The sequence below is a fragment of the Serratia sp. 506_PEND genome (genome assembly GCF_001076875.1).
Taxonomy (GTDB): Bacteria; Pseudomonadota; Gammaproteobacteria; order Enterobacterales; family Enterobacteriaceae; genus Serratia; species Serratia marcescens.
The window spans coordinates 16,063-72,695 of sequence record NZ_JVEL01000390.1 but is presented as its reverse complement, the minus strand read 5'-3'; the positions used below and the strand labels follow the sequence as shown (position 1 = coordinate 72,695).

51 protein-coding genes, 1 other RNA gene, 1 pseudogene and 1 other annotated feature (1 of these 54 running past the window's edge) are annotated in these 56,633 nt (G+C 59.8%); of the genes and pseudogenes, 18 read left to right on the top strand and 35 right to left on the bottom strand.

The features are described from left to right. Positions 1 to 1,308, top strand: the 3' portion of a protein-coding gene (gene ybaL, locus ADK28_RS13930) for a YbaL family putative K(+) efflux transporter (RefSeq protein WP_004940247.1). The gene continues 384 nt to the left of window position 1, outside the view; only the last 1,308 of its 1,692 coding nucleotides appear in the window; its start codon lies off the left edge, out of view; its stop codon occupies positions 1,306 to 1,308. A 54-nt stretch (positions 1,309 to 1,362) separates the two neighbouring features. Here ybaL and ADK28_RS13925 read toward each other — a convergent pair whose 3' ends face one another. The 12 genes from ADK28_RS13925 to ADK28_RS13870 all read right to left on the bottom strand — a co-directional run bounded on the left by ADK28_RS13925 (position 1,363) and on the right by ADK28_RS13870 (position 14,665). Beyond that, on the bottom strand, positions 1,363 to 2,667 hold the full coding sequence (locus ADK28_RS13925; protein WP_004940249.1) for an inosine/guanosine kinase: 1,305 nt from the start codon (positions 2,665 to 2,667) through the stop codon (positions 1,363 to 1,365). Positions 2,668 to 2,757: 90 nt separating this feature from the next. Then, the gene (gene hemH, locus ADK28_RS13920) at positions 2,758 to 3,720 is read right to left on the bottom strand and encodes a ferrochelatase (RefSeq protein WP_004940253.1); all 963 of its coding nucleotides are present in this window, start codon (positions 3,718 to 3,720) and stop codon (positions 2,758 to 2,760) included. Between the two features lie 119 nt (positions 3,721 to 3,839). Then, positions 3,840 to 5,003 (bottom strand): glycerate kinase, encoded by a 1,164-nt coding sequence (locus ADK28_RS13915; RefSeq protein ID WP_016928830.1) that lies wholly within the window; start codon positions 5,001 to 5,003, stop codon positions 3,840 to 3,842. Between the two features lie 9 nt (positions 5,004 to 5,012). Next, complete coding sequence (locus tag ADK28_RS13910) at positions 5,013 to 6,278, bottom strand: GntP family permease (RefSeq protein WP_033641131.1); 1,266 nt, start codon at positions 6,276 to 6,278, stop codon at positions 5,013 to 5,015. A gap of 119 nt (positions 6,279 to 6,397) precedes the next feature. Continuing rightward, complete coding sequence (locus ADK28_RS13905) at positions 6,398 to 7,531, bottom strand: sugar diacid recognition domain-containing protein (protein ID WP_016928832.1); 1,134 nt, start codon at positions 7,529 to 7,531, stop codon at positions 6,398 to 6,400. Positions 7,532 to 7,696: 165 nt separating this feature from the next. Next, entirely contained in the window at positions 7,697 to 8,341 is a 645-nt protein-coding gene (adk, locus tag ADK28_RS13900; protein ID WP_004940261.1) for an adenylate kinase, read from the bottom strand. A gap of 202 nt (positions 8,342 to 8,543) precedes the next feature. Then, a complete protein-coding gene (gene htpG / locus ADK28_RS13895; protein ID WP_016928833.1) occupies positions 8,544 to 10,409 on the bottom strand; it encodes a molecular chaperone HtpG in 1,866 nt (621 codons plus the stop codon). A 143-nt stretch (positions 10,410 to 10,552) separates the two neighbouring features. Beyond that, positions 10,553 to 11,158, bottom strand: coding sequence for a recombination mediator RecR (gene recR / locus ADK28_RS13890; RefSeq protein WP_004940263.1), 606 nt, complete (start codon positions 11,156 to 11,158; stop codon positions 10,553 to 10,555). Next, on the bottom strand, positions 11,158 to 11,487 hold the full coding sequence (locus ADK28_RS13885) for a YbaB/EbfC family nucleoid-associated protein (RefSeq protein ID WP_004940264.1): 330 nt from the start codon (positions 11,485 to 11,487) through the stop codon (positions 11,158 to 11,160). Before ADK28_RS13885 ends, recR begins: the two co-directional genes overlap by 1 nt. A gap of 41 nt (positions 11,488 to 11,528) precedes the next feature. Then, entirely contained in the window at positions 11,529 to 13,487 is a 1,959-nt protein-coding gene (gene dnaX / locus ADK28_RS13880) for a DNA polymerase III subunit gamma/tau (RefSeq protein ID WP_048795903.1), read from the bottom strand. Continuing rightward, positions 12,132 to 12,196 (bottom strand) — a sequence feature (DnaX frameshifting element). Its footprint overlaps the gene before it by 65 nt. Positions 13,488 to 13,579: 92 nt before the next feature. Then, positions 13,580 to 14,131, bottom strand: coding sequence for an adenine phosphoribosyltransferase (gene apt, locus ADK28_RS13875; protein WP_015376864.1), 552 nt, complete (start codon positions 14,129 to 14,131; stop codon positions 13,580 to 13,582). Between the two features lie 153 nt (positions 14,132 to 14,284). Continuing rightward, positions 14,285 to 14,665 (bottom strand): DUF454 family protein, encoded by a 381-nt coding sequence (locus ADK28_RS13870; RefSeq protein WP_019454167.1) that lies wholly within the window; start codon positions 14,663 to 14,665, stop codon positions 14,285 to 14,287. A 134-nt stretch (positions 14,666 to 14,799) separates the two neighbouring features. Here ADK28_RS13870 and priC point away from each other — a divergent pair, with 134 nt between their 5' ends. Together priC and rsmS are read left to right on the top strand one after the other, a co-directional pair. After that, positions 14,800 to 15,336 (top strand): primosomal replication protein PriC, encoded by a 537-nt coding sequence (gene priC / locus ADK28_RS13865; protein ID WP_033641136.1) that lies wholly within the window; start codon positions 14,800 to 14,802, stop codon positions 15,334 to 15,336. Between the two features lie 106 nt (positions 15,337 to 15,442). Further along, the gene (gene rsmS, locus ADK28_RS13860; protein ID WP_016928837.1) at positions 15,443 to 15,622 is read left to right on the top strand and encodes a pleiotropic regulatory protein RsmS; all 180 of its coding nucleotides are present in this window, start codon (positions 15,443 to 15,445) and stop codon (positions 15,620 to 15,622) included. A 31-nt stretch (positions 15,623 to 15,653) separates the two neighbouring features. Here the strand turns inward: rsmS and mscK are convergent, their stop codons facing one another. The 3 genes from mscK to acrR form a co-directional block, all read right to left on the bottom strand. Then, the gene (gene mscK / locus ADK28_RS13855) at positions 15,654 to 19,046 is read right to left on the bottom strand and encodes a mechanosensitive channel MscK (RefSeq protein WP_048795902.1); all 3,393 of its coding nucleotides are present in this window, start codon (positions 19,044 to 19,046) and stop codon (positions 15,654 to 15,656) included. A 100-nt stretch (positions 19,047 to 19,146) separates the two neighbouring features. Continuing rightward, positions 19,147 to 19,500: a DsrE/DsrF/TusD sulfur relay family protein gene (locus ADK28_RS13850; protein WP_016928839.1), complete on the bottom strand. Its 354-nt coding sequence runs from the start codon at positions 19,498 to 19,500 to the stop codon at positions 19,147 to 19,149. An 11-nt stretch (positions 19,501 to 19,511) separates the two neighbouring features. After that, positions 19,512 to 20,195: a multidrug efflux transporter transcriptional repressor AcrR gene (gene acrR / locus ADK28_RS13845; protein WP_042705619.1), complete on the bottom strand. Its 684-nt coding sequence runs from the start codon at positions 20,193 to 20,195 to the stop codon at positions 19,512 to 19,514. Positions 20,196 to 20,337: 142 nt separating this feature from the next. Here acrR and sdeX point away from each other — a divergent pair, with 142 nt between their 5' ends. The 4 genes from sdeX to ykgO all read left to right on the top strand — a co-directional run bounded on the left by sdeX (position 20,338) and on the right by ykgO (position 25,283). Then, positions 20,338 to 21,525: a multidrug efflux RND transporter periplasmic adaptor subunit SdeX gene (gene sdeX / locus ADK28_RS13840; protein WP_004940290.1), complete on the top strand. Its 1,188-nt coding sequence runs from the start codon at positions 20,338 to 20,340 to the stop codon at positions 21,523 to 21,525. Between the two features lie 17 nt (positions 21,526 to 21,542). Beyond that, positions 21,543 to 24,689, top strand: coding sequence for a multidrug efflux RND transporter permease subunit SdeY (sdeY, locus tag ADK28_RS13835; RefSeq protein ID WP_016928842.1), 3,147 nt, complete (start codon positions 21,543 to 21,545; stop codon positions 24,687 to 24,689). A gap of 186 nt (positions 24,690 to 24,875) precedes the next feature. Then, the gene (locus ADK28_RS13830; RefSeq protein WP_004940303.1) at positions 24,876 to 25,130 is read left to right on the top strand and encodes a type B 50S ribosomal protein L31; all 255 of its coding nucleotides are present in this window, start codon (positions 24,876 to 24,878) and stop codon (positions 25,128 to 25,130) included. Positions 25,131 to 25,142: 12 nt separating this feature from the next. After that, positions 25,143 to 25,283, top strand: coding sequence for a type B 50S ribosomal protein L36 (ykgO, locus tag ADK28_RS13825; RefSeq protein WP_004940304.1), 141 nt, complete (start codon positions 25,143 to 25,145; stop codon positions 25,281 to 25,283). Between the two features lie 106 nt (positions 25,284 to 25,389). Here the strand turns inward: ykgO and ADK28_RS13820 are convergent, their stop codons facing one another. The 3 genes from ADK28_RS13820 to ADK28_RS13810 are packed head-to-tail and all read right to left on the bottom strand — an operon-like array spanning position 25,390 to position 27,861. Further along, complete coding sequence (locus ADK28_RS13820; RefSeq protein WP_048795901.1) at positions 25,390 to 26,268, bottom strand: metal ABC transporter substrate-binding protein; 879 nt, start codon at positions 26,266 to 26,268, stop codon at positions 25,390 to 25,392. 25 nt (positions 26,269 to 26,293) lie between these two features. Continuing rightward, positions 26,294 to 27,151 carry a metal ABC transporter permease gene (locus ADK28_RS13815; RefSeq protein ID WP_004940309.1) on the bottom strand — a complete coding sequence of 286 codons (858 nt, stop codon included), beginning with the start codon at positions 27,149 to 27,151 and terminating at the stop codon, positions 26,294 to 26,296. Next, positions 27,148 to 27,861 (bottom strand): metal ABC transporter ATP-binding protein, encoded by a 714-nt coding sequence (locus tag ADK28_RS13810; RefSeq protein WP_048795912.1) that lies wholly within the window; start codon positions 27,859 to 27,861, stop codon positions 27,148 to 27,150. Before ADK28_RS13810 ends, ADK28_RS13815 begins: the two co-directional genes overlap by 4 nt. A 404-nt stretch (positions 27,862 to 28,265) precedes the next feature. Between ADK28_RS13810 and ADK28_RS13805 the strand changes: the two genes are divergently transcribed. The 3 genes from ADK28_RS13805 (at position 28,266) to ADK28_RS13795 (ending at position 29,399) form a co-directional block, all read left to right on the top strand. Continuing rightward, entirely contained in the window at positions 28,266 to 28,619 is a 354-nt protein-coding gene (locus ADK28_RS13805) for a hypothetical protein (RefSeq protein WP_048795900.1), read from the top strand. A 158-nt stretch (positions 28,620 to 28,777) separates the two neighbouring features. Continuing rightward, positions 28,778 to 29,146: an Hha toxicity modulator TomB gene (tomB, locus tag ADK28_RS13800; RefSeq protein WP_004940312.1), complete on the top strand. Its 369-nt coding sequence runs from the start codon at positions 28,778 to 28,780 to the stop codon at positions 29,144 to 29,146. Positions 29,147 to 29,195: 49 nt separating this feature from the next. Beyond that, positions 29,196 to 29,399, top strand: a complete 204-nt coding sequence (locus tag ADK28_RS13795; RefSeq protein ID WP_004940313.1) for an HHA domain-containing protein — start codon at positions 29,196 to 29,198, stop codon at positions 29,397 to 29,399. Between the two features lie 330 nt (positions 29,400 to 29,729). On the opposite strand, the gene ffs is transcribed toward ADK28_RS13795, so the two are convergent. Further along, an RNA gene (gene ffs, locus ADK28_RS29445) (signal recognition particle sRNA small type) lies at positions 29,730 to 29,826 on the bottom strand. Between the two features lie 156 nt (positions 29,827 to 29,982). Here ffs and ADK28_RS13790 point away from each other — a divergent pair. Further along, the gene (locus ADK28_RS13790; RefSeq protein WP_004940317.1) at positions 29,983 to 30,297 is read left to right on the top strand and encodes an MGMT family protein; all 315 of its coding nucleotides are present in this window, start codon (positions 29,983 to 29,985) and stop codon (positions 30,295 to 30,297) included. Between the two features lie 64 nt (positions 30,298 to 30,361). Here the strand turns inward: ADK28_RS13790 and ADK28_RS13785 are convergent, their stop codons facing one another. Next, entirely contained in the window at positions 30,362 to 30,853 is a 492-nt protein-coding gene (locus ADK28_RS13785; protein ID WP_016928846.1) for a YbaY family lipoprotein, read from the bottom strand. 230 nt (positions 30,854 to 31,083) lie between these two features. Between ADK28_RS13785 and tesB the strand changes: the two genes are divergently transcribed. Next, a complete protein-coding gene (gene tesB / locus ADK28_RS13780; protein WP_016928847.1) occupies positions 31,084 to 31,947 on the top strand; it encodes an acyl-CoA thioesterase II in 864 nt (287 codons plus the stop codon). A gap of 90 nt (positions 31,948 to 32,037) precedes the next feature. Here the strand turns inward: tesB and amtB are convergent, their stop codons facing one another. From amtB to ADK28_RS13755, 5 genes are all read right to left on the bottom strand, one after another. After that, positions 32,038 to 33,324 carry an ammonium transporter AmtB gene (amtB, locus tag ADK28_RS13775; RefSeq protein WP_004940322.1) on the bottom strand — a complete coding sequence of 429 codons (1,287 nt, stop codon included), beginning with the start codon at positions 33,322 to 33,324 and terminating at the stop codon, positions 32,038 to 32,040. 35 nt (positions 33,325 to 33,359) lie between these two features. Then, the gene (gene glnK, locus ADK28_RS13770; protein ID WP_004940327.1) at positions 33,360 to 33,698 is read right to left on the bottom strand and encodes a P-II family nitrogen regulator; all 339 of its coding nucleotides are present in this window, start codon (positions 33,696 to 33,698) and stop codon (positions 33,360 to 33,362) included. 278 nt (positions 33,699 to 33,976) lie between these two features. After that, positions 33,977 to 35,755, bottom strand: coding sequence for a multidrug efflux ABC transporter permease/ATP-binding subunit SmdB (smdB, locus tag ADK28_RS13765; protein WP_016928850.1), 1,779 nt, complete (start codon positions 35,753 to 35,755; stop codon positions 33,977 to 33,979). Beyond that, a complete protein-coding gene (gene smdA, locus ADK28_RS13760; RefSeq protein WP_016928851.1) occupies positions 35,748 to 37,523 on the bottom strand; it encodes a multidrug efflux ABC transporter permease/ATP-binding subunit SmdA in 1,776 nt (591 codons plus the stop codon). Before smdA ends, smdB begins: the two co-directional genes overlap by 8 nt. A gap of 92 nt (positions 37,524 to 37,615) precedes the next feature. Then, positions 37,616 to 38,077, bottom strand: a complete 462-nt coding sequence (locus tag ADK28_RS13755) for an Lrp/AsnC family transcriptional regulator (RefSeq protein ID WP_004940330.1) — start codon at positions 38,075 to 38,077, stop codon at positions 37,616 to 37,618. 122 nt (positions 38,078 to 38,199) lie between these two features. Here ADK28_RS13755 and ADK28_RS13750 point away from each other — a divergent pair, with 122 nt between their 5' ends. Beyond that, a complete protein-coding gene (locus ADK28_RS13750; protein ID WP_004940335.1) occupies positions 38,200 to 39,240 on the top strand; it encodes a PLP-dependent cysteine synthase family protein in 1,041 nt (346 codons plus the stop codon). 60 nt (positions 39,241 to 39,300) lie between these two features. On the opposite strand, the gene cof is transcribed toward ADK28_RS13750, so the two are convergent. Next, complete coding sequence (gene cof, locus ADK28_RS13745; protein ID WP_033641140.1) at positions 39,301 to 40,125, bottom strand: HMP-PP phosphatase; 825 nt, start codon at positions 40,123 to 40,125, stop codon at positions 39,301 to 39,303. 104 nt (positions 40,126 to 40,229) lie between these two features. Between cof and ADK28_RS13740 the strand changes: the two genes are divergently transcribed. Together ADK28_RS13740 and queC are read left to right on the top strand one after the other, a co-directional pair. Then, complete coding sequence (locus ADK28_RS13740; RefSeq protein WP_048795899.1) at positions 40,230 to 41,945, top strand: SgrR family transcriptional regulator; 1,716 nt, start codon at positions 40,230 to 40,232, stop codon at positions 41,943 to 41,945. Between the two features lie 115 nt (positions 41,946 to 42,060). Further along, positions 42,061 to 42,759, top strand: a complete 699-nt coding sequence (queC, locus tag ADK28_RS13735; protein ID WP_004940343.1) for a 7-cyano-7-deazaguanine synthase QueC — start codon at positions 42,061 to 42,063, stop codon at positions 42,757 to 42,759. Between the two features lie 36 nt (positions 42,760 to 42,795). Here queC and ADK28_RS13730 read toward each other — a convergent pair whose 3' ends face one another. The 9 genes from ADK28_RS13730 to bolA all read right to left on the bottom strand — a co-directional run bounded on the left by ADK28_RS13730 (position 42,796) and on the right by bolA (position 53,440). Then, positions 42,796 to 43,209, bottom strand: a complete 414-nt coding sequence (locus ADK28_RS13730; RefSeq protein ID WP_004940344.1) for an acyl-CoA thioesterase — start codon at positions 43,207 to 43,209, stop codon at positions 42,796 to 42,798. A gap of 154 nt (positions 43,210 to 43,363) precedes the next feature. Next, positions 43,364 to 43,738: a ComEA family DNA-binding protein gene (locus ADK28_RS13725; protein ID WP_033641142.1), complete on the bottom strand. Its 375-nt coding sequence runs from the start codon at positions 43,736 to 43,738 to the stop codon at positions 43,364 to 43,366. A gap of 138 nt (positions 43,739 to 43,876) precedes the next feature. Further along, positions 43,877 to 45,760, bottom strand: coding sequence for a peptidylprolyl isomerase (gene ppiD, locus ADK28_RS13720; protein ID WP_048795898.1), 1,884 nt, complete (start codon positions 45,758 to 45,760; stop codon positions 43,877 to 43,879). A gap of 178 nt (positions 45,761 to 45,938) precedes the next feature. Next, positions 45,939 to 46,211 (bottom strand): nucleoid-associated protein HU-beta, encoded by a 273-nt coding sequence (gene hupB / locus ADK28_RS13715; RefSeq protein WP_004940351.1) that lies wholly within the window; start codon positions 46,209 to 46,211, stop codon positions 45,939 to 45,941. Between the two features lie 216 nt (positions 46,212 to 46,427). Then, a complete protein-coding gene (gene lon / locus ADK28_RS13710) occupies positions 46,428 to 48,782 on the bottom strand; it encodes an endopeptidase La (RefSeq protein ID WP_004940352.1) in 2,355 nt (784 codons plus the stop codon). A gap of 194 nt (positions 48,783 to 48,976) precedes the next feature. Beyond that, positions 48,977 to 50,248 carry an ATP-dependent protease ATP-binding subunit ClpX gene (gene clpX, locus ADK28_RS13705; RefSeq protein ID WP_004940354.1) on the bottom strand — a complete coding sequence of 424 codons (1,272 nt, stop codon included), beginning with the start codon at positions 50,246 to 50,248 and terminating at the stop codon, positions 48,977 to 48,979. A gap of 143 nt (positions 50,249 to 50,391) precedes the next feature. Then, the gene (gene clpP, locus ADK28_RS13700) at positions 50,392 to 51,015 is read right to left on the bottom strand and encodes an ATP-dependent Clp endopeptidase proteolytic subunit ClpP (protein ID WP_016928858.1); all 624 of its coding nucleotides are present in this window, start codon (positions 51,013 to 51,015) and stop codon (positions 50,392 to 50,394) included. A gap of 438 nt (positions 51,016 to 51,453) precedes the next feature. Further along, a complete protein-coding gene (gene tig, locus ADK28_RS13695) occupies positions 51,454 to 52,758 on the bottom strand; it encodes a trigger factor (RefSeq protein ID WP_004940358.1) in 1,305 nt (434 codons plus the stop codon). A 367-nt stretch (positions 52,759 to 53,125) separates the two neighbouring features. Then, complete coding sequence (gene bolA, locus ADK28_RS13690) at positions 53,126 to 53,440, bottom strand: transcriptional regulator BolA (RefSeq protein WP_004940361.1); 315 nt, start codon at positions 53,438 to 53,440, stop codon at positions 53,126 to 53,128. Positions 53,441 to 53,754: 314 nt separating this feature from the next. Here bolA and ADK28_RS13685 point away from each other — a divergent pair, with 314 nt between their 5' ends. The 3 genes and pseudogenes from ADK28_RS13685 to ADK28_RS33005 form a co-directional block, all read left to right on the top strand. Further along, positions 53,755 to 54,333, top strand: coding sequence for a lipoprotein (locus tag ADK28_RS13685; protein ID WP_004940363.1), 579 nt, complete (start codon positions 53,755 to 53,757; stop codon positions 54,331 to 54,333). 51 nt (positions 54,334 to 54,384) lie between these two features. Continuing rightward, a complete protein-coding gene (ampG, locus tag ADK28_RS13680; protein ID WP_048795897.1) occupies positions 54,385 to 55,863 on the top strand; it encodes a muropeptide MFS transporter AmpG in 1,479 nt (492 codons plus the stop codon). Between the two features lie 440 nt (positions 55,864 to 56,303). Continuing rightward, positions 56,304 to 56,633: pseudogene (locus ADK28_RS33005) on the top strand (cytochrome o ubiquinol oxidase subunit II); the annotation flags it as partial.

The window sequence follows — 56,633 nt, the reverse complement described above, 5'->3', positions numbered from 1 at the left end:
ACCGTGGTGCTGCTGCGCGCCCTGGAGGAACGGCAACTGATCGACAGCCAGCGCGGGCAAATCGCCATCGGCTGGCTGATCGTCGAAGATTTGGCGATGGTGCTGACGCTGGTATTGCTGCCGGCCTTCGGCAATATGCTGGGCAACGACAACGCCAGCAGCAGCCAGCTGCTGATGGAGCTGGCACTGACCATCGGTAAAGTCATCGCCTTCATCGCGCTGATGATCGTGGTCGGCCGCCGCCTGGTGCCATGGATCCTGTCGAAAACCGCCAGCACCGGCTCGCGCGAGCTGTTCACCCTGGCGGTATTGGCGCTGGCGCTCGGCATCGCCTACGGCGCGGTGAAGCTGTTCGACGTCTCCTTCGCGCTGGGCGCCTTCTTTGCCGGCATGGTGCTGAACGAGTCCGAACTGAGCCACCGCGCGGCGCACGACACCCTGCCGCTGCGCGATGCGTTCGCGGTGCTGTTCTTCGTCTCGGTCGGCATGCTGTTCGATCCGATGATCGTGATTAACGAACCGCTGGCGGTGCTGGCGACGCTGGCGATCATCGTGTTCGGCAAATCCGCCGCCGCGTTCCTGCTGGTGAAAATGTTCGGTCACTCCAAGCGCACCGCGCTGACCATTTCCGCCAGCCTGGCGCAGATCGGCGAGTTCGCCTTTATTCTGGCGGGCCTCGGCATCGCGCTCGGCATGATGTCGGAGCACGGCCGCAATCTGGTGCTGGCCGGCGCCATCCTGTCCATCATGCTCAACCCGCTGTTGTTCACCCTGCTGGAACGCTATCTGGCCAAAACCGAAACCATCGAAGAGCAGATCCTCGAAGAGGCGGTGGAAGAAGAGAAACAGATCCCGGTGGATATGTGCAATCACGCGCTGGTGGTCGGCTACGGCCGCGTCGGCAGCCTGCTGGGCGGCAAACTGGCCGAGGCGGGCATTCCGCTGGTGGTGATCGAGAATTCCCGCCCGCGGGTGGAAGCGCTGCGCGAACAGGGTATCAAGACGGTGCTGGGCAACGCCGCCAATCCGGAAGTGATGGATCTGGCGCGGCTCGACTGCGCACGCTGGCTGCTGCTGACCATCCCCAACGGCTATGAGGCCGGCGAGATCGTCGCCTCGGCGCGCGCCAAGCGGCCGAACATCGAGATCATCGCCCGCGCCCACTACGACGATGAGGTGGCCTACATCACCGATCGCGGCGCCAATCAGGTGGTGATGGGCGAACGGGAGATCGCCAACAGCATGCTGAACATCCTGCAGCTGGACACCCTGAGCGAAGAAGAAAAAATGGGCGGCTGCCCGATCTGAGGCACCGCGCATAAAAAAAGGTCCGGCATGCCGGACCTTTTCTTTTTCAGCGGGTTAACGCTCCCAATAGGACTCTTCCAGGCTGTCTTCGCGCTCCGGCAGGCCGCGAGTGAGACGCGGCGAATGCTGGTTCAACACCTGGTAGCTGACGCGGTTGGCGTATTTGCACACCTGCGCCAGGGAGGAGTAGGTCAGGTAACTGCGCACGTGCTTGCTCGAGTTCGGCACGTTGTGGCGGTGATAACCGTTGGCGGCGATATCGTGCAGCAACGCCGACAGCGCGCCGTCGCCGGCGCCGTTGGTGTTCATGATCTTCTCCGGCCCGCCCATATACGGCGCGATGTGCGAATAAACGCGCAGCGGATTTTCACAGTGCTCGCGGCGCATGGCGCGGCTGAACTCGTAGCGGTTGAACTCGGCGATATGCCCCGGCAACAGCGGGTGCTGGGTCTGGCGCTTATTGGCTTCTTCGGTGTAGCCCGCCATATACAGGCCATTCGGTCCGGCGGTGCACAGCACCAGATCCACCCACTCCAGCGCCATGTCCGACGCGGTCAACGGATCGCTCAGCCCGGTCAGCTCCAGCGCTTCGTCTTCGTTCATCGCCAGAATCGTCACATTTTCCTTCAGGAAGTCGCGCCACCACTGCGGGTTGTCGGCGATCACGTACTTGGTGCCCAGCGTCAGCACCACCGGCACATCGTGTTTTTTGGCGTACTCGATCGCCTGCAGGGTCGCGTCCTTTATCGGCTCCCCTTCCTTGCAGCGCACCAGATAAGAGCTCAGCACCAGCGCCGACGCGCCGGCGATCACCTCTTCAGGAATGCTTTCCGGGCGCAGCTGGTTCATCTGGCCAGGGTTGATGGCGAAGGTGCGCTCGCCGCTTTCGCCGATCAGCGTGAAACAGCGGCCGATGGCGCCATCAACACCCTGCAAATAGTTAAGATCGGTGCGGCTGGAGGTATTGCACAGATAACGGTAGGCGTAGCTGCCGATTTTCACGTTGCTGCACATCACGCCGAGCAGTACCGAACGATCGTCCGCCAGCACCGAATAGTTGTGCATGGTATTGCCGATGGTGCCGCCGGCGAACTGATGGGTGACCAGGTTGTTTTCATTCAGTTCCTGATACAGCGCCTCGGCGACGTCGTCTTCGATCACCAGAGAGTGGCCCAGGCTCAGGCCGTAACGCTGGACAAAAGCATCGTCCACTTTTGCCTCGATATCCACCAGCGTCTGGTCGATGCCGACAATATACGAGGTGCTGATTTCACTTTCGGGCTGGGCCTGCTGCAGAAGCGGATCGCGGGCGCTCACCGGGAAATAGTGTTTGGACTTGCGTTTACCAGGAAATTTCATGTGATTGGTGGTGGTGGCGGTTTAACAAGCGGAGAATGTTAACACATCCCCGCCCGATCACGATGCATCTAATAGACAGATTATGGATGATTACAGACGCTGCGCCACCAGTTGCTGCATCATGTCAATATGCGCCGGCTCGTCGTTCAACGCAGAGATGTATTCAAATTTCTCGCCGCCGGCCTTAAGGAAGATCTCGCGGTTCTGCTCTTTGATCTCTTCCAGCGTTTCCAGGCAGTCTGCCGAGAAGCCGGGGCAAATCAGTTGAATGTGCTTCACGCCCTGCGCCGGCAACCCTTTTAGGGTCTCATCGGTATACGGCGTCAGCCAAGGCTCGCGGCCGAAGCGCGATTGGTACGTCATCATCACTCGCTCCGGCGCCAGCGGCAGCGTGGCGCTCAGCGCACGCAGCGTATCCTCGCAGCGTTGCGGGTAGTCGTCGCCCAGCCGCGCATAACGTTTGGGGATGCCGTGGAAAGACAGCACCAGCCGGTCCGGCTGGCCGTGCTCGGCGAACGAGCGCTCCACGCTTTGTTGCAGCGCGGCGATATAGGCCGGGTGTTCGGCGTAATCGCGAATGAAGGCCACAGAAGGCAAGCGGCGATAACCTTTCAGCACCCGCGCCACGCCATCCCATACCGCCGCGCTGGTGGAACAGGAATATTGCGGATAGAGCGGCAGCACCACCAGGTTGGTCACGCCCTGCGCCAGCAGCTTGTCGATGGCTTCCGCCAGGCTCGGCGAACCGTAGCTCATGCCCAGCTCCACCGGCGTATTCGGCATGCGCGCCGCCAGCGCCCGCTGTTGGCGGCGGCTGTACACCAGCAGCGGCGAACCCTCTTCCATCCACACCGACTGATAGAGTTTCGCCACGCGCGGCGAGCGGATCGGCAAGATCGCGCCGTTGAGGATCGGCCACCAGATCAGCGGCGCCGTGTCGACCACGCGATCGTCACTGAGGAATTCCTTCAGATAGCGTTTGACCGCCGACGAGGTCGGCGCATCTGGCGTGCCCAGGTTCACCAGCAATACGCCGTGTTTCTCTTGCTTCATCTCAGTTCCCCTCATTTCCTTTCCGGCCGGCATTCCGTTCTGGGTCGGGATGTCAGCAGCCATTAATGCCGGCTATTGTAACGGAAAAGTCCTGCATCGAAACCGATAACAGCAACAGGCTATGCCTGTGGGCTTCTTCCTTGCGCCAGCTGCCATACCGCCGCCACGTTGCGCGCCGTCACCTGCAGATTGCGATCGGCGCCCGCCAGCGCTTCTTCCAGCGTCACAATGCGATCGAGCACCGAAAACGCCGCATCGATGCCGTGTTGATGCACCACCGAATAATCCGGCGTCAGGCTGCCGGCGATGGCGATCACCGGCACGCCGTAACGCTTGGCCACCCGCGCCACGCCGATCGGCGTTTTGCCGTGAATCGACTGGCTGTCCAGCCGCCCTTCGCCGGTGATCACCAGATCGGCATCGCGCACCGCCTCATCCAGGCGCAGGGTTTCAGTGACGATCTCGATGCCCGGCCGCAAGCGCGCGTCGAGCATGCCGAGCAGCGCCGCCCCCATGCCGCCCGCCGCCCCCGCCCCTGGCTGGGCCAGCACGGCGCGGCCGGTTTCCCGTTCCAGCAGCTCGCCGTAGTGATGCAGCGCCGCATCGAGCTGCGCCACCATCTCCGGCGTCGCCCCCTTCTGCGGCCCGAATACCGCCGACGCGCCCTTTTCGCCGCACAGCGGGTTATCGACGTCGCAGGCGGCGGTCACGCTCACCCGTTGCCAACGCGCATCCAGCCCGGCGAGGTCGAGGTGCGCCAGCTGCGCCAGCGCCGCGCCGCCCACCGGCAGCGGGCGACCATCCTTATCCAGCAATTTAACGCCCAGCGCCTGCATCATCCCGGCGCCGCCGTCGTTGGTGGCGCTGCCGCCGATGCCGAGAATGATCGCCTTCACGCCGCGTTCCAGCGCCGCCAGCATCAGTTCGCCGGTGCCGTAACTGGTGGTGATGCGCGGATCGCGCCGGTTGGGCGGCGCCAAATGCAGTCCGGAGGCGGCGGCCATTTCAATCACCGCGGTTTCGCCGTCGCCCAGCAGACCATAGAATCCCTGTACCGGCTCCCCCAGCGGCCCGGTGACCGTTACCTGGACGATCTCGCCGCCGGTGGCCGCCACCATCGACTCCACCGTGCCTTCGCCGCCGTCCGCCATCGGCAGCTTCACGTAGTGCGCCTGCGGATAAATCTGACGGAATCCCCGTTCGATGGCGTCGGCGACGCCGAGCGCGCTCAGGCTCTCTTTGAAAGAATCCGGAGCAATAACCACTTTTTTCAGCGCTTTCATCACTGTTCCTTATCCCGCCAGGTTAAATACGCCAAACATCAGCGCCGAGATTGCCGCGATGGTGAACCCCACCAACGTTTCATACGGCAGCAGCTTGAGCCGCTCGTGCACCGCCATATTGACGCTGCCGCCGGTGGCGTGGAAGAAACTGCCATGCGGCAGGTGATCCAGCACCGTGGCGCCCGCGTGGATCATCGCCGCGCCGGCCAACCCGCTCACCCCCAGTTCCAGCAGCGTGGAGCTGAACACCCCGGAGGCGACGGCGGTGCCGGCGGTGGTCGAGGCGGTCGCCATCGACATCAGCGCGCCGGACAGCGGCGCCAGCAGCCAGGCCGGCAGCCCGGTGTGCGTTAAGCCGTTAATCAAGACATCCTTCAGCGCCGAATTGGCGATGATGCCCGCCAATGTGCCGGTGCCGAGCAGCATGATCGCCACCGGCGCCATGCGCGACAGGCCGGAAACCATAAACTGATTGCACTGACGAATACGCCCCATCAGCAGCGCGCCCGCCAACCCGCCGACCGGCAGCGCGATCAGCGGATCGACGGCGATCCCGGCGATCGGCCGCAGCGACAACAGCAGGATCGCCACCAGCGGCGCGCTGATCGCCGCAGCAAAACCCGGCCGCGCTCCTTCGGCATGCTGAGTCAGCTCTTCGGCCATCACCCTGCTGCCTTTATCGCTCAGGCGACGCGCCAGCAGATAGGCCACCACCAGGCCGCACAGCCCCGGCACGATGCCGGCCATCATCACCGAAGTGAGCGGCACATGGAAGTTGTCCGCCGCCGCAATGGTGTTCGGGTTAGGCGACATCACGTTGCCGGCCTTGCCGCCGCCGATCATTGCCAGCAGGATCGCCGCGCGTGAAATGCCGGCCTTCTGGGCGATCGACAGCGCGATCGGCGCGACGGTGATCACCGCCACATCGATAAACACCCCCACCGCCGTCAGGATAAGTGTAGCCACCGCCAGCGCCAGCAACGCGCGGGTTTCGCCCACCTTGCGCACGATGGTTTCGGCGATGGTGTGCGCCGCGCCGGATTCGATCAGCACCCCGGCCAATACCCCCGCCGCCAAAATGCGCATCACGGCGTTGGTGATGCCCTGCGCCCCGCCGATCATCAGCGTCACGGTCTGCACCAGGTCGGCACCGCCGCACAGCCCGCCCGCCAGCGCGCCGGCGATCATGCCGTAAGCCGGCGGCACCTTGCGTAGAATCAGGACGATGGCGACGGCTAACGCCACCAGCGCCCCCAGAGTGGATACGGTTGTCATTGTTGTTTTCTCCGTGGTTGATGTGCAGGCCAACATATCGCGCGCGTCCGGCGTTGACCTGAGGGGAAACAACAAAAAAGCGCCGGGGGAACGGCGCGGAATTTGTGGGTTGGCACAACTCAGTCGTGCATCAGCATGCCGATAAACAACCGCAGAGAGTCAGTTAATTGATTGATTTTCATGCCGGTTATCGCTTCAATGCGCTGCAGGCGATAACGCAGGGTATTGACGTGAATATGCAGCTGCGCGGCGGTCTGCGTCTGATCACAATTCTGCGAAAAATAGTGGCGCAGCGTACTGCGCAGCACGCCTTTTTCATCCTGTTCGCCCAGCGTCCGCCAGGGGCGCCCCAGCTCTTGCGCGCGCCAGTCCTCTCCCAGATCGCACAGCAGCGACGGCAACGGATAGTCGTGGTAGAACAGCGTGGCGTGACGCAGTTTCAGGCGCTGCGCCATTGCCTGGGTGGCGCGCGCCGTCAGGCTGGAACGGTAGGCGCTTTGCGGATCGTCATAAAAACCGCCGACGATCAGCCGCACCCGAAAGCGGTGTTTGAGCTGATTTTGCAAACGCTGCGCCTGCTGGCGCTCCAGCTTCAAACTCCATTCGCCCTGAGCCATGCAGGCCGGGCGCAACAGGGTCATTTCATTGAAGCCGGTAATGGCGATCAACGCGTCGCGCTGGGTGGCCTCCAGCTCCGCCAACAGCTCGCGCAACAGGTGCGGCTGCGCCTCTTGCAGTTCGACGATCCACACGATGCGCGTCTGGCGCAGATCCAATCCCAGATACGCCGCCATCGCTTCCAGCGACGCCGTGTTCGGCTGCGGCTGCAGCAGCTGGTTCGCCAGCTCTTCCCGGTAGCGCTTTTCCCACTGGTGCTGATCCAGCAGCGCCGCCTGCTCTACCATCATCTCCGCCGCCATCTTGACCAACTCGGCGTAGGCGCGCACCTCGGCCGGTTCGCCGGAAATGCCAATCACCCCCACCCGCTGGTTACGAAAGCTGAACGGCAGGTTGATGCCGGGCCGCACGCCCTTCAGGTGCTCGGCGGTGGCGCGGTCGATTTCCACCACCCGATTCTCCGCCAGCGCCAGCACCGCGCCTTCATGGCGCTGGAACAGGCGCTGCGGGTTGCCGGAGGCGATGATCACGCCGTTGCTGTCCATCACGTTGACGGAATGGCTGATGATGCCCATCGCCCGCTGGACGATCTGGCGCGCGGTGGCTTCCGCCAGAAGATTGGTTTGTCTGAGCATGCCGGGCTCCCTGCTGAGGGTGAAAACGCAGGCTTGTTATACGCCATTTGGCGTGGGCGATTAACGGGCACGGTTGCAACAAGCCGCCGCGATCACAATTTGGCGGGAAAACGGCAAAAAAAACGCCGGGCCACGGGCCCGGCGTCATGCACAATGCGCTTGCGATCAACCGAGGATGGTCGCCAGCTCTGCGCTCACTTCGGCCACCTTGCGGGTGCCGTCGATTTTGCGGTATTGGGTGTTGCCCGCTGCCGCTTCTTTGCTGTAGTAAGAGATCAGCGGCGCGGTCATCTGATGGTATTCCACCAGACGCTTGCGCACGGTCTCTTCCTGATCGTCCTTGCGCGTGGTCAGCTCTTCGCCGGTCACGTCGTCTTTGCCTTCCACCTGCGGCGGATTGAACTTCACGTGGTAGACGCGGCCGGACGGCGCGTGCACGCGGCGGCCAACGATGCGGTCAACGATCAGCTCGTCCGGCACGTCGAACTCCAGCACGAAGTCCACGTTGATGCCGGCTTCTTTCATCGCGTCAGCCTGCGGAATGGTGCGTGGGAAACCGTCCAGCAGGAAGCCCTTGCGGCAATCTTCCTGAGCGATGCGCTCTTTGACCAGCGCGATCACCAGCTCATCGGTCACCAGCTTGCCGGCGTCCATGATCTCTTTCGCCTGCTTGCCCAGTTCACTGCCGGCCTTCACGGCTGCGCGCAACATATCACCGGTGGAGATTTGCGGAATGCCGTATTTCTCCATGATGAATTGAGCCTGAGTACCTTTACCAGCGCCCGGAGCGCCCAGCAGAATGATACGCATTGCGTAAATCCCCTTGCTATGTAGTTTTTATAAAATTGCGAAAACGCTCAACGATACCATTTCAGGGGGGGCAGGCTCAAGGCGCGCGAAGGAAATCGATTGCGGAATGTGCAAAAAAACCGACGAACAAAAGGCGAGAAAAGGTGGGGAAAAACCGAAAATGCGCCCCTAACGGTGCCGTTAAGGGCGCATATCTTCAACTTTAGGCGGACAGCAACTTATTCATGCGGCGGATGAACAGGTTCGGATCCTCCAACGTGCCGCGTTCAGCCAACAGCGCCTGATCCAATAACAGGTCGATCCATTCGGCAAAATGTTCGTTATCGCCCACGTCGGATGCGCGTTTGACCAGAGCATGTTCCGGATTAAGCTCGAAAATGTACTTCACTTCCGGCGCCTGCTGGCCGGCGGCGGCGAACAGCTTGGCCATCTGGGTGCTCATTTCGTCGGCGTCGGTCACGACGATCGCCGGCGTATCGGTCAGGCGGTGCGTCAGGCGCACATCCTTCACGCGATCGCCCAGCAGGGTTTTCACACGTTCGATGAATGGTTCCAACTGCTTCTCGGCGGCCTTCTGCTCTTCGGTTTCATCCGCCAGTTTATCCAGCGCTTCATCCGCCTTGCTGACCGACTGGAACGGCTTGCCGTCGAACTCGGTCAGGTAGCTCATCATCCACTCGTCGATGCGATCGGACAGCAGCAGCACTTCGATGCCTTTCTTGCGGAACAGCTCCAGGTGCGGGCTGCTCTTGGCCGCGGCGTAGCTGTCGGCGGTGATGTAGTAAATCTTCTCCTGGCCTTCCGCCATCCGGCCGACGTACTCTTCCAGCGATACGGTCTGCGCCGAGCTGTCGCCGTGGGTGGTCGCGAAGCGCAGCAATTTGGCGATCGCTTCCTGGTTGCCGTTGTCTTCCGCCGGGCCCTCTTTCAGCACCAGACCGAACTGCTGCCAGAATTTCTGGTAGCCTTCGGCGTCGTCTTTGGCCAGCTTGTCCAGCATCTGCAGCACGCGCTTGGTCAGCGCGCCGCGCAGGTTTTGCGTCACACGGCTGTCTTGCAGGATCTCGCGCGATACGTTCAGCGGCAGATCGTTGGAGTCGATCAGGCCGCGCACGAAGCGCAGGTAGTTCGGCATGAACTGCTCGGCGTCGTCCATGATGAACACGCGCTGCACATACAGCTTCAGGCCGTGCTTGTGATCGCGGTTCCACATGTCCCACGGCGCCTGCGCCGGGATGTACAGCAGGCTGGTGTATTCCTGCTTGCCCTCCACCCGGTTGTGGCTCCAGCTCAGCGGATCGGTGAAGTCGTGGGCGATGTGTTTGTAGAACTCTTTGTACTCTTCGTCGGTCACGTCAGCCTTGCTGCGGGTCCACAGGGCCTGCGCCTTGTTGATCTTCTCCCAGGTGACGGTGTCGTCTTCTTCGTTTTTGCTTTCGATCTCCACCGGCAAGGCGATGTGATCGGAATATTTGCCGATCACCGAACGCAGGCGCCAGGCGTCGAGGTACTCATCTTCGCCTTCGCGCAGATGCAGGGTGATTTCGGTGCCGCGGGTCTCTTTGGTGATATCGGCGATGGTGTAGTCGCCTTCGCCGGCGGACTCCCAGAACACGCCTTCGTCATCGGCGGCGCCGGCGGCGCGGGTGCGCACGGTCACTTTGTCCGCCACGATGAACGCCGAATAGAAACCGACGCCGAACTGACCGATCAGTTGGCTGTCTTTCGCCTGATCGGAACCGATGGACTCCAGGAACGCTTTGGTGCCTGACTTGGCGATGGTGCCGAGGTTTTCAATCACTTCTTCGCGGCGCATGCCGATGCCGTTGTCGGCGATGGTCAGGGTGCGCTGCTCTTTATCGAAGGACAAACGTACGCGCAGTTCGCCGTCGCCGGCGTACAGCTCTGGCGCGGACAGGGCGCGGAAGCGCAGCTTGTCGGCGGCGTCAGAGGCGTTGGAAATCAGCTCGCGCAGGAAAATTTCTTTGTTGGAGTACAGCGAATGGATCATCAAATGAAGCAGCTGTTTTACTTCAGACTGGAACCCGCGGGTTTCTTGACCTTTCATACTCATTGATTACCTCAAAAGACAATGGCTACCAAAATCGAACAATGAGGATCAGATGAGGGTCAGGGTGTTGTTTTTCAAGCGGACAGCGGGAATTTTTTGGCAAAAAACGGTGGGGCCGGGCGGCCCCATCCGGGAAAACATCAGAACTTGATGGCGTGGCGCCCGGCCAGCGAATGCGACAGCGTGGTGCCGTCGACCATCTCCAGCTCGCCGCCCACCGGCACGCCGTGGGCAATGCGGCTGGCGAGCACGCCATACTGGCCGCACATCTCGGCAATGTAGTTGGCGGTCGCTTCCCCTTCCACCGTCGGGTTGGTGGCGAGGATCACTTCGGTGATGCTTTCCTTTTCCAGCCGTTGCTCCAGGCGATCCAGACCGATATCGCCCGGCCCGATGCCGTCCAGCGGCGACAGATGCCCCATCAGCACAAAGTAGCGCCCGGCGAACTGGCCGGTCTGCTCGATGGCGTGGATATCCGCCGGGCTTTCCACCACGCAAATCTGGCCGTTTTGCTGACGGCGCGGATTGGCGCAAATAGTGCAGACGTCCTGTTCGGTGAAGGTGCGGCAGTCGGCGCAGTGGCCGATCTCCGACATCGCGCGCGTCAACGCCTGCGCCAGGCGCATCCCGCCGCTGCGATCGCGCTGCAGCAGTTGAAACGCCATGCGCTGCGCCGATTTCGGGCCGACGCCCGGCAGACAGCGCAGCGCCTCCATCAGGGACTCAAGGAGCGGGCTGGTTTGCATCAGAACGGCATCTTGAAGCCAGGCGGCAACTGCATGCCGCTGGAGACGGAAGCCATTTTCTCTTTCTGAGTCTCTTCGATGCGGCGCGCGGCGTCGTTAAACGCAGCGGCGATCAGATCTTCCAGCATCTCTTTGTCGTCTTCCATCAGGCTAGGATCGATCTCCACGCGGCGGCAGTTGTGCGCACCGTTGATGGTGACTTTCACCAGGCCCGCGCCGGATTCGCCGGTCACTTCCAATTTGGCGACTTCTTCCTGCATCTGCTGCATTTTTTCTTGCATTTGCTGGGCTTGCTTCATCAGGTTGCCCAGACCGCCTTTACCAAACATAGTCGTCTCTCGTCGCTAGGGCCGCGCACCTCGCGCGGCGTTTAAAGGGGGCGAATACTCTCTTCATCCAGATCCGCGTCGAAGAATCGGCGCAGCGTCTGAATGTTGGTATCCGCTTCGATGGACTGGCGCGCCTGCGCCAGCTTTTCTTCATAGATGGCTTGTCGCCATTCCAGCGGGGTCCGCCCCGCCGGATTATCGTCCTCCACCACGGTCAGCTCAATCGGGCCGCCGTACAGCTCACCGAGCGCGTCGGCCAGCGTCTTCTGCGCCGAAGGCGAATTCAGATGGCGCTGCGAAGACCGCAGATGGAGGTTAATTTTTCCCGGCTCCGGCTGCTGCTTGAAGGCGTTCAACGCCAGCTGCTGCACCAATTTCGGGATCTTCAGCTTATCGATTTCCGCCGCCCAGGCGTCGCGCTCCAGCGACTCCACCACCAGCTTGGCGGCCAGCTCCGGCGTTTTCTCGTGCTCCAACGCCGTACGCAGCGCTTTCGGCGTCGCCAGCGGTTCCGGCGCCGCTTCCGGCTCGGTCTGCGCGCGCCAGCGATAGGCTTCCGGTTTCGCCGGTTTTTCCGGCACCTTCTTCTCCGCCAGGCGCTGCTGGCTGCGCTCGGTCACGGAAGCCAAACGCCCCAGCGCCGAGTTTGCCGGCCGCGCTATTCCTGGCGCCGCCGGCTCATTCTTTTTTGGTGTGGATGCTCCCTGCTGCCGTTGCAGCTGGGACCGCGCTTTCAACAGCTGGGCGGTGGCATCCGGTAAAGGGGCCGATGATTGTCGCTGTGGCGCGGCCGGCTGCCCTAGCGGCGGCGGCGCGTCCTGAAACTGCGGCGGCTGTTGTGAAGCGGCGGCCTGCGGCTGCGCCATCGGCGCCGGCGCGGTCTGCACCAACGCCACCGGCTCCGGGATCACCGCTTTCGGGTGAAACGCCAGCGCACGCAGCAGGGTCATCTCAACCCCCATGCGGCGATCCGGCGCATAGGCCAGCTCTTTGCGGCCCACCAACAGCGTCTGGTAGTAAAGTTGCACATCGGCCGGCGGCAGGGTTCGCGCCAGCTCGCGCAGCCGTTGCTCCACGGCGGCGTACTGGTTGTCAAGCATCGAAGGCAACAGCTGCACCATCGCAATGCGATGCAGCAGCGCCAACGTCTCCACCAGCAGATTTTCCCAGTCCACGCCGCGCGAAGCGGCCTGCGCGACCTGCGCCATCACCTTTTCGCCGTCGGCGCTGACCAGCGCTTCGAGGATCGCCAGCGGTTGCTCGTCATCGAGCGTGCCGAGCATCTGGCTGACGGTGGTGGCGGTCACCTGCCCCTGCCCCATGGCGATCGCCTGATCGGTCAGGCTCAGCGCGTCGCGCATGCTGCCATCGGCGGCGCGCGCCAGAAGCTGCAGCGCACGCGCGTCGCTGGTGATCTGCTCCGCCGTCAGCACCGTTTCCAGCTGCTGACGGATCTGATCGACGTCCAGCGCTTTGAGGTGGAACTGCAGACAGCGCGAGAGAATGGTCACCGGCAGCTTTTGCGGATCGGTGGTGGCCAACAGGAATTTGACGTGCGGCGGCGGCTCTTCCAACGTCTTCAGCAACGCGTTGAAGCTGTGGCGCGAGAGCATGTGCACTTCGTCGATCAGGTAGACCTTGAAGCGGCCGCGCGCCGGCGCGTACTGGACGTTGTCCAGCAGATCGCGGGTATCTTCCACCTTGGTTCGGGAAGCGGCGTCGATCTCGATCAGATCGACGAAGCGCCCCTGCTCGATCTCGCGGCAGTTGTCGCATTGGCCGCACGGCGTGGCGGTGATGCCGGTTTCACAGTTCAGGCCTTTGGCCAGCAAGCGGGCGATGGTGGTTTTCCCCACGCCGCGCGTGCCCGAGAACAGATAGGCGTGATGGATCCGCCCCAGTGAGAGGCCGTTGGCCAGCGCGGTCAGGACATGTTCCTGGCCGACCACGTCTGCGAACGTTTGAGGGCGCCACTTACGGGCGAGAACCTGATAGCTCATTAATACCGGAGAAGTCGAGGAATCTGGAGGGTCATGCTAACACAGCCCCGCGGCGATCCGCGAGGCCGTTGTGCCCAAGGGGCAATGCCGCATCAATGGCCGGCGAAGTCCACCAGGCAGTAGCAATCGATGCCCAGCTTGTTCAGACGCGCTTCCCCGCCCAGATCCGGCAGGTTGATGATGAACGCGGCGTCGTTCACTTCACCGCCCAGACGGCGGATCAGTTTGGTGGTCGCTTCGATGGTGCCGCCGGTCGCCAGCAGATCGTCCACCACCAGCACTTTGTCACCCGCAGTGATGGCGTCGGTGTGGATCTCCAGCTTGTCGGTGCCGTACTCCAGCTCATAGCTTTCGCTGAGCGTGGCTCGCGGCAGTTTGCCCGGTTTGCGCACCGGCACGAAACCGACGCCCAGCGCCAGCGCGACGGGCGCGCCGAACAGGAAACCGCGCGCTTCGGTACCCACCACCTTGGTCACGCCCGCTTCGCGATAGCGCTCAACCAGCAGCTCGATGCTGGCGGCGTAGGCCAACGGGTTTTCCAGCAGGCTGGTCACGTCGCGGAACAGGATGCCCGGCTTCGGATAATCCGGGATGGTTTTGATACTGTCTTTAATAAACTGAAGCTGCTGCGCAGTAGCGGTCATAATTGTTGCCTGATAAAACTGCCTGAAAACCGGCGCGCCGCTCACCCGCCGCCCCCGGGTGAAACACACCGGAGAAGAAATGGCAGGCGATCCGCGCACGAAAACGCCCAAATCTATGCAAACTGGCGGACAAATGCAACCAGCGGCGCACAATCAGCGCTGTTTTTGTTGCGACAGGTCAATAACCGGCAGGCGCAGCATAAAGGTCAGCAAAATAGCCAGCATCAGCAGCAACAGCCCGCGCACCCACCAGATTTTCACCAGCCACAGCGAACAGGCGAAGGTCAGCACGATCACTAGCACCGCCTTCCACTTCGCCCCCGGCGGCAGCGCGCGATGCTGCTGCCAGTGGCGCAGATAAGGGCCGAACCAGGAGCGGTGCAGCAGCCAGTGATGAAAGCGCGGCGAAGAGCGGGCGAAGCACCAGGCGGCCAACAACAGGAACGGCGTGGTCGGCAGCAATGGCAGCACCACGCCCAACGTCGCCAGCACCACCGCCAGCCAGCCCAAAATGATCAATAACCCACGCGTCATGCGGCTCTTCGCTCCTCAATCGGTTGCCGCCTACTGTAGCATCGGCGCCGCGCCGGCGGAATATGCGTACGGCGCTTGTTTCACGGCAGGATCGCGGGCAAGCTTACGCCTGTTGAAATCAAGAGGGAGCTTATGTGAGCACTCAGCGTCTATTACAGGTGTTGGCGCAGCAGATCGCGGCGCTGGCGGCCGAAGTGACCCCGCGCGGCGACGTTCCGATCCCGCAGGCGCGCTTCGACGCCGCCCTGTTCGCCAATCGCGGCACGCGGCTGCGCGACTACCTGGCCGAAGTGGAGAAAAATTTCGCCCAATTGCAAAGCGCCGCCAACGACAACCGCACCAGCCAGGTGGCCTTTCTGGCCGAAAAACTGGTGGCTCAAATCTCTGCCCTGCAGCGCGAGCTGGCAACCCAGGCGCTGCGGCGCAAGAACCAGCCGAAAGAAGCCCCCGAGGCCGATCTGTACCACAAGCTGGCCGAACATCAGGACTACGAACGCCGGCTGATCGCCATGATTCAGGATCGGGAAAGCCTGCTGGGGCGCCAGACCACGCTGGCGGCGCAGCAAAAGCTGCAGCACGAGCTGGCGGCGCTGGAGGGGAGACTGATGCGCTGCCGTCAGGCGCTGGCGCGCATCGAGCGCAATATCGAGCGCAAAGAAAACGGTTTTTGAAGATTTATCACAATATTTTAATGATTATTCCCGGTTGCGCGCCGGGTTCACTATACTCTGCCGAGACACGAGTTTTTCATCCCATTAATTAATAAGCGCAGGTGCTATGTCTCTGGAAAACGCCTCACCCGAACTGCAGCTGGCGGTAGACTTGATTTACCTGCTGGAATGCAACGAGATCGATCCGGCTACCGCGCTGGCGGCGCTGGATATCGTCAAACGGGATTATCAGGAAAAGCTGCAGCGCGCCGGCGTCACCTCGCCCTATCTGCCCGCCGGACAGTAACCGGGGACAGCGCCGCTGTCCCTTTCGCCTCTCATTGCTTATCCGCCGCCGTCTGGCCGCCGTCGTCCGGCGACAGCGTTCTTTTCACTTCCTGCACTTCGTTGCCCTGCTGGTTATGCAGATACACCTCCAGCTGGTTGAAAGCGATGTCGATGTCGTTTCCCCGGCACAAGCGGTCGATTGAGCGATTCAGTTCATCCACCGTGTAGCTGCGATCGCGCAGTTCCCGCACATAGAGCCGCAGTTCGTGATCCAGCGTGCTGGCGCCGAAGTTGAGGAAGAACACCTGCGGTTCGGGATCGGTCATCACCCGCGGGTTGTCGTGCGCCGCCTGCAGCAGCACCTTTTTCACCTTGTCGAGATCGGAGCCGTAGGCCACGCCGACCTTGATCAGCACGCGGGTGATGGTGTCGGACAACGACCAGTTGATCAGCCGCTCGGTGACGAACGCCTTGTTCGGAATGATCACCTCTTTGCGGTCGAAGTCGGTAATGGTGGTGGCGCGAATGCGGATCTTGCTGACCGAACCGGAGAAGGTGCCGATGGTGATGGTATCGCCGATGCGGATCGGGCGTTCGAACAGAATGATCAGACCGGAGACGAAATTGGCGAAGATCTCCTGCAGGCCGAAGCCCAACCCGACCGTCAGACCGGCGGCCAGCCATTGCAGTTTGTCCCAGGATACGCCGAGCGATCCCAGCGCAACCACGGCGCCCACGGCGGTAATCAGGTAAGTGAGCACGGTGGTGATGGCATAGGACGCCCCCTGCCGCAGCTGCAGCCGCGACAGCACCACCACCTCCAACAAACCGGGCAGGTTGCGGGTGAGCACGTAGGCGACGATCACCGCGGCGATCGCCACCATCATGTTGCCCAGCGTCACCGCCTGCGCCACGCTGCTGCCCGCCACGGTGCTGGTGTAATGCCACAGCGTGATGCTGTCCAGGTAAGCGATGACCGTCACCAGATCCGACCAAATGGCGTAGAAGGCGCTGGCGAAGATGGCGAACAGCACCAGGGTGGTCAGGCGCAGCGACTGTTGGTTGATCTGATCGAGCGCCAGCGGCGGCTCTTCCACCACCGGTTCACCGCCTTCGGCCCCCTCTTTCGCCACGTTTTGCCGCCGCGCCAACGCGCGCCGGTAGGCCAGACGCCGCGCCGCCACGCTCAGGCCGCGCAGGGCAGTCAGGTACACAATATTCCACAGGAAAAACAGATACAGGCTGTCTATCCAGCGGCTGGCCAGCCGCAGCGTGGTATAAAAGTAGCCGGCGAACATCAGCCCCAGCAGGATCAGCGGCGTGGCGGCCAGCGCAGTGACCATCACCAGCCGCACGGCGTGCGAGCCCTTTTCACGCCAGCTGTCGCGACACAGCGGGAACACCAGCACCGTGAGCAGCGCCAGCGTCAACATCACCACGATCTGGCCGATGACGTCTTCCACCAGGCGCAGCGGCGCTTTTTCGCCCAATACCGACCAGAAGATCAGCGGCTGCAGCGCCAGCCCCAGCCGCAGCGTCTGGCGGCGATAATGCGCGCACAGGTTGGGGCCGAAGTTGAAATGCCGTTCGGCGATGCCGCCCGGTTTCAGCATGCGGTAACTGAAAGCGAATACCAGCCATGACAGCGCCAGCTGCTGCGACAATGCCCAGATAAAGTCGCTGATGCCAAAATCTGCGCGATACATCCAGAAACCGACGCCAAGGAGCAACGCGGCGCCAGGCAACACCTTCAGCAAGGTCAGCGCGATGGCCTTCGGCGTATGCAGTTGGCCGTCGCGCTTCAGTTGCCCCACATCGTTGGCCAGCTTTTGTAAATGGCCGTCGATTAGCCGGTAGCGCCAACGCAATACCCCGATCGCCAACAGCAGCGGGATCAGGAACACCAGCGCATTCACCCCGCCCTGCAATAGCTTGCCGCCGTCGAATTTGAGATCGAGCCCGGCAATCTGATCGCGCACCGCCTCCGGCATCGCCTTCAGCCACGCCAGATCGACCGGCTTGTTGCTGTTGACCCAGAAAATCTGCTGGGTCAGCGTATCCTGCAGCGAGCCGTAGACGCTGGTGAGCTGCTGTTGGTTAATCTGCAGGTTGATCGACAGCGACAGCTGGTTGCTGAGCTGCTTGTTCAACTGATCCAGCAGTTCGCGGCGCATGTCGACGATCTCATTCAACGCGTCGATCACTTCCGGGCCGGCCTTTTCCTTGCTCTCGGTCACCAGCTGGTTGATGTAATCTTCGCCCTTGAACAGATCGTCGCGTTGCTGATTGATATCGAACTGCTCCAGCCGCAGATCGGCGATGCGCGTATCCATATCCGCCAGCAGCGTGCCCTGCGGCAGGCTTTGCTGCTGCTGATACAGAATGCGCGACAGCACCAGGCTGCCTTTCAACACCTGGATCTGCTCTTTCAGGTTACGCTCCGCCTGCAGCCCGCGGTCGAGCCAGTTCTTGACCCGAATGTTCTGCTGGAACAGGGTGTTGCTCTCTTCGGTGGCGGCGATCAGCCGCTGGCTCAGTTGGCGGTTGACGTCCAGCTGCTTGCTGACCAGCTGATCGTGCTGAATATCGGTGGCGTCTTCCGGGTTCTGCGCCTCTTTGGCGGTCTTTTCGGACAGCGTCAAACGCTTGCTGTTGACGATCTCCTGCAGCAGTTGCACCGACCGATCGAGCGCATCGATATGCGCGGTGGTGTAATCGCGCTGCTTTTGCAGCAGATCCTGCAGCGTGGTATTGGCTTCCAGGCTTTTACGCTGCAGCTCCAGCTGCGCATTGAGCAGCGCCTGCTCGGTGCTCAGCATCACCTGCTGACTGTTGCGAAGCGAATCTTGCCCCGGCGTCTGGCCGCTGAGCTGGCTGCGGATCTCCTGCAGGCGCTGCGAGGCGGCGTACATGGTGCTTTGTACCCGCTCGGGCTGGGTTTGCAGCGACACCAGTTGGCTGTTGTAGGTGGAGAGGCTCTCCTGCGCGCTTTGCAGCTCGTCGAGCGTTTGATACAGCCGGCTTTCCAACTGACGCAGCGACAGCGGCAACAGCGCAGCGCGCGCCGCCGCATTGTCTACCGGCTGCTTCAGCGCATCCAATTCGGCGGTGACCTGACTGAGTTTCGCCGGCGCCTGCTGCACCTGCTGTTTAAGCTGCGCGGCGTCTTGCCGGTTGCGCTCGAGGGCATCCAGCAGCTCCAGCGTGCGGGTCAAATCCTGCTGGGAGAGCTTTTCGACCGGCGTCAGGGCTTTTTGCTTGTTCAGCATTTCCAGCTGGCTTTGCACTTCGCTGCGCTGCGGCAGATCGCCGCTCAGCGCCGCCTGCGCCGGCGAGCTGAACGCGTAAATAAGGAAAAGGAGAGTCGCGGCGGCGATGCGCCGCCGGCATGCGCCGACAAACATGAGCGGCGCCAGAGAAGGCAGAGTCAACCAGCGATGCATGATTTAGCTTCGGATCGGTTAAGAAGCCTGAAGATTATCACGATCGCCGGCAGGCAACGAACAACAAAAGCGTTGCCGGTGATGTCCCATTGTCGCGAAATCAGAAAGTCAGCACTTTCTCCGCCGCCAGCGTCCACTGCGCCAGCTCGACCAAGGTGCCGATCGCCACGCCGTCCGCCAGCGGCAAGCGGCTGACGCCGCGCGCGTCGGCGCAGGTCTTGCACAGCTTGACCGGCACCTGCTGCGCGGTGAGGATTTCCAGCATCTGCTGCAGGTGGTACCCCTCGTGCGGCTGCTGCCCGGCCAACCCGGCCACCACCGCATCGGACATCAGAAACAGCCGCAGATCGAGATCGCTCTGCTGCTCTTTCATGGCGATGGCCAACCGCAGCGCATTGAACAAGGATTCGTGGCCATAGGCGGCGCCATTGGCGATGAGAACGACTGATGACATGAAATCTCTCCTTATAAAGGCAGGGAGCCGGCGTTGGACGGTGCAGCCGTCGGCATATCGGATTTGAGGCGCAAGGTGGGGCAAAACTGCAGCATCTCCAAAAACGCATCCACCAGCGCTTCGGCTTCAGCCCGCAAATCGAAACTTTCCGGCATAAACAGCCAGTTTTCCAGCAGGCCGGTGATATAACCGCGCAGGATGATCGCCGCGCGACGAGTGTGCAGATCGGCCGGCAATTGCCCGTGGTGAATGCAGTTGCACAGCACCGCCTCGATGCGTTCGTAACCGGCGAGGTACAGCACCTTGCGCGAATCCAGCAACGGCATCATTTCACCGACAAACTCGCATTTGTGGAATATAATTTCCATCAACGCCCGCCTGCGGCCGTCTTCAACCGTAGACGTCAGAATGTAAATCAGAATTTCTCGGATAACCCGCAGTGGATTATCGGGAAACTTTGCCTGATACTCTGTTTCGAGCTGGTCAATTTTCGGCTCGGTAGATTCCCAAACTTCATTAAACAGGTCTACCTTATTCTTGAAGTGCCAGTAAATGGCTCCACGCGTAACCCCAGCAGCGGTGGCAATATCTGTCAGTGACGTTGCAGCAACGCCACGTTCAGAGAACTCTCTCACCGCAGCATCGAGGATTTGCTGTCGGGTTTCTTGCGCCTGCTGTTTGGTTTTTCGTGCCATGGCATTGTTATTTAGGGGGAGTGTGATTTACATACATTCGCGAATGTATGTACCATAGCACGCACATATAATTAACGCAGCAATGGGTTTTAAAGCTTGTGATCCATTGATCATTTTGAAATCGGACACTTGAGGTTTTTCTATGAACAAAAACAGAGGGTTAACGCCTCTGGCGGCCGTTCTGATGCTTTCAGGCAGCTTAGTGCTAACAGGATGTAACGATAAAGAAACCCAACAGCAAGGTGCCCAACAACAGGCACCTGAAGTGGGCGTAGTCACCTTGAAGGCCGAGCCTCTCAACATCACTACCGATCTTCCTGGCCGCACCGCTGCGTATCGTATCGCCGAAGTTCGCCCTCAGGTCAGCGGCATCATCCTGAAGCGCAACTTCGTCGAAGGCAGCGATATCAAGGCCGGGACGTCTCTGTACCAAATCGATCCCGCAACCTATCAAGCCAGCTACGACAGCGCGAAAGGCGATTTGGCCAAAGCACAGGCCAGCGCTTCCATCGCACGCGTGACGGTAAACCGCTACAAGCCATTGCTGGGTACCAGCTATATCAGTAAGCAGGACTACGACAACGCCGTCTCCACGCTGCAGCAAGCGGATGCCGCCGTCGTGGCCGCCAAGGCCGCCGTCGAAACCGCGCGCATTAATCTGGCGTACACCAAAGTGACCTCCCCGATCTCCGGCCGCATCGGCAAATCCGCCGTGACCGAAGGCGCGCTGGTCAGCAACGGCCAGGCGACCGCCCTGTCCACCGTGCAGCAGTTGGATCCGATGTATGTCGACGTCACCCAGTCGAGCACCGACTTCCTGCGCCTGAAGCAAGAACTGGCCAGCGGCGCGCTGAAGCAGGAAAACGGCAAGGCCAAGGTGAAACTGATGCTGGAAAACGGCACCGAATATGCGCAGGAAGGCACGCTGGAATTCTCTGACGTCACCGTCGATGAGACCACCGGCTCCATTACCATTCGCGCCCTGTTCCCTAACCCGAACGATACGCTGTTGCCTGGCATGTTCGTGCGCGCCCGTCTGGACGAAGGCGTGCGCAGCGATGCGCTGCTGGTGCCGCAGCAAGGCGTCACCCGCAACCCGCGTGGTGAAGCGACGGCGTTAGTGGTCGGTGCAGACGATAAAGTTGAGCTGCGCACGCTGAAGGCGGATCAGGCGATTGGCGACAAATGGCTGGTTACCGATGGCCTGAAAGCCGGCGATCGCGTGATCGTCTCCGGCCTGATGAAAGTGCATCCAGGCGCGCAGGTAAAGGTGCAGGAAGTTGACACTCAGGCGCAAAAACAGCCGCAGTCTGAAGCGCAGAAGTCATAAAAAGGAGCCTGTAATACATGGCTAAGTTCTTTATAGACCGCCCAATTTTCGCCTGGGTAATCGCCATCATCGTCATGTTGGCGGGGGTGCTTGCAATAATGAAACTGCCGATCGCGCAGTATCCCACTATTGCACCGCCGGCGGTGAGTATTTCCGCCACCTACCCGGGCGCAGACGCCAAAACGGTGCAGGATACCGTCACGCAGATTATCGAACAGAACATGAACGGTATCGATAACCTGATGTACATGTCCTCCACCAGTGATTCCTCTGGTAGCGTCACCATTACCCTGACGTTTGATTCCGGCACCGATCCTGACATCGCGCAGGTTCAGGTTCAGAACAAACTGTCGTTGGCCACCCCATTGCTGCCGCAAGAAGTTCAGCAACAGGGCCTGAAAGTAGAAAAATCCAGCAGCAGCTTCCTGATGGTGGCCGGCTTCGTTTCCGACGATCCGAACATGACGCAGGACGATATTGCGGACTACGTGGCGTCCAACATCAAGGATCCGATCAGCCGTTCGTCCGGCGTGGGCGAGGTGCAGCTGTTCGGTGCCCAGTACGCGATGCGTATCTGGCTGGATCCGAACAAGCTGAACAACTACCAGCTGACGACCACGGACGTGACCTCCGCCATCACCGAGCAGAACAACCAGATCGCCGCAGGCCAGCTGGGCGGCCTGCCGCCGGTGCCGGGGCAACAGTTGAACGCCTCGATCATCGCGCAGACCCGTCTGACTTCGCCGGAAGAGTTCGGCAAGATCCTGCTGAAGGTGAATACCGACGGTTCCCAGGTGCGCCTGCGCGACGTCGCTCACATCGAGCGCGGCGCGGAAAGCTATGCCGTTACCGCGCGTTATAACGGCAAGCCTGCCGCCGGCCTGGGTATCAAACTGGCAACCGGCGCCAACGCCTTGAACACCGCCAAAGGTGTGAAAGACGAGCTGGCCAAGATGGCGCCATTCTTCCCGCAAGGGATGAAAGTGGTTTATCCGTACGACACCACCCCGTTCGTTAAAATCTCCATCAACGAAGTGGTGAAAACGCTGATCGAAGCCATCATCCTGGTGTTCCTGGTGATGTATCTGTTCCTGCAGAACTTCCGCGCGACGCTGATCCCAACCATCGCGGTGCCGGTAGTACTGCTGGGGACCTTTGCGATACTCGCGGCGTTCGGCTTCTCGATAAACACCCTGACGATGTTCGGCATGGTGTTGGCGATCGGCCTGCTGGTGGATGACGCCATCGTGGTGGTGGAAAACGTCGAGCGCGTCATGTCCGAAGAGGGGCTGCCGCCGAAAGAAGCCACCCGTAAATCGATGGGCCAGATCCAGGGCGCGCTGGTGGGCATCGCCATGGTGCTGTCGGCGGTATTCGTGCCGATGGCGTTCTTTGGCGGCTCAACCGGCGCCATCTATCGCCAGTTCTCGATCACCATCGTGTCCGCGATGGCGCTGTCGGTGCTGGTGGCCTTGATCCTGACGCCGGCGCTGTGCGCCACCATGCTCAAACCGATCCCGAAAGGCGATCACGGGGTTAAAACAGGCTTCTTCGGCTGGTTTAACCGCATGTTCGAGAAGAGCACGCATCACTACACCGACAGCGTGGGCAACATCCTGCGCAGCACCGGCCGCTATCTGATCATCTATCTGCTGATCGTGGTTGGCATGGGCCTGCTGTTCCTGCGCCTGCCTTCCTCGTTCCTGCCGGACGAAGATCAGGGCATCCTGTTGACCATGGTGCAGTTGCCTGCCGGTGCCACCGAGTCCCGCACCAACAAAGTGCTGGAAGAAGTCTCCGACTACTTCCTGAACAAGGAAAAGGACAACGTGGTTTCGGTGTTTACCGTCGCGGGCTTCGGCTTCAACGGTAACGGCCAGAACAACGGCCTGGCATTCGTCAGCCTGAAAGACTGGGGCGAGCGCCCAGGGGCCGGGAACAAGGTCGAAGCGATCGCCGGTCGCGCCATGGGCGCCTTCTCGCAGATTAAAGAAGGCCTGGTGTTCCCGTTCAACCTGCCGGCGATCATCGAACTCGGTACCGCAACCGGCTTCGACTTCGAGCTGATTGACCAGGGCGGCCTGGGGCACGAAAAACTGACCGAAGCGCGTAACCAGCTGTTGGGCATGGTTGCTCAGCATCCGGATGTGCTGGTGGGCGTGCGCCCGAACGGCCTGGAAGATACGCCGCAGTTCAAACTGATCGTCGATCAGGAGAAAGCCAAGGCGTTGGGCGTCAGTATCACCACCATTAACAGCACGCTGAGCACCGCGCTGGGTGGCTCGTACGTCAACGACTTCATCGACCGCGGTCGTGTGAAGAAGGTGTACGTACAGGCCGAAGCCCCGTTCCGCATGCTGCCGGAAGACATCAACAAGTGGTACGTGCGCGGTACCAGCGGCCAGATGGTGCCATTCTCCGCCTTCTCTTCGGCGAAATGGGAGTACGGCTCACCGCGTCTGGAACGCTATAACGGCTTGCCGTCGATGGAAATTCTGGGCCAGGCCGCACCGGGCAAGAGTACCGGTGAAGCGATGAACCTGATGGAGCAACTGGCGTCCAAACTGCCAAGCGGCATCGGTTACGACTGGACCGGCATGTCCTATCAGGAACGTCTGTCGGGCAACCAGGCGCCGGCGCTGTACGCCATCTCGATTCTGGTGGTGTTCCTGTGTCTGGCGGCGCTGTATGAAAGCTGGTCCGTGCCGTTCTCGGTCATGCTGGTATTGCCGCTGGGGGTTATCGGTGCGTTGTTGGCCGCGACGATGCGCGGCATGAACAACGACGTGTACTTCCAGGTGGGGCTGCTGACCACCATCGGTCTATCGGCGAAGAACGCCATCCTGATCGTGGAATTCGCCAAAGACCTGATGGAAAAAGAAGGCAAAGGCCTGATCGAAGCGACATTGGAAGCGGTGCGTATGCGTCTGCGTCCAATCCTGATGACGTCCCTGGCCTTCATCCTCGGGGTTCTGCCGCTGGTTATCAGCAGCGGTGCGGGCTCCGGCGCACAGAACGCGGTTGGTACCGGCGTAATGGGCGGGATGATCACCGCTACCGTCTTGGCGATCTTCTTCGTACCGGTGTTCTTCGTGGTGGTTCGCCGCCGCTTCAGCAAGAAGAACGAAGACCTGGAACACAGCCATCCGGTAGAGCACCACTGATCGCTCAGTGATGTGAGCTCCACCTGATAATCGAAAAGGCCGCGCATGCGGCCTTTTTCTTTTGCTTCAGTTACTTAATGCAAACCGTTCTCATTAATTCACTTTTGTGTGCAATTTGCGCTTGATCGCGATGCCAGGTCGGCGCATAATTATTGTTATAGTATAACATTACATGAGAGGGCCATTATGAAACCCGGCATCCACCCCGATTACCGCACCGTGGTGTTCCACGACGTCAGCGCCAATGCCTACTTCAAAGTGGGATCGACCATCAAAACCGATCGCACTATCGAACTGGACGGCGAAAGCTGGCCGTATGTCACCCTCGACGTCTCTTCCGCTTCGCATCCGTATTACACCGGCAAGCAGAAAGACTATTCCAAAGAAGGCAGCACGGCGCGCTTCCAGCAGCGCTTTGGCCGCTTTATCGGCAATAAGTAACAAGGAAACCCCATGCAGGTATTGAGTTCATTGCGTTCGGCGAAAAACCGCCACCCGGATTGCAAAGTCGTGCGTCGTCGTGGCCGCATCTATGTGATCTGTAAAAGCAATCCGCGATTCAAAGCGGTACAGGGACGTAAGAAAAAGCGTTAACTCCCAAGTGTCATCTGTCGCAAAGCCCCGTTGCTGCTCAACGGGGCTTTTTTTATGGCGAGAAAGTGCCTGCAAGCTGTCCCCCACCCGCGGGCGGGGGCAGAGATTACTTCATGCTGCTCAGCAGCGTGTCGACATTGTGTTTGAACGCCTGCTCATAGGTGGCCGCCGGGCCGCCGGCGCGGGAGAGCGCTTCAGGGTACAGCTCGCCGCCCGCCTTGGCGCCGGTGGCGGCGGCAATCTGTTTCACCAGCCGCGGATCGGTCTGGTTTTCGATAAAGTAAGCGTTAACCTTCTCCTGTTTAATCTGCTTAATCAGGTTCGCCACGTCGCTGGCGCTGGCTTCCGCTTCGGTGGAAAATCCGACCGGGGCAAGGAAGGTGACGCCATACTCTTGCCCAAAGTAGCCAAAAGCATCATGGCTGGTCAGCACCTTACGTTTCTGCGGCGGCACTGCGGCGAACTGGGTTTTGGCCCACAGATCCAACTTTTGCAGCTGCTGAATGTAGTCGGCGCCGCGCTGGCGAAAATAGTTGGCATCCTCAGGATCGGCGGCGATCAGGGCGTTCATCACGTTGGTGGCGTACTGCACGCCGTTTTTCATGCTGTTCCACGCGTGAGGATCGGTAATCGGTTTGCCATCCTCTTCCATCTGGCGGGTGTTGATGCCCTGTGAAGCGGTGATCACCTGCCCTTTATAACCCGAAGCGCTGACCAGGCGATCGATCCACCCTTCCAGCCCCAGGCCGCTGACGAAGACCACATCAGCCTGAGCCAGCTTCTTGCCGTCCTGCGGCGAAGGCTCGAAACTGTGCGGATCGCCATCCGGCCCCACCAGCGCGCTGACCTTGACGTGATCGCCGCCCACCTGCTTGACGATATCTCCCAGAATGGAAAAGCTGGCGACGGCGTCGACGGTCTTCGCCATCGCCAATGGGCTGGCCAGCAGAGCAGCAACCGCCAGCGATATAGGTAAACGTTTCATACTTTCTCCTTGCAAATGGCACTTCTCAACGGCGCGCAAAGGCGTAAATGCCCCCGCGCGTTCCAAACAGGATTGAGACAAAAAAGAGGATGCTGGCGCTGAGCACGATCGCCGGGCCGGCGGGCAGCGAAGCGTGATAGGACCACACCAGCCCAATCAGACTGGAAAGCGCGCCGATGCCCATCGCCGTCGCCAGCGTCTGCGGCAGATTGCGCGCCCAGAAGCGCGCGCTGGCGGCGGGCAACATCATTAACCCAACCGACATCAGGGTGCCGAGGATCTGGAATCCCGCCACCAGATTGACCACCACCAGCGCCAAAAACAGGCCGTGGATCAGCGCCAACCGGCGCGGCGCGTTAACGCGCAGGAAAGTGACGTCGAAGGATTCGATCACCAGCGCGCGGTACAGCGCCGCCAGCGCCAGCAGCGAAACCGAGGCGATCGCACCGACCATCAGCATCGCCTGCGCATCCACCGCCAGGATCGAACCGAACAACACGTGCAGCAGATCCACGCTGGAACCGCGCAGCGAGACCAGCGTGACCCCCAGCGCCAGTGAGCCCAGATAGAATCCGGCGAAGCTGGCGTCCTCTTTCAGCGGCGTGCGGCGGCTCACCAGGCCGGACAACATCGCCACCGCCAGCCCGGCGATAAAGCCGCCTACGCCCATCGCCACCAGCGACATGCCGGAGATCAGATAGCCGATCGCCGCGCCCGGCAACACCGCGTGGGACAAGGCATCCCCGACCAGACTCATGCGGCGCAGCAGCAGAAACACGCCCAGCGGGGCGGCGCTGAGCGACAACGCCAGGCAAGCCATCAGCGCGCGACGCATAAAACCGAAAGAGAGGAAAGGATCGATAAGCCCATGCAACAGCATCATGGCGCCACCGCCCGCAGATCCGGCTGCCGTTCGGCGGCGTGATGCCTCGGCACCTGCTCCAGCACTTGCTCGGCCGCGCCCCAGTGGCAAGCCTGCGGCGTCAGCAACAGCGCCTGCGGAAAATGCTCGGCGACCATCGACATATCGTGCAGCACGGCGATCACCGTTTTCCCCTGCCGGTGCAGTTGCGCGATCGCCTGCAGCAGGATCTGCGTGGTGGCGCTATCGATACCGGTGAAAGGTTCATCCAGCAAAATCAGCGGCGCTTGCTGGACCAGCAGGCGCGCAAACAACACCCGCTGCAGCTGACCGCCGGACAGCTCGCCCACCGGGTTGCGCACCAGCGCGCTCATGCCAACGCTCGCCAACGCCTCATTGACCTGGCTCGCCGCACGCTTGTTCATGCCTCCGAACATGCCGCTTTGCGGCCAACAGCCCATCGCCACCAGATCGCTCACCGCGATCGGGAATTGCCGATCCAGTTCCGCCTGCTGCGGCAAATAAGCTCTGCGCGGCGGCTTTCCGCCGCTAAAATTCAGGCTGCCGCTCATCGGCGGCAGCAAACCGGCGAGCGTTTTCAGCAATGTCGATTTTCCGGCCCCATTGACGCCCACCACCGCGGTTAACGAGCCGGCGGTAAACTGCCCGCTCAGCGGCGGAAAAAGCGGCGTGGCGCTATAGCCCAGCACCAACTGGCGCAGGGTGATCATGGCAGCGATACCGCCCAAAAGATGCCGAGCCACAGCAGGGCCAGCAGCACAACGGCACCCGCACAACGCGCGGCAGCGGAGGTGGTGAACAACGAATTCAGTGACGGCGCGGCGCCATGTTGCGAAGTGGGAATCAATGTGGTGACCAAAATGACAGGTTAATGGTTATAATATAACATCACAACAACTGCCGTATCTCAAGCTATGGCGCGACAATAATGCAACGGAACGTAACAATCCCTCGCACAGCGGATCTTCCCCCGTCCCCCTTACAAAACTCAGGGCTATTTCCATTCGGTTGGAATGTTGGCGTAAGGTAAAGAACAGCGGTAAATCGAAAAATTTACCGACGAGGGCGGAAAAGGAGTAAGATAAGCAGATAACATTGTTGTTGGCCGAGATTAATGCTTGTTACCCTTGCCTGTAACCTGGAAGTCAACGCACTTTCTGTTAAAAAATTAAAGAAATTGATTAATGACAATAGCGCGGAGTTAGTGCCGGCGCTGACCAGCGGACTCAGCTTTTATTCTGAAAGCGCACGCTATGCCGAAGATTCATTAGAAATACTTGATATAGTGCAACAAGGTGGCGGCGATTATTCAATGAGTTATCGTTATAAGTGGGGCATTTTTAATGCCTGCCTGGATATCAACAGCGAAGATATCATCAACGACAGCGTCCGGTTTCAAGTGACGTCTCGGGGTTTAATCTTCGACATCATTGATAACTCACGCCCATCAACTGCGGATGAATTGTAAGTTTACGTAATAACTACAGGCCAAACGCGAAAAAATGATTTATATTCATTTTACGGGAAGTTTATTTAACCACCGTTAAGCTGCCTCCGTTCATGATGTAAATCAGCTTACTCACATAGTGTTATCACACCGCAATTAAGACTTACGGAGGGGATGATATGGATGAGTATTCGCCTAAGCGGCACGACATTGCTCAGCTCAAATTCTTGTGCGAAAATTTGTATGATGAAGGTATCGCTACCCTGGGAGACAGTCATCATGGGTGGGTCAACGATCCGACGTCCTCCGTCAACCTGCAGCTTAATGAGTTGATCGAACATATCGCTTCGTTTGTGATGAGTTATAAAATTAAATACATGGACGAATCTGACCTGTCGGAGTTAGTCGAAGAATATCTCGACGATACCTATACGCTGTTCAGCAGCTATGGTATCAATGATTCCGACCTGCGCCGCTGGCAAAAAACCAAGGCGAGATTATTCAGAATGTTCTCAGGAGAGGACATCTGTACGACAATGAAAACTTAGGGGATAATTATTCCCAAGCTATTTTACGGTTATTAAACTAAAGGCCACCATGACTAAAACCGACTATCTGATGCGTTTACGTAAATGCACCACGATTGATACTCTCGAACGTGTTATTGAGAAAAATAAGTACGAGCTTTCCGATGATGAACTGGAGCTGTTTTACTCAGCGGCCGATCACCGTCTGGCAGAGCTCACCATGAACAAACTGTATGACAAAATCCCCACCTCCGTTTGGAAATATGTCAGATAATCAGCCCCCCAACGCGTTGAGCCGATGCTTTTATCGGCCTCAATGTTCAAGTTAAATACGTACTTTTCCTATTGACAGTAAAACTTCATTTACGTTCCCTCTTTCGATAATAATATTGTCCGGAAACAATTTTCTTTTTTAATCGAGACAGGTTACCTCATCGGCCGCCTCACTATGCCTTCACCCCAGCACCGCTAATTCATTATCCAAAAGAATTGAGGGCGAGAAGAAAAGAAATGCGTGTCGCTCTGCCTGATGACAGAAATGGATAATAGATACGTGGAAGAGTGTGACAAAAGCGCGGATTGGCGAAACCCAAATGGGTGGGGACCCTGCCAGCTACATCCCGGCACACACGTCACCTGCTGCGGCTGCTTCCTTCCGGACCTGACCGAGTTCACAAGTTAGTGTTGCGGGAGAACCAACAGGGCCCCCATTGACGGCTTCTGTACTCTGAAGCGGTGGGCATTATCGGCGATGCCCCACCAAATAGCAAGCCAACCGGGGCCAACCGCTGTTTTCTTACCCACCTGCGCTGTGGCACACTCTTCGCCTGGGTTTTGACTCGTGCAGGAACAGCAATATGCAACCAGAAGACGCCTCTTTCAGCCAGCGGGTTTTCCATATCGTGGCCGCCATCCCGTTCGGCAAAGTCACCACTTATGGTGAAGTCGCCCGGCTGGCCGGCTCGCCGCGCGCCGCACGTCAGGTTGGCGGCGTGCTGCGGCGTTTGCCCGAAGGCAGCACGCTGCCCTGGCACCGGGTGATCAACCGGCACGGACAGATCTCGCAGCAGGGGGAGGATTTTCAACGGCAACGGCAGGCACTGCTGGCGGAGGGGATAATTTTCGGCCCACACAGCACGGTCGATTTCGAACGCTACGGCTGGCGCTGGTAAAACAAAACAGCCTTTGGCCGAAGCGCAAAGGCTGTTGATTTCATCTTGCTGTACCGCAGTAAGTTTACTGCATGGCGGTTGGCGCAGCCTGAATCGGCACACCCTGAACCGGAACCAGCAGCAGATCGGCGCGGGTGCCGTTGCGGTTAACCACTTCCTGGATGGTGTCGGTAATGAACATCAGGCGCCCGTTGACCGTCACCGCCGCGCTCAGAATGATGCGCGCATTCGGTTGGATGTCGGACGGGTTGTACGGCAGCGTAAAGCTGAATGGCGCCTGCTGCCCTTCAGTACGTACCGCGCGCTGTGCAATCACTTTGGACGGCGCATCTGCCAGCGAAGCGTCAGAGAGGGTGACCGTCAGTACGGCGTCCGGCGGCAGCGCAATGCGCTGACGTATATTAACCGAACCTGTCACCGCCGGGCCCTGAATCTGCGTTTGCGCAGCCGCCGGGTTACCGGCCGCCTGTGTAGGCACATCGGCACTCTTTTGCGCGCATCCTGCCAGCGTGATCGTCAGTGCCGCGGCACCGCCTACGATTTGCCAGAGTTTCATGGATCGGTCTCCTTTTTTATTATCAACATGTTGGTGGCTTTCACCACCTCACCTATTAAACCTAGCACAAAACACTGATAAATCCACTTTACCCCGCCTATTAATCACTTAAGCAGCCCACGGCGTCCATGATTAAGAGCATTCTCATCGGCCCTTAACGCAAAATGTTGACGCCGCGCCGTGATATTCCGCACACTGCGCAAAATGATTATTAGAAAGGTAACAACTTTATGAGCCAGGCATTGCAAAACCTCCTCGATCTGCTGGATCTGGAGAAAATCGAAGAAGGATTGTTCCGCGGTCAGAGTGAAGATCTGGGGCTGCGCCAGGTATTCGGCGGGCAGGTGGTCGGCCAGGCGTTGTACGCCGCCAAACAGACGGTGCCGGACGAGCGCAGCGTGCATTCGTTCCACAGCTACTTCCTGCGCCCGGGCGACAGCAGCAAACCTATCGTTTACGACGTGGAAACCCTGCGCGACGGCAACAGCTTCAGCGCGCGCCGCGTCAGCGCCATCCAGCACGGCAAACCTATCTTCTATATGACCGCCTCCTTCCAAAGTCCGGAAACGGGCTTCGAGCATCAGAACCTGATGCCGGACGTGCCGCCGCCGGAAGGGCTGCTGTCTGAATCAGAGATCGCCCAGAAGCTGGCGCATATGCTGCCGGAAAAAGTGCGCGAAAAATTTATCGGCCAGAAGCCGATCGAAATGCGCCCGGTGAAATTCCATAACCCGCTGAAAGGCAGCGTGGAAGAACCGCATCGCTATGTGTGGTTCCGCGCCAACGGCAGCATGCCGGACGATCAGCGCATCCACCAATATCTGCTGGGCTATGCGTCGGACTTTAATTTCCTGCCGACGGCGCTGCAGCCGCACGGCGTCGGTTTCCTCGAGCCGGGCATGCAGGTGGCCACCATTGACCACTCAATGTGGTTCCACCGTCCGTTCCGCATGGATGACTGGCTGCTGTACGCGGTGGAGAGCTCCTCCGCCTCCGGCGCACGGGGCTTTGTGCGCGGCCAGATTTATACCCGCGACGGCGTACTGGTCGCCACCACCGTGCAGGAAGGGGTGATTCGCCAACGCGACGCCTGATCCGCAGCATAAAGAAAGGGGCGATGTTTCCATCGCCCCTTTTGGCTTCATCATTATTTTAGTCTTTAGCGCACTGCCCTGCTTTGAGCCTTACTGGTTGTAGGCGCTCTCGCCGTGGCTGTTGACGTCCAGCCCCTCGCGTTCCTGCTCCTCCGGCACTCTCAATCCAACCATCGCGCCCGCGATCTTGAAGGCGATAAAGGCGGCGACGCTCGACCACACCAGCGTGATCAGCACGCTCACCAGCTGGATCCAGACCTGATGGCCCATCGTCACCCCTTCGGCGTAACCGGTGCCGCCCAGTGAAGAGGCGGTGAACACCCCGGTCAACAGGCAGCCGACGATGCCGCACACCCCGTGCACACCGAACACGTCGCAGGTGTCGTCCACTTTCAGCCATTTTTTCAGCGTCACGACGCCCCACAGGCCGGCGACGCCGCCCACCAGGCCGATGATCAACGCCCCGCCCACCCCCACGGTGCCCGCCGCCGGCGTCACTGCAACCAGCCCGGCGATCATGCCGGAGCAGGCGCCCAGCAATGAAGGCTTGCCGCGCAGCACCCACTCGGCGAAGGTCCAGGAGAGAATGGCGCCCGCCGTGGCAACCACGGTATTGAGGAATGCCAAGGCCGCAATGCCGTTGGCCGCACTGGCGGAACCGGCATTGAAGCCGAACCAGCCGATATACAGGATGGACGCCCCGGTAAACACCATCGGCAGGTTGTGCGGTTTGAAGGCCTCTTTACCGAAGCCGGCGCGTTTGCCAATCAGGTAGGCGCCGATCAACCCGGCGCTGGCGGCGTTGATGTGCACCACGGTGCCGCCGGCGAAGTCCAATGCGCCGTCGGCGGCCAGGTAACCGCCACCCCACACCATGTGCGCGATCGGCAGATAAGACAGCGTGAACCACAGGATCGCGAAGATCAGCACCGCCGAGAAACGAATGCGTTCGGCGAAGCCGCCCACCACCAACGCCACGGTGATACAGGCGAAGGAGGCCTGGAAAGCGACGTGGATCATCTGGCTGATGCTGCCGGTGACGCTGTCGATGCCGATGCCTTTCAGCATCGCCGTCTCGAATCCGCCGAACACCGCATTGCCTTCGCTGAACGCCAGGCTGTAGCCATACAGCACCCACAGCACGCAGACCAACGCGAAGGTGACGGTGACCTGCGTCAGCATCGACAGCACGTTTTTACCGCGCAGCAGACCGCCGTAAAACAGCGCGATGCCCGGCAGCGTCATGAACAGCACCAACGCGGTGCAGATCATCATAAAGGCGTTGTCGGCCTTATCGGCGACCGCCGGGGCGGCCAGGGCCAAAGAAGGAACCAGGGTTACCGAACTCAGGCCCAACATGGATAACAGTCTTTTCATTATCAATCATCCCCATCACTTAACTGAGTTCGCGGTTACAGTGCCGATTCGTCGGTTTCGCCGGTGCGAATGCGGATCACGCGTTGCAATTCGGCAACGAAAATTTTGCCGTCGCCGATTTTGCCGGTGTAAGCGGCTTTGCTAATCACATCAACCACTTCATCCAACTGATCGTCGGCGATGGCGATATCGATTTTGACCTTGGGCAGGAAGTTGACGTTATATTCGGCGCCGCGATACAGCTCGGCGTGCCCCTTCTGGCGGCCAAAGCCCTTCACTTCGGTTACGGTCAACCCCTGAATGCCCACGGAGGACAAGGCCTCGCGCACGTCCTCCAGCTTGAACGGTTTGATTACCACGGTCACCAGCTTCATATTGCCCCTCCACGAATTAAGCCCAAACTCACCCCTGGTACGCGTCATATGTAGCAAGGGCTGTGCCAAATTTAATTTTGCAGGGCGATTCAGCGGATTAGCGGGCACGCGGGCGCAGCCGCGAGGCGGCACGGCACCGATACCTTGGACAGGTTAAATAATGCGCACCGATTTGGTGCGCATCGCGTCGAAAAAGTGCAGAAAGGGGGCGTGGCCCAGATGGTTTGCCTGCTTATGGTGCGTTGGAAAGAAAGAAGGGCCGCGAGCGCGGCCCATGTTCAGGCGGGTTGGCTCTCCTCGCGCACCGCTTCCGCCAGTTGTTCGCCCGCCAACTGCAGCTGGTACATCTGGTAGTAACGCCCCTGCTGCGCCAGCAGCTGCTGATGGTTGCCCTGCTCCACCGCCTGGCCGCGATGCAGCACCAAAATGGAATCGGCATCGACGATGGTCGACAGCCGGTGGGCGATCACCACCAGCGTGGTGTGCTCGCGTATCGCACGCAGCGCGCGCTGGATAGCCTGTTCGGTGCCCGAGTCGATATTGGCGGTCGCCTCGTCGAGGATTAGGATCTGCGGCGCCTGCACCAAGACCCGCGCCATCGCCAGCAGCTGTTTCTGCCCGACCGACAGGTTATTGCCCTGCTCCCCCAGGCGGGTGTGGATACCCTGCGGGAAGCCGCGCACCAGATCCGCCAGCTGCACCGTTTCCAGCGCCCGCCAAACGGCGTCTTCCTCGATATTGCGCCCCAACGTGACGTTGGCCAGCACCGAATCGGCGATCACCACCGGATCCTGCTGCACCATCGCCACGCCCTGGCGCAGCGTGCGGTGCGACAAGCTGGAGATCGGGCGGCCATCGAGACGCACTTCCCCCTCGCTGACCGGGTAATAACCCATCAGCAGGTTAGCCAAGGTGCTCTTGCCGCTGCCGGTGTGCCCGACCAGCGCCACGAAGCCGCGCGACGGCACCGACAGCGAAATATGCTGCAGCACCTTTTTGTCCGCGCGGTAAGCGAAGCTCAGATCGGTGATGTCGATGCGGCCGCCGGCCAACGGACTATCGTCGGCGCCGTAGCTCTGCTGGCTGCGATCCATCAGTTCGAAAATACGTTCGCCGGCCACCACCGCCTGCTGCAGGATCGACTGTTGCGACGTCAGCTCGATCAGCGGTTCGTTCAAACGCCCCAGGTAGTTGATGAAGGCATAGAGCACGCCGACGCCAATCACGCCTTCGCCGCTGAAGCCGAACAACATCAGCAAACCGCACAGCACCAGCGCCGAAAACAGGCTGAGCAGCGGCCGCAGCAGGAAACCGTCGAGCCGCAAGGTCTGCATGCGCGCGAGATAGTGCGACTGGCTGGCGGCGCTCATGCGCTCGCCGAAGCGCACCTGCTGGCGGAATTGCTGGATCACGCCCATGCCGTTGATCACTTCGTTGAAACCGTCGTTGATGTCCGCCAGATAACTGCGCACCCGGCGCACGATCGGCGTGCTGTAATATTGATAAATGCCCATCACCACGAACACCGCCGGGAAGATGCAGATGGCCACCAGCGCCATGCGCCAGTCGAGGCTGAACATCGCCACCAGCATGGCGCCGATCAGCGCGGCGCTTTTCAGCACCGTGGAGACCACCATCACGTACAGATCCTTGATCACTTCGGTGTCGTTGGTAACGCGCGAGATCAATTGCCCGACCGGTTGCGTGTCGAAGGCGCTGAGCGGCTGGCGCAGCGCGGCGTCCATCACGTCGGTGCGCAGCCGCTGCACCACCCCCACCGCCGCCTGGTTGAACAGCAGCGCCTGGAAGTAGTGCAGCGCCGCCGCCAGCAGCTCCAGCAGAATGTAGGCCGCCGCCAGCCCGCCGACAATCATCAGCGGCAGTTGCCCTTTGGCGACGTAATTATCGATAAAATAGCTCACCAGGATCGGCCCGGCGACTTCCGCCGCCGCCGCGATCCACAGCATCAGCACCGCCAGCCCCAGCGGTTTGCGGTACGGCGAGCCGTAGGCCAGCAGCCGCTTCAGCGTCGGCCACAGCTTTTGCACTTTATTCATCGGCCAACGCCTCCTCGCCGTTTTCCGGCGCCTCGTCCAGCGCCGCTTCCAGCTGCTGATAACGGTACATATCGCGATACCAGCCCGGCTGCGCCGCCAACGCCGCCGGATCGCCGCGCTGCGCCACGCCGCCGTGCTGCATCACCAGGATCTCGCTGGCTTCGGTCAATGCCGACAGCCGGTGCGCGCTGATGATCACCGTGCGATCTTGCCCCCAGCTGCGCAGGTTGTGCAGGATCTGGTGTTCGGTACGGCCATCCACCGCCGACAGCGCATCGTCGAGGATCAGGATCTCCGCATCCAGCAGCAGCGCTCGTGCAATGGAGATGCGCTGTTTCTGCCCGCCCGACAGCATCACGCCGCGTTCGCCCACCTCGGTGTCATAGCCCTGCGGCAGCCGCAGAATGTCCTCATGGACGCTGGCCAACCGCGCCGCCTGTTCGATCTGCGCCTGCGTCGCCCCCGGATGGCCCAGCGCGATGTTGTTCGCCACGGTATCGGAGAACAGGAACGGCGTTTGGCTCACCACCGACAGCCGCGAACGCCAGTCGTCGAGTTTGACCTGCGGCAACGGCAGGCCGTGATAGCGGATCTGCCCTTGGTCGACGTCGAACTGGCGCTGGATCAGCGACAGTAATGTCGACTTACCGGCCCCGGTCGGCCCGCACAGCCCCAGCATCTGCCCCGGCTTCAACGTCAGCGCCACGTCATGCAGCGCCGGATGTGGGTTGTCCGGGTAGTGGAACGCGCGGATATCCACGTCCAGCACGCCGCGCCCGGCCGGCAACGCCTGCGGGCCATCCTGCACCGCCGGCGCCTCATCGAGCAGGCTGCGGATGCGGCTGTAGGCCGCGCTGCCGCGCTCGACGATATTGAACATCCAGGCCAGCGCCAGCATCGGCCAGATCATCAGGCCGAGGTACATCACAAAGCTGGTCAGTTGCCCGAGCGTCAGTGAACCGTTCACCACCATCCAGCTGCCGCCGCCGATGGCCAACAGGTTAGACGCGCCGATGGCGATATAAATGGTCGGATCGAAGCGCGCATCCACCCGCGCCACGTGCATGTTCTTGGCCCCGGTCTGCGCCGCGACATCGGCGAAGCGGTTCGATTGGTGATCTTCCAGCCCAAAGGCCTTGATCATGCGTATGCTGGTCATGCTTTCCTGCGCCTGATCGTTCAGGCTGGAAAACGCCGCCTGCGCCGATTTAAAGCGCTGGTGCAGCTGGTCGCCGTAATATTTGATGGCGATCGCCATCAGCGGCATCGGGATTAACGCCAACACCGTCAGCTGCCAGCTGATTTGGGTGCTCATCACCACCAGCACCACCACCCCCATCACCAGCGAATCCACCAACGTCAGCACGCCTTCACCGGCGGCGAACACCACGCGATCCACATCGTTGGTGGCGCGCGCCATCAGGTCGCCGGTGCGGTGGCGCAGGTAGAACGCCGGGTTTTGTCGGCTGAGCTGGCGGTAAAAGTTTTCGCGCAGTTCGACCGCCAGCTGGTAAGAGGCGCCGAACAGCAATACCCGCCACACATAGCGCAGCAGATAAACGACGATCGCGGTGCCGATCATCAGCCCGAGCCAGGCCATCAGCACGCCGGTGGACATCTGTTTTTCGGTGACGCCGTCCACGATGATGCCGACCAGCTTAGGCGGCAACAGTTGCAGGATGGCGATGACGATCAGCAGCACCACCGCCCCGAGGTAGCGGCGCCACTCCCGGCGGAAGTACCAGCCGATTTGTGCAAATAATCTCACGCAGTTTGATTCCAGGATTTTATGGGATTTGTCTCTTTTTCTGCTTCAGCAGAGCAGGATACCATCGTTGAGCCGCCCGTCCGGTGAACTTTTCACTCCGGCACCGGCAGCGCGGTGGTGTATTTGATTTTTTCCATGGCAAAGCTCGAGGTGACGTCAATAAGGCCCGGTACGCCGTTCACCAGGCGCTTATAAAAGCCGTCGTAGCTTTTCATGTCCGCCACTTCGACCTGCATCAGGTAGTCGTACTCCCCCGCCATCCGGTAGAACGCCAGCACCTCGGGCATTTGGCTGGTCAACTGCACAAACGCCTGATACCACTCGCTGCTGTGCTGCTGGGTCTTGATCAGCACGAACGCCGTCAACCCCAGGCCGAGCTTTTCATTATCCAGCAAGGCCACTCGGCCGCGAATATAGCCCTCGTCCTCCAGGCGCTTCAGCCGTTTCCAGCACGGCGTCGAGGTCAAATTGACCGCATCGGCCAGCGCCTGCAGCGACTGGGTGCAATCTTGCTGCAGCATGCACAGCAGCTTACGGTCTGTTTTATCTAACATAGCGGCCACCAGGAGAAAAATTTTCTCTCATTAGGCGATTAAACAGGGAAAATGGCAATCCTTTTTTCCCGCCGACAGGCTATGCTACGCCATAAACCAGCCCCCTATTCTGAGGCCAAATCATGACAAACTCTTGGGTAAAATATGCTATCGGTGAAATAGAAGCGGATTTTCAACGCTCCGCCGATACGCATCTGATTCGCCTGAACCTGCCGGCGTTTCCCGGCATCTGCCTGTACCTGAAAGATGAGAGCACCCACCCGACCGGCAGCCTGAAACACCGCCTGGCGCGCTCGCTGTTCCTTTATGGCCTGTGCAACGGCTGGATCACCGAGAACACCACCATCATTGAGGCCTCTTCGGGCAGCACCGCGGTGTCCGAAGCCTACTTCGCCCGTCTGATCGGCCTGCCGTTCATCGCGGTGATGCCGTCCTGCACCGCGCGCCGCAAGGTGGAGCAGATCGCCTTCTATGGCGGCCGCTGTCACTTCGTCGATCACGCCGCCCAGATCTACGCCGCCTCCGAACAGCTGGCGAAAGAGCTGAACGGCCACTATATGGATCAGTTCACCTACGCCGAGCGCGCCACCGACTGGCGCGGCAACAACAACATCGCCGACAGCATCTTCCGCCAGATGGCGCGCGAACCCTTCCCGGTGCCGAAACACATCGTGATGAGCGCCGGCACCGGCGGCACCTCCGCCACGCTGGGGCGCTATATCCGCTATCAGGGGCACGACACCCAATTGACGGTGGTCGATCCGGAAAACTCGGTGTTCTATGACTGCTTCCACCACGGCGATCGCACCCTGATCGGCAGCTGCGGCAGCCGTATCGAAGGCATCGGCCGCCCGCGTGCCGAGCCGTCGTTCATCCCATCGGTGGTCGACAACATGCTGCGCGTGCCGGATGCCGCCAGCGTCGCCACCATTCACTGGCTGGAAGGCGTGCTGGGCCGCAAGGTTGGCGCCTCTACCGGCACCAACGTTTGGGGTGCGCTGCAGTTGGCGAAGCAGATGCGGGAAAACGGCGAGCAAGGGGCGATCGTCACCCTGCTGTGCGACAGCGGCGAGCGTTATCTGGATACCTATTACAACCCGGAATGGGTCAGCAACAACATCGGCGATCTGCAGCCGTATCTCGCGCAGCTGGCGGATTTGTAACGCCAGGCTTCGGGTAAAAAAAAGCCGGGTAGTCATACCCGGCCGGCTGTAAGGAGAACCTCATTCTTCGGGGGAATAGGTGAGGCAAGGTGAACGCAGCCAATGTTGTAAATAGTGGGCCACCGCCTGTTGTTGGCAATGGCCGATAACCGGTAGCTGCGGCAGCAGGGATTTCAGCTGCGGCAGGGCGTTGCCCATCACCACGCCGTGCCCCACCGCTCCCAGCATCTCTTTGTCGTTCATCGCGTCGCCGAACGCCATGCAGTCGGCCATCGTCAGCCCCAGATGACGGCTCAACCGCTCCAGCGCCGTGCCTTTGTTGCAACCGAGCGGCAGCACCTCCAGACAGTCGTAAGCGGAAAAGCACAGGTCTGCCTCGTCGCCCAACTGCGCCCGCAGCTGCACCTGCAACGCCAGCAACTCTTCATGCGGCGCGACAAAGCACACCTTGCTGTTGCCGAACGCCGGTAGACGGCGCACATCGGCCAGTTGAAAACGAAAGCCGCTCAGGTGGTGCGCCCGCAGCATCTCTTCCGGCACGGGAAACTCGGTCAGCCAACCTTCGTCGCGGAATACATGCATGCTGGCGCGGGTGCGCCAATGATGATGCAGCACCTCTTCGGCGATCTCCGCCGGCAGGTCGGTGGCGTGCAGCTGTTGGCCGCGGTTGTCATATACCCGCGTGCCGTTGCCGGTGATCAGGTAACCCTGCAGCCCCAGTTGCGCCATGATCGGTTGCGCATCGAGGTAGTGCCGCCCGGTGGCGAACGTCACCACCATCTCCCGCTCCACCAGCTGGTTCAGCACCGCCAGCGTTTCCGGACCAACCCGGTGATCCGGCATCAACAGCGTGCCGTCCATATCGAAAGCTGCCAGGCGATACATAAAGACCTCTTGAATGTGAACGCGATTACAATCACTGCAGTATGGGATGGCATTTGCGGAAGTAATAGTGAACAATTTGAAAAAACTGTTCCGGATTTCTGCCCATGCGCCTGGTTCACCGTCTCAGCCAATATCAACGCCTGTACCATCAGCTCGGCAGCGCGCCGGTCGCCGTGACCATCGGCGAGCTGGCGGCGATGTTCTACTGCAGCGAACGCCATGCCCGCACGTTGGTGCAACAGCTGCAGGATCAAGGCTGGCTGAGCTGGCATTCGCAGCCCGGCCGCGGCAAACGCGCTCGCCTGCACTGCCTGAAAACCCCGGATGAACTGCGCGCGCTGCTACTGCAACAGCTACTGCAACAGGGCAATCATCAGGGGGCGCTGGAGATGGCGCAACTCGATCCGCAGCACCTGCAGGATCTGCTCAGCCCGCACCTCGGCGGGCAATGGCAGGCCGGCAGCCCGACGCTGCGCATTCCCTATTACCGCACGCTGGAAGCGCTCGACCCGCTCACGCTGACCGGCCGCGCCGAACAACATCTGGTGTCGACCCTGCACGCCGGACTGACGCGCCTGATGACCGGTAACCCGGAACCGCAACCCGATCTGGCGCACCATTGGCAGATTAGCGATCGCGGCCTGCGCTGGCGCTTCTTTCTGCGCAGCCAGCTGCGCTGGCACAACGGCGAACCGTTGACCGGCCACCAGCTGCTGCAAACGCTGGAAAAACTGCAGCGCCATCCGCGCAGCCAACCGAGCCTGGCTAACGTCGCGCGCATCAGCCTGCCGCATCCGCTGTGCATTCAGTTCGATCTGCACCTGCCGGACTACTGGCTGGCCCACCGGCTGGCGGAGCTGCCTTGCCTGATGACGCACCCGGAGCTGCCGGCCATCGGCGCCGGCCCGTTCAAGCTGACACTGAATGAGCCGCAACTGGTGCGGCTGGAACAGCACGCCGGTTACCATCTGCAGCATCCGTATCTGGACACCATCGAATACTGGATCACCCCCGATCTGCCCACCGCCGGCGCCGACGCCAGCTGCCAGCATCCGGTGCGCATCACCATCGGTCAGCAAGACGATTTAGCGCAGGCCCGGCCGGTGCAGCGCAGCATGAGCCTGGGCTGGTGTTATTTGGCGCTGAACCTGCGCCACGGCGTGCTGAGCGAAGCCCAAGGGCAAAAGCTGCTGATGCTGATCCAGCAGTCCGGCCTGCTGAGCCATCTGCCGATCCCCAACAGCGTGATCACCCCCAGCCATGAAATGCTGCCCGGCTGGCGCATCCCGCACCAACAGGTCGAAGAGGACGTCGCCCTGCCCGACCGGCTGACGCTGCTGTATCGGCCGCCGGTCGAGCTGGAAACGGTGACGGCCGCACTACAGCGGTTGCTCGCGCAGCACGGCTGCGAGCTGGAAGTGCGCTACTACGCCGGCAAGCGCTGGCAAAGCGAGGAACAGATCGCCCAGGCCGATCTGCTGCTGGCGGACAACCTGATCGGCGAAGCGCCGGAGGCGACGCTGGAGAGTTGGCTGCGGCAGGATACGCTGTGGCGCGGCATCCTCACGGAAAGCCGCTGGCAGCAGCAACAGGATACGCTGCGGCAGATCCAGCAGCTGCAGGCGCAGCAACCGCGCTTCGCACGGCTGCAGGCCTATTATCAACAGCTGATGGCCGCCGCCATCATCACGCCGCTGTTTCACTACCAGTATCAGATCAGCGCGCCGCCGCGCATGCATGGCGTGACGCTGACCGCCCACGGCTGGTTCGATTTTTGTCAGGCGTGGCTGCCGCCGCCGGTGGATGACGCACCGGCCTGAGCCGAACCGCCCTGCGCCTGGCGGCCCTTTCTGCTACTATTGTCGCCGCAACGCAATTTTTATCCTGCCGCCCGAATGTGTATCGGGAGAGGCCAAAGCCCAAAAAGGTGATTTTATGAAGCGCGCGGTTGTCGTTTTCAGCGGTGGACAAGACTCCACGACCTGCTTGATCCAGGCATTGCAACAGTATGACGAAGTTCACTGCGTCACGTTCGATTACGGCCAGCGCCATCGCGCCGAGATTGAAGTGGCTCAGGAGCTGTCGGTGGCCCTCGGCGCCAAAGCGCACAAGGTGCTGGACGTGACGCTGCTCAATGAGCTGGCCGTCAGCAGCCTGACGCGCGACAATATTCCGGTTCCCGCCTACGATCCCAACCAGAAAAACGCGCTGCCGAGCACCTTCGTGCCGGGCCGCAACATCCTGTTCCTGACGCTGGCGGCGATCTACGCCTACCAGGTCGAAGCGGAAGCGGTGATCACCGGCGTGTGTGAAACCGATTTCTCCGGCTACCCGGATTGCCGCGACGAGTTCGTTAAAGCGCTGAACAAGGCGGTGACGCTGGGCATCGCCCGCGATATCCGCTTCGAAACGCCGCTGATGTGGCTGAACAAGGCCGAGACCTGGGCGCTGGCGGATTATTACCACCAGCTGGATCGCGTACGCCAGGATACGCTGACCTGCTACAACGGCATCAAGGGTGACGGCTGCGGCGAGTGCGCCGCTTGCAACCTGCGCGCCAATGGCCTGACGCAATACCGGGCCAACCAGGCGGAAGTGATGGCGGCGTTGAAACAGAAAGCCGGCCTGGCCTGAGGGCAGTGACGGCGGCAGCCTCTGCCGCCCGTGAACTTACTGCGGATTATCCTTCAGCGTGAGCGCCTCCAGGTGCTCGCGCAATTCGCCTTCGATCGGCAGCGCCCGCTGCGTTTTCAGATCGACGCACACGAAAGTCAGCAGCGCGTCTGCCACCGGCGTCCCCGCCGGATCCTGCGTCACCTTTTGGCTCAGCACCCCGCTCTTGCCGTTGAGCTGCACCATCTGGCTGTCGATACGCAGTTTATCCCCCAATACCGCCGGGCTGCGGTAATTGATATTGATGTTCACCACGATAAAAGCGATGTTGTTTTCCGTCATCCAGCGGAACCCGGCTTCGTTCTCCAACCACTCCCAACGCGCCTCTTCCAGAAACTCCAGATAGCGGGCGTTGTTAACGTGCTGGTAAACATCAAGGTGATAACCGCGAACTTTGATAAAGGTTTGCATAGGGAACGATCGCTCCTGCCTGGTGATTACAGAAAGAGGGAGCCACGCTGGCTCCCTCGCCCGTTTGGTCAATGCGCCAAACTGGTAAGACCTGTAAAATGTAGCAGAGGAGTCACGGCCTCAGCGGCATTTTGCCACGCAGCCGCGACCGGGATCACATTTTCAGCCGGGTGCGGTTCTTCTCAAACAGCGCCGGCCCGATGCCAGGCACCTCCTGCAACTGCTCAACCTGAGTGAATGGCCCGTTCTGTTCGCGATAGCGCACGATGCCTTCCGCCTTCTTCAGACCGACGCCGCTCAGGGCGGCGGCCAGCTGTTCGGCGGTGGCCTGATTGATGCTGACCGCCGCCTCTTCGGTTGCCTTGGTCATCACCGATTGTCCGCCATTGCTCGCCGGTGTTGAGAGCATGGGCGCCTCGTTTTTTTCCACCGCGGCGGCCGGCCCAGCCAGGCATAACAACAGCGCGGTCAGCGCGGCGTTAACGTGACGACGGTAACCGAAAAACGCTTTTTTCTCTGAATATTGCATGCTGTATCCTCCTTGTGTGTGACAGCACGGCTACCTTGCCGCGGCGGCGGATATTCAGCAATCGACGGATGTCAGATATGGAAAAGGCCGCGAAAGCGGCCTTTGTTTGTTGCACTGCGTTGCAGAAAAATGCGGCGATTACTGAGGCTGTTGCTCAGCGGCGCCCATTTTGATCTTGGCTTCTTTACGCAGGCTCGCCAGCAGCGAATCGAAGGAGACGCCGGTCGCGCCCTCTTCCATCTTGCCGACGAAGGTTTTCATTTCGTCTTCCGGCAGCGTGCCCGGCTTCACCGCATCAAGCGCAATCAGCACCACGTTGTCCTGGCGATCCTGCGACATGCCGTACACCGGTTTGCCGTCCTGCGGGTGCGGCAGCGCGAACACGCTCTCCACCAGTTGGCTGTCTTCCGGCGCGCGCGCCATCTTCTGCACGGCGCCAAAGCTCAGGCCGGCGGCTTTCATCGCTTCATCGCCCTTGCCCTGCTTCAGCTCAACCAACAGCTTCTCGCCCTGCAGCTTCGCTGCCTGCAGCGCCTTGTTGCGTTTCACCAGTTCCGCCACGCGGTCTTTTACCTGGTCGAACGGTTCGATGCCTTCCGGCTTGTGGCCGCTCACGCGCACCACGAAGGCGCGGTCGCCGTCTACGGTGATCACGTCAGAGTTGCTGCCCGGCGCGCCGTTCTCGCCGATCAGCGAGCCGTCGAAGATCGCCTGCACCACCGGCTTGAAGTTCAGCGCGGCAGGAATGTTGTCACGGGTGAACCAGTCGCTTTGCGCCGCTTTCACGCCGGCCGCTTCTTCAGCCGAGGCCAGAGATTCGTTGTCGCTGGTCGCCGCTTCGCTCACCTTCTGCTGCAGCGCGTAATACGCGTCTACCGCTTTCTCCTGCTGCACCTGCTTGGCGATAGCGTCATGCACGTCGCTCAGCGGTTTCAATTTCTCAGGTTCGATGTCGTTCAAACGCACGATCAGGAAGCCGACAGAGGATTTCACCACGCCGGACAGCTGCCCTTTCTCGGTCAGGTTAGCCTGCTTCAGCTCATCGGCGGTGGTTTCCGGCTCCAGCCACCCCAGTTCGCCGCCGGTGCGGCGCGAGATGATGTCGGTGGATTTCTCTTTCGCCAGCGCGGCGAAATCGGCGCCCTTCTTCAGCTCGTCCAGCGCCGCGTTGGCTTCCGCCTCGGTTTTCAACTGGATCACGCTGTAGTTTTTACGCTCAGGCTGGCCGTAGCTGCTCTTGTGCTGGTCGTAGTAAGCGCTGATGTCCTCTTCGCTCACTTTCACCTTGTCCTGCATGGACGCGGCGTCCAGCGGGATATAGCTCACCTTCACCTGCTCCGGGGCGATGAAGCTGTTCTTGTTCTGATCGTAATACGCCTTCAGTTCGTCGTCGCCGGCGCTTTGTTTCACCTGCAGCGCTTTCAAATCGATGGTCGCCAGGCGCACGTCGCGCTCCTGCAGCACCAGCGCCGCCATCGCTTGCGATTCAGACGGCAGCACGAAACCGGACTCGCCGAAGGCCTGGATCACCTGCTGATTGACCAACTGCTGACGCATCGACTGCGCGAAGTTGTCGGCGGTGTAACCCATGCGACCGATCAGATCGAGATATTTGGCGTTATCGAACTGGCCGTTGGTCTGGAAGTAAGGCGCCTTGCGGATGGCGTCCTTGATCTGATCGTCGCTGACCGCCAGGCCCAGCTTTTTGGCGTACTGGTCGAGCAGCATGTTGTCGATCAACTGGGACAACACCTGACGGCGCATCTGCTGCATGTAGCCTTCGTTGCCGGCCAGCGCAGAGAACTGGTCACCCAGCTGCTGCTGCATGCGGCTGCGCTCGCTTTGGAAAGCCTGTTCCAGCTGAGCGCGTTCGATCGTCTGACCATTTACTTTCGCAGCATAATCGCCGGAGCCGCCGATCAGGTAGTTACCCACCCCGGTCAGAACGAATGACAGGATGATCAGGGCCAGGATGATTTTGAGCACGACGTGATTGGCAGCCGCGCGTAAATTGTCCATCATAGTGTGACAACACTCCGCTGTGATGTGGATTAACAACCCTTGCGCAGGCGCGTTCCCTGCGACAAAAATAAAAAAAGCGCATCAGTCCGATGCGCCTTGTATCTTACCTTACCAGCACCGCTGCGTCAGGTGATTGTTTATTACAAAACCCTGTTACGCTAAACGGTTAGACGCTAAATCAGTTTACAGCGTCTTTCAGCGCTTTCCCTGCACGGAAGGCAGGTACTTTGGCTGCCGCGATCTTGATCTCTTTACCGGTCTGCGGGTTGCGGCCGGTACGGGCCGAACGTTCACGCACGGTAAAGGAACCGAAACCTACCAGAGCCACGTCATCCCCTGCTTTCAGGGAGTCGGTAACGGAAGCGATTACTGCGTCTAAAGCACGTCCCGCTGCCGCTTTGGAAATATCAGCACCTGCGGCAATCTTGTCGATCAGTTGTGACTTATTCACTCTATCATCCCCTCTAGAATTCTATCGTCGCACCGAAAAATCCCTACGGTTGCGACAGCGCAGCTGTTATATCAATCCCATCGAACCTTGGCAAGCCACCGACTGGGTGACAAAACGCGGGCCGACAGAGATCTAACTTAGCGGTACAAAAAAATACTGGCAAGTCCGAAATGGCTTGCCAGTATAAGTTTTATCAATGGTTTTTGCGATTCGTCACTATTTTGCCGCTACCGGCAGTGCGCCGAAGGCCGGGTTTTGCAACGCAATGTTCAAAACTTCATCGATTCGCTGCACCGGATGAATCTCCAGATCGGCGATAACATTGTCCGGAATCTCTTCCAGATCGCGCTTGTTCTCGTAAGGGATCAGCACGGTTTTGATGCCGCCGCGGTGCGCCGCCAACAGTTTCTCTTTCAGGCCGCCGATCGGCAACACCTGACCGCGCAGCGTGATCTCGCCGGTCATCGCCACATCGGCGCGTACCGGGTTGCCGGTCAGGCAGGAGACCAGCGCGGTGCACATCGCGATACCGGCGCTCGGGCCGTCTTTCGGCGTCGCCCCTTCCGGCACGTGCACGTGGATGTCGCGTTTCTCGTAGAAATCGGCGTTGATGCCCAATTTCTCCGCGCGCGCGCGCACCACGGTCAGCGCCGCCTGAATCGATTCCTGCATCACTTCACCCAGAGAACCGGTGTAGGTCAGCTTGCCTTTGCCCGGCACGCAGGCGGTTTCAATGGTCAGCAGATCGCCGCCCACTTCCGTCCACGCCAGCCCGGTGACTTCGCCCACGCGGTTTTCGGTATCCGCACGGCCGTAATCGACGCGCTGCACGCCCAGGTAATCCTTCAGGTTGTCGCCGTTGATCTCGATATGCTTGCGCTTCTTGTCCATCAGCAACGTTTTCACCGCTTTACGGCACAGCTTGGAGATTTCACGCTCCAGGCTACGCACCCCGGCTTCGCGGGTGTAGAAGCGAATGATGCCGATGATGGCGCTGTCGTCGACCGTCAGTTCGCCTTTTTTCAGCGCATTGCGCTCAAGCTGCTTCGGCAGCAGGTGCTGTTTGGCGATGTTGAGCTTCTCGTCCTCGGTATAACCCGACAGGCGGATCACTTCCATACGGTCCAGCAGCGGCGCAGGAATGTTCATCGAGTTCGAGGTGGCGACGAACATCACGTCGGACAGATCGTAATCCACTTCCAGATAATGGTCGTTGAACGCCACGTTCTGTTCCGGATCCAGCACCTCCAGCAGAGCGGAAGCCGGATCGCCGCGCATGTCGGAAGACATCTTGTCGATCTCATCCAGCAGGAACAGCGGGTTCTTCACCCCAACCTTGGCCATCTTCTGGATCAGTTTGCCCGGCATCGAACCGATGTAGGTACGACGGTGACCGCGGATTTCCGCTTCGTCACGCACGCCGCCCAGCGCCATGCGCACGTACTGACGACCGGTCGCTTTGGCGATCGACTGCCCCAGCGAGGTTTTACCCACGCCCGGCGGCCCCACCAGACACAGGATCGGCCCCTTGATTTTGCTGACGCGACTCTGCACCGCGAGGTACTCGAGGATGCGATCCTTGACGCGCTCCAGGCCGTAGTGATCGGTATCGAGCACTTCCTGCGCCTTGTTCAGGTCTTTTTTCACCTTGCTGCGCGCATTCCACGGCACCTGCAGCATCCAGTCGATGTAGCCGCGCACCACGGTCGCTTCCGCCGACATCGGCGACATCATCTTCAGCTTTTGCAGTTCCGCTTCGGTTTTTTCGCGCGCCTCTTTCGGCATTTTCGCCGCATCGATCTTGCGCTTCAGCGCTTCGTGCTCGTCCGGCGCGTCGTCCATCTCGCCCAGTTCTTTCTGAATCGCCTTCATCTGCTCATTCAGATAGTACTCGCGCTGGCTCTTCTCCATCTGCTTCTTGACGCGGTTACGGATGCGTTTCTCAACCTGCAGCAGGTCGATCTCCGATTCCATCATCGCCATCAGGTATTCCAGACGCTCGGTGATGTCGGACATCTCGAGCACCGACTGCTTATCGCTGAGTTTCAGGGGCATATGGGCGGCGATGGTGTCCGCCAGGCGCGCGGCGTCGTCGATGCTGTTGAGTGAAGTCAGCACCTCCGGCGGGATTTTTTTGTTCAGTTTGATATAGCCTTCAAACTGATTGATCGCGGTGCGCACCAGCACTTCCTGCTCGCGCTCGTCGATAGCCGGCGACTCAAGGTATTCCGCCTGCGCGGCGAAATGCTCACCGCTGTCGGACAGCGTAGTGATGCGTGCGCGCTGCAGCCCCTCGACCAGCACTTTTACCGTGCCGTCCGGCAGCTTCAGCATCTGCAGGATCGACGCTACGGTGCCGACCGAGAACAAGTCGTTAATGCCAGGTTCATCCGTTGAGGCCTCTTTCTGTGCCACCAGCATGATCTTCTTATCGTGATCCATTGCGGCTTCGAGGCACCGAATCGATTTTTCCCGGCCAACAAATAACGGGATCACCATGTGCGGATAAACCACCACGTCGCGCAATGGCAAAACGGGGATTTCAATGCGTTCGGAACGCTCAGGGTTCATAGAGCTCTCTCTTAGTTTAATTTCCGCCAGGTTGAGGGGGAATCTCATGAGACGCAAGCATCTAACGTTTCATAAAATCTGGTTAATGAGTATATGGGGATGAATCTCTTACATTCAACGGCAAGAATGCAGGAAAAAGAAATGGGGGATGAAATCCCCCATTTTGCTGATAACGCGCTGGTTTAACTGGCTAATTATTCGCCAGACGCCTGGGCTTCAGGCTTGCCGTAAATCAGCAGCGGTTTGGATTGGCCGGCGATCACCGACTCGTCGATCACCACTTTGTCTACGCTGTCCATCGACGGCAGATCGTACATGGTGTCGAGCAGCGCGCCTTCCACGATGGAACGCAGGCCGCGGGCGCCGGTTTTGCGCGCCATGGCTTTCTTGGCGATGGCGTTCAGCGCTTCGTCGCGGAACTCCAGCTCCACGCCTTCCAGATTGAACAGCGCCTGATACTGCTTGGTCAGGGCGTTCTTCGGCTCTTTCAGGATCTGAATCAGCGCGTCTTCGCTCAGCTCGCTCAGGGTCGCCACCACCGGCAGACGGCCGATGAACTCAGGGATCAGACCAAACTTGATCAAATCTTCCGGTTCGGCCTGCAGCAGCAGTTCGCCTTCGGTGGCCTTCTCGGACTCGCCCTTGACGGTCGCGCCGAAGCCGATGCCGGAGCCGGTGTTGACGCGTTGACCGATCACCTTATCCAGGCCGGCGAATGCGCCGCCGCAGATAAACAGGATCTTGGAAGTATCGACCTGCAGGAATTCCTGTTGCGGATGCTTGCGCCCGCCCTGCGGCGGAACCGCGGCGATGGTGCCTTCAATCAGCTTAAGCAGCGCCTGCTGCACGCCTTCACCCGAGACGTCACGCGTGATCGACGGGTTGTCGGACTTACGGGAAATCTTATCGATTTCATCGATATAAACGATGCCGCGCTGCGCTTTCTGCACGTCATAGTCGCATTTTTGCAACAGCTTCTGGATAATATTTTCCACGTCCTCGCCCACATAACCGGCTTCGGTCAGCGTGGTGGCGTCGGCCATGGTGAACGGCACGTCCAGGAAGCGCGCCAGCGTTTCCGCCAGCAGAGTCTTGCCGCTGCCGGTCGGGCCGATCAGCAAGATGTTGCTCTTGCCCAACTCGATACCGTTGCTGGTATCGCCGTTGCGCAGGCGTTTGTAGTGGTTGTACACCGCAACCGCCAGCACTTTCTTCGCCTGCTCCTGGCCGATGACGTAGTCATCCAGGTGGTGGCGGATCTCGTGCGGCGTCGGCAGCGCACTGCGCTCACGATGCGGGGCAACTTCTTTAATCTCTTCGCGAATAATGTCGTTACACAGATCGACACATTCATCGCAGATATACACTGACGGCCCGGCAATCAGCTTACGCACTTCATGCTGGCTTTTGCCGCAAAAAGAGCAGTACAGCAGCTTTCCTGAACCGTCTTTGCGCTTATCTGTCATCAGTCAAACCTCTTCTTTAGTCTTGTCCCGCAGGAAAATCACGGCGGCAGTGCGCCCAAACTCATATCGGGAACGCCGAGGGGCTACAACAGAGCGAGCCCCTGCCCACTCTGATTACTATAGTCCATCGGCGCCGCGTGGTTCTAGCTGCGGTGTGTCAGAATGCCGTCAACCAGGCCGTATTCCACGGCTTCTTCCGCGGTCATAAAGCGATCGCGCTCGGTGTCGCGCTCGATCTGCTCCAGCGGCTGGCCGGTATGCTCGGCCATCAGTTCGTTCATGCGCGCTTTCACCTTGAGGATTTCACGCGCGTGGATTTCGATGTCCGTCGCCTGGCCCTGGTAGCCGCCCAGCGGCTGGTGAATCATCACGCGCGAGTTCGGCAGGCAGAAACGTTTGCCTTTGGCGCCCGCGGTCAGCAGGAAGGAGCCCATCGAGCACGCCTGGCCCATACAGATGGTGCTGACGTCCGGCTTGATGAACTTCATGGTGTCGTAAATCGACATGCCCGCGGTGATCACCCCGCCCGGCGAGTTGATGTAGAGGAAAATGTCTTTTTCCGGGCTTTCCGCTTCGAGGAACAGCATTTGCGCCACGATCAGGTTGGCCATGTGATCTTCCACCTGGCCGGTCAGGAAAATGATGCGCTCTTTCAGCAGGCGGGAATAAATGTCGTAAGAACGCTCCCCGCGTGAAGTCTGCTCTACCACCATCGGCACCAGCGCCATGTTCGGTGCAAATTGATCTCGTTCGCCACTGTATGACATTACCGTCTCCTAATAGAAATTGCCTTGGCGGCCAGGGTGTCACCCTAATACGCCGATTCTACTTGAGAACGGCCATGATGACTATGCTCAAGCATTCGACCCGCGCCGCACGTACCCGACGGTTAGTTTATCCCGCGCACTTTGGCAAACAGCCCCAGAATCATTCTTTACAGATTGGGGGATCCCGGCGCAATTTCAAGCCCAGGGGCCGATTTTCTCCGCGCGCCGAAAACGATGCCGTTAATCTGACCGTTATCATGCCAGCCAGTTCCCCAGGCAACAGGGTAAATATAGTGCATATTATCCCGCTTAACCTGAGATTAATCAGCAACGTGGCAAAAAGAAAAGCCCGCAACCAGAGGTTGCGGGCTTTTTCATCGTGCGCCGGTTCGCCAGGCGAAACCGGGGGCGCCGTTCATCGCGCCCGGCACGCCGGCATTACGCCTGTTGAGTCTGGTTCATCAGCTCGCTGAAGGTAGTGGCTTTTTCAGTCACTTTCGCTTTTGCCAGCAGGGCTTCAACCGCTTGCTCTTCCAGAGCCACGTTGCGCATGTTGTTCATCAGCTCTTTGTTTTTGCTGTAGAACTCGATGACTTCGCTTGGATCTTCGTAGGCAGAAGCCATTTCTTCGATCAGCGTCTTCACGCGGTCTTCGTCAGCTTTCAGATCGTTGGTGCTGATCACTTCGCCCAGCAGCAGGCCAACCACTACGCGGCGTTTCGCTTGCTCTTCGAACAGTTCGCGTGGCAGTTCCAGCGCTTGCTTCTCGTTGCCGCCGAAACGCTGTGCAGCCTGACGACGCAGCACGTCGATTTCGCCGTCGATCAGGGCAGCAGGCACGTCGATTTCGTTCGCGCTCACCAGGCCGTCGATCGCCTGAGACTTGATGCGGTTACGCACCGCGCCTTTCAGCTCGCGCTCCATGTTCTTGCGAACTTCGGTGCGCAGGCCGGCAACGGAACCGTCCGCCACGCCGAAACGCTTGATGAACTCTTCGGTCAGTTCCGGCAGCTCGCGCTCTTCAACTTTCTTCAGCACGATAGCGAATTTGGCCGCTTTGCCCTTCAGGTTTTCCGCGTGGTAGTCTTCCGGGAAGTTCACGTCGATGGAGAACTCTTCGCCCGCTTTGTGACCAACCAGACCTTCTTCGAAGCCTGGGATCATGCGGCCCTGGCCCATTGCCAGCACGAAGTCGGACGCTTTGCCGCCTTCGAACTCTTCACCGTCGATAGAACCGGTGAAGTCAACGGTCACGCGATCTTCAGCTTCCGCTGCGCGATCGGTTTCTTTCCAGGTTGCCTGCTGCTTGCGCAGGGTATCCAGCATCGCGTCGACGTCTTCGTCGTTCACTTCAACTACGGGTTTTTCAACTTCGATGTTTTCCAGGCCTTTCAGCTCAACTTCTGGATACACTTCGAACTCAACGGCGAAAGTGAAGTCTTCACCTTCTTTGTACTCGCCCGGCACGTAGTTTGGTGCGCCGGCCGGATTAATCTTTTCTTTGATGATCGCGTCAACGAAGCTGCGCTGCATCGCTTCGCCCAGCACGTCCTGACGAACAGAGGCGCCGTAACGCTGTTCCACGATGTTCATCGGCACTTTGCCTTTGCGGAAGCCGTCGATACGCACGCTTTTCGCTGCGTTGATCAGCTCTTTCTTCACCGCCTGCTTGATAGTATCAGCCGGTACAGTAATAGAGAGACGGCGCCCAAGGCCTTGAGTGGTTTCTACTGAAACTTGCATCTTGTTACCTCAAAAAAATCACAGTGCTCGGTCAACTCCGTTCCAAGAACCAGGACGGCTACAGATAAGAACCGAGTTCCCTGATGACAGAAGCGTCCCGAAACCATTCCGGAAAAATAAGACGCGACATTATAGCGGCGCATGCGTGGCGAGTCGAGGAAAGCTAGGCGGCGCAGGCGCGCTAAAACTCACACTTTTGCCGATTCGATCGCCAAAAGGCCGCCAAAACAGACCGAACGTTGGCCACATTGCGCGTCGGCCGTGTCGTCGTCAAAAACAGAAACGGCCCGCAGGCCGTTTCAAAATTCGTCAGTAGTAATACCCTAATTCAAGGGCAAAGTTCCACTGATACCTGAAAATTTCCCCCTCAGGCCAGCGTGCCCGCGCCGCGGCACGGCGGCGAGGCCGGCACGGTATCCTGCAGACCTTCCCACTCTTTGAGCGTATAGGTATGCAGCGCCAGCGCGTGTACGCCGTCCGCCAGCTCCTCCGACAATACGCCGTAGATGGAGCGGTGGCGCGTCAAAAAGCGTTCGCCGACGAAGCGATCGCTGACCAATACCACTTTGAAATGGCTTTCTGAACCCGCCGGAACGTTATGACGATAGCTTTCATCAACGACTTCCAGATACGCGGGCTCAAACGCCGCCCTTAACTTTGCTTCTATTTGCTCGCGAATCATAGGATCTCCTTACAACACCGGCAGAGGACCGTGCCCATCTAGTTCAATATTAGCCGGTTTTCCCCCGTTTAGACCATCGCCGGGACAAATTTCTCTTTTCTGCGGTCAAATGATGAGCGCCATCCCCGCCGCTTGGGGGATTATCCGATTGAGCGGGCCAAAAAAGCGTGTTTTTATCAACGGCAGGTAAAAATTTGTCACTCAGGCGCCTTCCGCGCTTCCACCGCACGGCGGCGATGCTATGATGTCGGCAATTTGTTGTCGGCTATCCCGCTCTGATTATTGCTAAATCCATCGAGAATGAGACAGAAAACATGTTAAAGAAACTTTGTCTTCCTTTGCTGGCCGCCCTGCTGCTGGCCGGCTGCGCGACCAGCAGCAACACCCTGAACGTCACGCCGAAAATCGTTCTGCCGCAGCAGGATCCTACCCTGCAGGGCATCACTGTCAGCATCAACGGCGCGGATCAGCGCACCGACCAGGCGCTGGCCAAGGTGAACCGCGACGGCCAGCTGGTCACGCTGACGCCATCGCGCGATCTGCGTTTCCTGCTGCAGGAAGTGCTGGAGAAACAGATGGGCGCACGTGGCTACATGATCGGCGCCGACGGCCCGGTGGCGCTGCAAATCGTCGTCAATAATCTGTACGCGGACGTCGCCGAAGGTAACCTGCGCTACAACATCACCACCAAAGCCGACATCTCGATCATCGCCCAGGCGAAGAACGGCAACAAACAGGTGAAGAATTACCGCTCGACCTATAACGTGCAGGGCGCCTTCACGGCGACCAACGAGAAGATCACCGACGCCGTCAACTCCGTGCTGGGCGACGTGATCGCCGACATGGCTCAGGACACCAGCGTCAACGATTTCATCAAGCAAAACGCGCGTTAATCGCCGCGCCTTGTGCCGCCCGGCGGATCGGGCGGCGCAGACAGGGAACTCATGTCGAAACACTATTTGAACATCTTCACCCAGCGTAACTCCGCCATTCTGCTGCTGCTGGGCTTCGCGTCGGGTCTGCCGCTGGCATTGACCTCCGGCACGCTGCAAGCCTGGATGACCGTCGAAAATATCGATCTGAAAACCATCGGCATCTTCTCACTGGTGGGCCAGGCCTACGTCTTCAAATTCCTCTGGTCGCCGTTCATGGACCGCTATACCCCGCCGTTTCTCGGGCGGCGGCGCGGTTGGCTGCTGATCAGCCAGCTGTTGCTGGTGGCGGCGATTGTGGCGATGGGCTTTATGCAGCCCGCGCAGCACCTGTGGTGGCTGGCGGCGTTGGCGGTGCTGGTGGCGTTCTGCTCCGCCTCGCAAGATATCGTGTTCGACGCCTATAAAACCGACCTGCTGAAAGCCGAAGAACGGGGCACGGGCGCGGCGATCTCGGTGCTGGGTTATCGGCTGGCGATGCTGGTTTCCGGCGGCCTGGCGCTGTGGCTGGCGGACCGCTATTTCGGCTGGCAAGCCACCTACTGGCTGATGGCCGGGTTGATGCTGATCGGCGTGGCCGCCACGCTGCTGGCGCCGGAGCCGGACGAAAACATCCCGGCGCCGCGCACCATGGAACAGGCGGTCGTCGCGCCGCTGCGCGATTTCTTCGGCCGCAACAACGCCTGGCTGATCCTGCTGCTGATCGTGATGTACAAAATGGGCGACGCTTTCGCCGGCAGCCTGAGCACCACCTTCCTGATCCGCGGCGTGGGGTTCGACGCCGGTGAAGTCGGGCTGGTGAACAAAACCCTCGGCCTGTTCGCGACCATCGTCGGCGCCCTGTTCGGCGGCGTGCTGATGCAGCGTCTCAGCCTGTTCCGCGCGCTGATGCTGTTCGGCGTCCTGCAGGCGGTCTCCAATCTCGGGTATTGGATCCTGGCGGTGACCGACAAGAGCCTGCTCACCATGGGCAGCGCCATCTTCCTCGAAAATCTGTGTGGCGGCATGGGCACCGCGGCCTTCGTGGCGTTGCTGATGACGCTGTGCAACCGGTCGTTCTCCGCCACCCAGTTCGCGCTGCTGTCGGCGCTGTCCGCCGTAGGGCGTGTCTATGTCGGCCCGATCGCCGGCTGGTTCGTCGAAGCCCACGGTTGGCCGCTGTTCTACCTGTTCTCTATCGCCGCTGCCCTGCCCGGCTTGCTGCTGCTCGGTATCTGTCGTCAGACGCTGGAGCACACCCAGCAGCATGGCAATTTTATGCCGCGCACCGAGTTTTCAGAATCTTACCGTTGGGCACTGCGCTTGCTGACGCTAGGCTGTTCGCTGTTGGGCCTGTGGTTGCTGTTGCTTATCGCCAATGCGCTGGATTGGACGCAGGCCCCGCAGTTGGCCGATCGGCTGCTGCAGGTCGGCGCCGCGCTGAGCCTGCTCGGCGTCGCAATGGGCAGTACGTTGGATTACCTCGCCCTGCGCCGCACCCGTTTGGCATAATCTGAACGGCCGGTGATTTCGCCGGCCGAAAAAAAAGCGATCCGGGGGTATATTTATTTCGGTAAAAAAAGATAATCGGCGCGGAAATTATTTTTTTATCCGACTGTCGCGCTCGGAAATAAAATTAAATTCACCTTTAAGACACAATTATTTTACATTAAATAAACCTTTTCTGCGTATTTCCCCGCCGCGCATTTCTTCGCCAAATTCATCATACCTTTAGTTTTCCTTAACATACGGGCTGCTCGTCACGATTCAGCGTGCCAACGCGTTGTTGTCATTGGTAAATTGTCACGCAGGGTTACATCTGTGACCCCCTTAACAGAAAGTGTCAACAAGCCGCTGACACTCCCTTAAGCATGTTTACAGTACTGCAACCTTCCCGTAAAATGCCCGCACACATGAAACGACAATTGAGCCTTTGTTATTGAGGTCGTTAGATGAGACTTAAGAAATACAATAAAAGTATTGGGATGCTGTCATTAATCGCAGGCACTGTATTGCTCAGTGGCTGCGATATGGTTTTGATGAATCCCAAAGGAGCAATTGGTGTTGAGCAACGGACACTGATTATCACTGCAATCGCGTTGATGTTGATCGTAGTGGTGCCAGTTATCTTCATGGCGTTCGCCTTTGCCTGGAAGTATCGCGCTTCCAACAAAGACGCCAAGTACAGTCCGAACTGGGCCCACTCCAACAAGATCGAAGCGGTCGTCTGGACCATTCCTATCATTATCATCGCCATCCTTGGCACCATTACCTGGAAGACC

Bases quoted from the DNA above. Each gene is read 5' to 3' on its own strand.
- ADK28_RS13925 (WP_004940249.1), bottom strand. From the start codon at position 2,667: ATGAAATTTCCTGGTAAACGCAAGTCCAAACACTATTTCCCGGTGAGC.
- hemH (WP_004940253.1), bottom strand. From the start codon at position 3,720: ATGAAGCAAGAGAAACACGGCGTATTGCTGGTGAACCTGGGCACGCCA.
- ADK28_RS13915 (WP_016928830.1), bottom strand. From the start codon at position 5,003: ATGAAAGCGCTGAAAAAAGTGGTTATTGCTCCGGATTCTTTCAAAGAG.
- ADK28_RS13910 (WP_033641131.1), bottom strand. From the start codon at position 6,278: ATGACAACCGTATCCACTCTGGGGGCGCTGGTGGCGTTAGCCGTCGCC.
- ADK28_RS13905 (WP_016928832.1), bottom strand. From the start codon at position 7,531: ATGCTCAGACAAACCAATCTTCTGGCGGAAGCCACCGCGCGCCAGATC.
- adk (WP_004940261.1), bottom strand. From the start codon at position 8,341: ATGCGTATCATTCTGCTGGGCGCTCCGGGCGCTGGTAAAGGTACTCAG.
- htpG (WP_016928833.1), bottom strand. From the start codon at position 10,409: ATGAAAGGTCAAGAAACCCGCGGGTTCCAGTCTGAAGTAAAACAGCTG.
- recR (WP_004940263.1), bottom strand. From the start codon at position 11,158: ATGCAAACCAGCCCGCTCCTTGAGTCCCTGATGGAGGCGCTGCGCTGT.
- ADK28_RS13885 (WP_004940264.1), bottom strand. From the start codon at position 11,487: ATGTTTGGTAAAGGCGGTCTGGGCAACCTGATGAAGCAAGCCCAGCAA.
- dnaX (WP_048795903.1), bottom strand. From the start codon at position 13,487: ATGAGCTATCAGGTTCTCGCCCGTAAGTGGCGCCCTCAAACGTTCGCA.
- apt (WP_015376864.1), bottom strand. From the start codon at position 14,131: ATGACCGCTACTGCGCAGCAGCTTCAGTTTATTAAAGACAGTATCAAA.
- ADK28_RS13870 (WP_019454167.1), bottom strand. From the start codon at position 14,665: ATGACGCGTGGGTTATTGATCATTTTGGGCTGGCTGGCGGTGGTGCTG.
- rsmS (WP_016928837.1), top strand. From the start codon at position 15,443: ATGTCTCTGGAAAACGCCTCACCCGAACTGCAGCTGGCGGTAGACTTG.
- mscK (WP_048795902.1), bottom strand. From the start codon at position 19,046: ATGCATCGCTGGTTGACTCTGCCTTCTCTGGCGCCGCTCATGTTTGTC.
- ADK28_RS13850 (WP_016928839.1), bottom strand. From the start codon at position 19,500: ATGTCATCAGTCGTTCTCATCGCCAATGGCGCCGCCTATGGCCACGAA.
- acrR (WP_042705619.1), bottom strand. From the start codon at position 20,195: ATGGCACGAAAAACCAAACAGCAGGCGCAAGAAACCCGACAGCAAATC.
- sdeX (WP_004940290.1), top strand. From the start codon at position 20,338: ATGAACAAAAACAGAGGGTTAACGCCTCTGGCGGCCGTTCTGATGCTT.
- sdeY (WP_016928842.1), top strand. From the start codon at position 21,543: ATGGCTAAGTTCTTTATAGACCGCCCAATTTTCGCCTGGGTAATCGCC.
- ADK28_RS13830 (WP_004940303.1), top strand. From the start codon at position 24,876: ATGAAACCCGGCATCCACCCCGATTACCGCACCGTGGTGTTCCACGAC.
- ykgO (WP_004940304.1), top strand. From the start codon at position 25,143: ATGCAGGTATTGAGTTCATTGCGTTCGGCGAAAAACCGCCACCCGGAT.
- ADK28_RS13820 (WP_048795901.1), bottom strand. From the start codon at position 26,268: ATGAAACGTTTACCTATATCGCTGGCGGTTGCTGCTCTGCTGGCCAGC.
- ADK28_RS13815 (WP_004940309.1), bottom strand. From the start codon at position 27,151: ATGATGCTGTTGCATGGGCTTATCGATCCTTTCCTCTCTTTCGGTTTT.
- ADK28_RS13810 (WP_048795912.1), bottom strand. From the start codon at position 27,861: ATGATCACCCTGCGCCAGTTGGTGCTGGGCTATAGCGCCACGCCGCTT.
- ADK28_RS13805 (WP_048795900.1), top strand. From the start codon at position 28,266: ATGCTTGTTACCCTTGCCTGTAACCTGGAAGTCAACGCACTTTCTGTT.
- tomB (WP_004940312.1), top strand. From the start codon at position 28,778: ATGGATGAGTATTCGCCTAAGCGGCACGACATTGCTCAGCTCAAATTC.
- ADK28_RS13795 (WP_004940313.1), top strand. From the start codon at position 29,196: ATGACTAAAACCGACTATCTGATGCGTTTACGTAAATGCACCACGATT.
- ADK28_RS13790 (WP_004940317.1), top strand. From the start codon at position 29,983: ATGCAACCAGAAGACGCCTCTTTCAGCCAGCGGGTTTTCCATATCGTG.
- ADK28_RS13785 (WP_016928846.1), bottom strand. From the start codon at position 30,853: ATGAAACTCTGGCAAATCGTAGGCGGTGCCGCGGCACTGACGATCACG.
- tesB (WP_016928847.1), top strand. From the start codon at position 31,084: ATGAGCCAGGCATTGCAAAACCTCCTCGATCTGCTGGATCTGGAGAAA.
- amtB (WP_004940322.1), bottom strand. From the start codon at position 33,324: ATGAAAAGACTGTTATCCATGTTGGGCCTGAGTTCGGTAACCCTGGTT.
- glnK (WP_004940327.1), bottom strand. From the start codon at position 33,698: ATGAAGCTGGTGACCGTGGTAATCAAACCGTTCAAGCTGGAGGACGTG.
- smdB (WP_016928850.1), bottom strand. From the start codon at position 35,755: ATGAATAAAGTGCAAAAGCTGTGGCCGACGCTGAAGCGGCTGCTGGCC.
- ADK28_RS13755 (WP_004940330.1), bottom strand. From the start codon at position 38,077: ATGTTAGATAAAACAGACCGTAAGCTGCTGTGCATGCTGCAGCAAGAT.
- ADK28_RS13750 (WP_004940335.1), top strand. From the start codon at position 38,200: ATGACAAACTCTTGGGTAAAATATGCTATCGGTGAAATAGAAGCGGAT.
- cof (WP_033641140.1), bottom strand. From the start codon at position 40,125: ATGTATCGCCTGGCAGCTTTCGATATGGACGGCACGCTGTTGATGCCG.
- ADK28_RS13740 (WP_048795899.1), top strand. From the start codon at position 40,230: ATGCGCCTGGTTCACCGTCTCAGCCAATATCAACGCCTGTACCATCAG.
- queC (WP_004940343.1), top strand. From the start codon at position 42,061: ATGAAGCGCGCGGTTGTCGTTTTCAGCGGTGGACAAGACTCCACGACC.
- ADK28_RS13730 (WP_004940344.1), bottom strand. From the start codon at position 43,209: ATGCAAACCTTTATCAAAGTTCGCGGTTATCACCTTGATGTTTACCAG.
- ADK28_RS13725 (WP_033641142.1), bottom strand. From the start codon at position 43,738: ATGCAATATTCAGAGAAAAAAGCGTTTTTCGGTTACCGTCGTCACGTT.
- ppiD (WP_048795898.1), bottom strand. From the start codon at position 45,760: ATGATGGACAATTTACGCGCGGCTGCCAATCACGTCGTGCTCAAAATC.
- lon (WP_004940352.1), bottom strand. From the start codon at position 48,782: ATGAACCCTGAGCGTTCCGAACGCATTGAAATCCCCGTTTTGCCATTG.
- clpX (WP_004940354.1), bottom strand. From the start codon at position 50,248: ATGACAGATAAGCGCAAAGACGGTTCAGGAAAGCTGCTGTACTGCTCT.
- clpP (WP_016928858.1), bottom strand. From the start codon at position 51,015: ATGTCATACAGTGGCGAACGAGATCAATTTGCACCGAACATGGCGCTG.
- tig (WP_004940358.1), bottom strand. From the start codon at position 52,758: ATGCAAGTTTCAGTAGAAACCACTCAAGGCCTTGGGCGCCGTCTCTCT.
- bolA (WP_004940361.1), bottom strand. From the start codon at position 53,440: ATGATTCGCGAGCAAATAGAAGCAAAGTTAAGGGCGGCGTTTGAGCCC.
- ADK28_RS13685 (WP_004940363.1), top strand. From the start codon at position 53,755: ATGTTAAAGAAACTTTGTCTTCCTTTGCTGGCCGCCCTGCTGCTGGCC.
- ampG (WP_048795897.1), top strand. From the start codon at position 54,385: ATGTCGAAACACTATTTGAACATCTTCACCCAGCGTAACTCCGCCATT.